This is a genomic window from Paenibacillus glucanolyticus NBRC 15330, from assembly GCF_004000885.1.
Taxonomy (GTDB): Bacteria; Bacillota; Bacilli; order Paenibacillales; family Paenibacillaceae; genus Paenibacillus_AQ; species Paenibacillus_AQ glucanolyticus.
Window position 1 is genome coordinate 57672 of sequence record NZ_BIMC01000006.1, and the last position, 57407, is coordinate 115078.

Annotated in this window: 60 protein-coding genes, 3 pseudogenes and 1 riboswitch (1 of these 64 only partly in view); of the genes and pseudogenes, 49 read left to right on the forward strand and 14 right to left on the reverse strand. The window is 46.5% G+C overall.

What is annotated here, in order from left to right:
- Positions 1 to 32 precede the first annotated feature (32 nt).
- The 11 genes and pseudogenes from PGL02S_RS11630 to PGL02S_RS28160 form a co-directional block, all read left to right on the forward strand.
- Positions 33 to 418, forward strand: a pseudogene (locus PGL02S_RS11630) (SF0329 family protein); the annotation flags it as partial.
- Between the two features lie 121 nt (positions 419 to 539).
- Complete coding sequence (locus PGL02S_RS11635) at positions 540 to 1700, forward strand: cobalamin-independent methionine synthase II family protein (protein ID WP_036640806.1); 1161 nt, start codon at positions 540 to 542, stop codon at positions 1698 to 1700.
- Between the two features lie 324 nt (positions 1701 to 2024).
- Positions 2025 to 3203, forward strand: coding sequence for a DUF4317 domain-containing protein (locus PGL02S_RS11640; protein WP_036640805.1), 1179 nt, complete (start codon positions 2025 to 2027; stop codon positions 3201 to 3203).
- Positions 3204 to 3287: 84 nt separating this feature from the next.
- The gene (locus tag PGL02S_RS11645; RefSeq protein WP_036640804.1) at positions 3288 to 3680 is read left to right on the forward strand and encodes a hypothetical protein; all 393 of its coding nucleotides are present in this window, start codon (positions 3288 to 3290) and stop codon (positions 3678 to 3680) included.
- Between the two features lie 336 nt (positions 3681 to 4016).
- The gene (locus tag PGL02S_RS11650; RefSeq protein ID WP_036640802.1) at positions 4017 to 4721 is read left to right on the forward strand and encodes an ABC transporter ATP-binding protein; all 705 of its coding nucleotides are present in this window, start codon (positions 4017 to 4019) and stop codon (positions 4719 to 4721) included.
- Positions 4721 to 7048, forward strand: a complete 2328-nt coding sequence (locus tag PGL02S_RS11655; protein WP_036640800.1) for an ABC transporter permease — start codon at positions 4721 to 4723, stop codon at positions 7046 to 7048. The genes PGL02S_RS11650 and PGL02S_RS11655 overlap by 1 nt, the downstream gene beginning before the upstream one ends.
- 99 nt (positions 7049 to 7147) lie before the next feature.
- Positions 7148 to 8152 (forward strand): Gfo/Idh/MocA family protein, encoded by a 1005-nt coding sequence (locus tag PGL02S_RS11660; RefSeq protein ID WP_036640799.1) that lies wholly within the window; start codon positions 7148 to 7150, stop codon positions 8150 to 8152.
- A gap of 332 nt (positions 8153 to 8484) precedes the next feature.
- Entirely contained in the window at positions 8485 to 8682 is a 198-nt protein-coding gene (locus tag PGL02S_RS11665) for a hypothetical protein (protein ID WP_006208388.1), read from the forward strand.
- A gap of 379 nt (positions 8683 to 9061) precedes the next feature.
- Positions 9062 to 9391, forward strand: coding sequence for a nucleoside triphosphate pyrophosphohydrolase (locus PGL02S_RS11670; RefSeq protein WP_036640798.1), 330 nt, complete (start codon positions 9062 to 9064; stop codon positions 9389 to 9391).
- A gap of 41 nt (positions 9392 to 9432) precedes the next feature.
- Positions 9433 to 9639 carry a DEAD/DEAH box helicase family protein gene (locus tag PGL02S_RS28155; protein WP_164762861.1) on the forward strand — a complete coding sequence of 69 codons (207 nt, stop codon included), beginning with the start codon at positions 9433 to 9435 and terminating at the stop codon, positions 9637 to 9639.
- A 201-nt stretch (positions 9640 to 9840) separates the two neighbouring features.
- Entirely contained in the window at positions 9841 to 9978 is a 138-nt protein-coding gene (locus tag PGL02S_RS28160; protein WP_164762862.1) for a hypothetical protein, read from the forward strand.
- A 16-nt stretch (positions 9979 to 9994) separates the two neighbouring features.
- Here the strand turns inward: PGL02S_RS28160 and PGL02S_RS11675 are convergent, their stop codons facing one another.
- Positions 9995 to 10243 (reverse strand): helix-turn-helix domain-containing protein, encoded by a 249-nt coding sequence (locus PGL02S_RS11675; protein WP_006208392.1) that lies wholly within the window; start codon positions 10241 to 10243, stop codon positions 9995 to 9997.
- Positions 10244 to 10408: 165 nt separating this feature from the next.
- Between PGL02S_RS11675 and PGL02S_RS11680 the strand changes: the two genes are divergently transcribed.
- Positions 10409 to 10885: a hypothetical protein gene (locus PGL02S_RS11680; RefSeq protein ID WP_006208393.1), complete on the forward strand. Its 477-nt coding sequence runs from the start codon at positions 10409 to 10411 to the stop codon at positions 10883 to 10885.
- A 52-nt stretch (positions 10886 to 10937) separates the two neighbouring features.
- Positions 10938 to 11501 carry an SMI1/KNR4 family protein gene (locus PGL02S_RS11685; protein WP_036640796.1) on the forward strand — a complete coding sequence of 188 codons (564 nt, stop codon included), beginning with the start codon at positions 10938 to 10940 and terminating at the stop codon, positions 11499 to 11501.
- A 415-nt stretch (positions 11502 to 11916) separates the two neighbouring features.
- On the opposite strand, the gene PGL02S_RS11695 is transcribed toward PGL02S_RS11685, so the two are convergent.
- Together PGL02S_RS11695 and PGL02S_RS11700 are read right to left on the reverse strand one after the other, a co-directional pair.
- On the reverse strand, positions 11917 to 12537 hold the full coding sequence (locus PGL02S_RS11695) for a hypothetical protein (RefSeq protein ID WP_036640793.1): 621 nt from the start codon (positions 12535 to 12537) through the stop codon (positions 11917 to 11919).
- Positions 12538 to 12549: 12 nt separating this feature from the next.
- Positions 12550 to 13143: a zinc metalloprotease gene (locus tag PGL02S_RS11700; protein ID WP_051449221.1), complete on the reverse strand. Its 594-nt coding sequence runs from the start codon at positions 13141 to 13143 to the stop codon at positions 12550 to 12552.
- Between the two features lie 539 nt (positions 13144 to 13682).
- On the opposite strand from PGL02S_RS11700, the gene PGL02S_RS11705 reads away from it, so the two are divergent.
- Positions 13683 to 14435, forward strand: a complete 753-nt coding sequence (locus tag PGL02S_RS11705; RefSeq protein WP_036640791.1) for a superoxide dismutase family protein — start codon at positions 13683 to 13685, stop codon at positions 14433 to 14435.
- Between the two features lie 430 nt (positions 14436 to 14865).
- Entirely contained in the window at positions 14866 to 15783 is a 918-nt protein-coding gene (locus PGL02S_RS11710; protein WP_036640913.1) for an EamA family transporter, read from the forward strand.
- Between the two features lie 151 nt (positions 15784 to 15934).
- Here PGL02S_RS11710 and PGL02S_RS11715 read toward each other — a convergent pair whose 3' ends face one another.
- The 3 genes from PGL02S_RS11715 to PGL02S_RS11725 form a co-directional block, all read right to left on the reverse strand.
- Entirely contained in the window at positions 15935 to 17287 is a 1353-nt protein-coding gene (locus tag PGL02S_RS11715; protein WP_036640790.1) for a uracil-xanthine permease family protein, read from the reverse strand.
- Between the two features lie 42 nt (positions 17288 to 17329).
- Positions 17330 to 18694, reverse strand: coding sequence for a guanine deaminase (guaD, locus tag PGL02S_RS11720; RefSeq protein ID WP_036640789.1), 1365 nt, complete (start codon positions 18692 to 18694; stop codon positions 17330 to 17332).
- Positions 18695 to 18952: 258 nt separating this feature from the next.
- Positions 18953 to 19177, reverse strand: coding sequence for a hypothetical protein (locus tag PGL02S_RS11725; protein WP_036640787.1), 225 nt, complete (start codon positions 19175 to 19177; stop codon positions 18953 to 18955).
- A gap of 297 nt (positions 19178 to 19474) precedes the next feature.
- Here PGL02S_RS11725 and PGL02S_RS11730 point away from each other — a divergent pair, with 297 nt between their 5' ends.
- From PGL02S_RS11730 to PGL02S_RS11755, 6 genes are all read left to right on the forward strand, one after another.
- The gene (locus PGL02S_RS11730) at positions 19475 to 19918 is read left to right on the forward strand and encodes a P-loop NTPase family protein (RefSeq protein ID WP_051449220.1); all 444 of its coding nucleotides are present in this window, start codon (positions 19475 to 19477) and stop codon (positions 19916 to 19918) included.
- 32 nt (positions 19919 to 19950) lie between these two features.
- On the forward strand, positions 19951 to 20391 hold the full coding sequence (locus tag PGL02S_RS11735; RefSeq protein ID WP_036640786.1) for a hypothetical protein: 441 nt from the start codon (positions 19951 to 19953) through the stop codon (positions 20389 to 20391).
- A 195-nt stretch (positions 20392 to 20586) separates the two neighbouring features.
- Positions 20587 to 21339 (forward strand): superoxide dismutase family protein, encoded by a 753-nt coding sequence (locus PGL02S_RS11740; protein ID WP_036640785.1) that lies wholly within the window; start codon positions 20587 to 20589, stop codon positions 21337 to 21339.
- 235 nt (positions 21340 to 21574) lie between these two features.
- A complete protein-coding gene (locus tag PGL02S_RS11745) occupies positions 21575 to 21805 on the forward strand; it encodes an AbrB/MazE/SpoVT family DNA-binding domain-containing protein (RefSeq protein ID WP_006208406.1) in 231 nt (76 codons plus the stop codon).
- Positions 21799 to 22140 carry an endoribonuclease MazF gene (gene mazF, locus PGL02S_RS11750; RefSeq protein WP_006208407.1) on the forward strand — a complete coding sequence of 114 codons (342 nt, stop codon included), beginning with the start codon at positions 21799 to 21801 and terminating at the stop codon, positions 22138 to 22140. The genes PGL02S_RS11745 and mazF overlap by 7 nt, the downstream gene beginning before the upstream one ends.
- Before the next feature lie 171 nt (positions 22141 to 22311).
- Positions 22312 to 22827 (forward strand): DUF4241 domain-containing protein, encoded by a 516-nt coding sequence (locus PGL02S_RS11755; protein WP_036640783.1) that lies wholly within the window; start codon positions 22312 to 22314, stop codon positions 22825 to 22827.
- Between the two features lie 362 nt (positions 22828 to 23189).
- On the opposite strand, the gene PGL02S_RS11760 is transcribed toward PGL02S_RS11755, so the two are convergent.
- A complete protein-coding gene (locus tag PGL02S_RS11760; RefSeq protein ID WP_036640781.1) occupies positions 23190 to 24020 on the reverse strand; it encodes a hypothetical protein in 831 nt (276 codons plus the stop codon).
- A gap of 142 nt (positions 24021 to 24162) precedes the next feature.
- Between PGL02S_RS11760 and PGL02S_RS11765 the strand changes: the two genes are divergently transcribed.
- The 3 genes from PGL02S_RS11765 to PGL02S_RS11775 all read left to right on the forward strand — a co-directional run bounded on the left by PGL02S_RS11765 (position 24163) and on the right by PGL02S_RS11775 (position 26816).
- Positions 24163 to 24744, forward strand: coding sequence for an RNA polymerase sigma factor (locus tag PGL02S_RS11765; protein WP_036640780.1), 582 nt, complete (start codon positions 24163 to 24165; stop codon positions 24742 to 24744).
- Positions 24716 to 26245 (forward strand): DUF4179 domain-containing protein, encoded by a 1530-nt coding sequence (locus tag PGL02S_RS11770; RefSeq protein ID WP_036640779.1) that lies wholly within the window; start codon positions 24716 to 24718, stop codon positions 26243 to 26245. Before PGL02S_RS11765 ends, PGL02S_RS11770 begins: the two co-directional genes overlap by 29 nt.
- 304 nt (positions 26246 to 26549) lie before the next feature.
- Positions 26550 to 26816: a recombinase family protein gene (locus PGL02S_RS11775; protein WP_036640777.1), complete on the forward strand. Its 267-nt coding sequence runs from the start codon at positions 26550 to 26552 to the stop codon at positions 26814 to 26816.
- Between the two features lie 222 nt (positions 26817 to 27038).
- Here the strand turns inward: PGL02S_RS11775 and PGL02S_RS11780 are convergent.
- Positions 27039 to 27497, reverse strand: a pseudogene (locus PGL02S_RS11780) (PucR family transcriptional regulator ligand-binding domain-containing protein); the annotation flags it as partial.
- Between the two features lie 397 nt (positions 27498 to 27894).
- On the opposite strand from PGL02S_RS11780, the gene PGL02S_RS11785 reads away from it, so the two are divergent.
- The 5 genes from PGL02S_RS11785 to PGL02S_RS11800 all read left to right on the forward strand — a co-directional run bounded on the left by PGL02S_RS11785 (position 27895) and on the right by PGL02S_RS11800 (position 31846).
- On the forward strand, positions 27895 to 28206 hold the full coding sequence (locus PGL02S_RS11785; RefSeq protein WP_051449219.1) for a hypothetical protein: 312 nt from the start codon (positions 27895 to 27897) through the stop codon (positions 28204 to 28206).
- Between the two features lie 27 nt (positions 28207 to 28233).
- Positions 28234 to 28359: a hypothetical protein gene (locus PGL02S_RS28770; RefSeq protein WP_255308627.1), complete on the forward strand. Its 126-nt coding sequence runs from the start codon at positions 28234 to 28236 to the stop codon at positions 28357 to 28359.
- A gap of 213 nt (positions 28360 to 28572) precedes the next feature.
- The gene (locus tag PGL02S_RS11790; protein WP_006208412.1) at positions 28573 to 28800 is read left to right on the forward strand and encodes a glycine zipper domain-containing protein; all 228 of its coding nucleotides are present in this window, start codon (positions 28573 to 28575) and stop codon (positions 28798 to 28800) included.
- 539 nt (positions 28801 to 29339) lie between these two features.
- Positions 29340 to 30215, forward strand: coding sequence for a radical SAM/SPASM domain-containing protein (locus PGL02S_RS11795; RefSeq protein WP_036640775.1), 876 nt, complete (start codon positions 29340 to 29342; stop codon positions 30213 to 30215).
- Between the two features lie 158 nt (positions 30216 to 30373).
- On the forward strand, positions 30374 to 31846 hold the full coding sequence (locus PGL02S_RS11800; RefSeq protein WP_036640912.1) for a DEAD/DEAH box helicase: 1473 nt from the start codon (positions 30374 to 30376) through the stop codon (positions 31844 to 31846).
- Between the two features lie 134 nt (positions 31847 to 31980).
- On the opposite strand, the gene PGL02S_RS11805 is transcribed toward PGL02S_RS11800, so the two are convergent.
- Positions 31981 to 32712: a class I SAM-dependent methyltransferase gene (locus tag PGL02S_RS11805; RefSeq protein WP_036640773.1), complete on the reverse strand. Its 732-nt coding sequence runs from the start codon at positions 32710 to 32712 to the stop codon at positions 31981 to 31983.
- A 316-nt stretch (positions 32713 to 33028) separates the two neighbouring features.
- On the opposite strand from PGL02S_RS11805, the gene PGL02S_RS11810 reads away from it, so the two are divergent.
- The 6 genes from PGL02S_RS11810 (at position 33029) to PGL02S_RS11835 (ending at position 37544) form a co-directional block, all read left to right on the forward strand.
- A complete protein-coding gene (locus tag PGL02S_RS11810; RefSeq protein WP_228030072.1) occupies positions 33029 to 33589 on the forward strand; it encodes an MBL fold metallo-hydrolase in 561 nt (186 codons plus the stop codon).
- Positions 33590 to 33971: 382 nt separating this feature from the next.
- A complete protein-coding gene (locus PGL02S_RS11815; RefSeq protein WP_036640769.1) occupies positions 33972 to 34517 on the forward strand; it encodes a histidine phosphatase family protein in 546 nt (181 codons plus the stop codon).
- 224 nt (positions 34518 to 34741) lie between these two features.
- A complete protein-coding gene (locus PGL02S_RS11820; RefSeq protein WP_009593181.1) occupies positions 34742 to 34930 on the forward strand; it encodes a hypothetical protein in 189 nt (62 codons plus the stop codon).
- Between the two features lie 228 nt (positions 34931 to 35158).
- The gene (locus tag PGL02S_RS11825) at positions 35159 to 35764 is read left to right on the forward strand and encodes a DUF2087 domain-containing protein (RefSeq protein WP_036640768.1); all 606 of its coding nucleotides are present in this window, start codon (positions 35159 to 35161) and stop codon (positions 35762 to 35764) included.
- Entirely contained in the window at positions 35737 to 36399 is a 663-nt protein-coding gene (locus tag PGL02S_RS11830) for a hypothetical protein (protein WP_244892237.1), read from the forward strand. Before PGL02S_RS11825 ends, PGL02S_RS11830 begins: the two co-directional genes overlap by 28 nt.
- Positions 36400 to 36968: 569 nt before the next feature.
- Positions 36969 to 37544, forward strand: coding sequence for a YecA family protein (locus tag PGL02S_RS11835; RefSeq protein ID WP_036640765.1), 576 nt, complete (start codon positions 36969 to 36971; stop codon positions 37542 to 37544).
- Positions 37545 to 37717: 173 nt separating this feature from the next.
- Here the strand turns inward: PGL02S_RS11835 and PGL02S_RS11840 are convergent, their stop codons facing one another.
- A complete protein-coding gene (locus PGL02S_RS11840; RefSeq protein ID WP_036640764.1) occupies positions 37718 to 38158 on the reverse strand; it encodes a hypothetical protein in 441 nt (146 codons plus the stop codon).
- Positions 38159 to 39540: 1382 nt separating this feature from the next.
- Positions 39541 to 39644: riboswitch (TPP riboswitch) on the forward strand.
- 145 nt (positions 39645 to 39789) lie between these two features.
- Here PGL02S_RS11840 and tenA point away from each other — a divergent pair.
- The 9 genes and pseudogenes from tenA to PGL02S_RS11885 all read left to right on the forward strand — a co-directional run bounded on the left by tenA (position 39790) and on the right by PGL02S_RS11885 (position 46362).
- The gene (tenA, locus tag PGL02S_RS11845) at positions 39790 to 40476 is read left to right on the forward strand and encodes a thiaminase II (protein ID WP_036642874.1); all 687 of its coding nucleotides are present in this window, start codon (positions 39790 to 39792) and stop codon (positions 40474 to 40476) included.
- A 49-nt stretch (positions 40477 to 40525) separates the two neighbouring features.
- Entirely contained in the window at positions 40526 to 41362 is an 837-nt protein-coding gene (gene thiM / locus PGL02S_RS11850) for a hydroxyethylthiazole kinase (protein ID WP_036642872.1), read from the forward strand.
- Positions 41359 to 41907, forward strand: a pseudogene (thiD, locus tag PGL02S_RS11855) (bifunctional hydroxymethylpyrimidine kinase/phosphomethylpyrimidine kinase); the annotation flags it as partial. The gene thiM and the pseudogene thiD, both read left to right, overlap by 4 nt.
- 387 nt (positions 41908 to 42294) lie before the next feature.
- Positions 42295 to 42603: a bifunctional hydroxymethylpyrimidine kinase/phosphomethylpyrimidine kinase gene (locus PGL02S_RS11860; RefSeq protein WP_376167439.1), complete on the forward strand. Its 309-nt coding sequence runs from the start codon at positions 42295 to 42297 to the stop codon at positions 42601 to 42603.
- Positions 42600 to 43259, forward strand: coding sequence for a thiamine phosphate synthase (thiE, locus tag PGL02S_RS11865; RefSeq protein WP_036642871.1), 660 nt, complete (start codon positions 42600 to 42602; stop codon positions 43257 to 43259). Before PGL02S_RS11860 ends, thiE begins: the two co-directional genes overlap by 4 nt.
- Before the next feature lie 198 nt (positions 43260 to 43457).
- Positions 43458 to 44630 carry a dicarboxylate/amino acid:cation symporter gene (locus PGL02S_RS11870; protein ID WP_006208429.1) on the forward strand — a complete coding sequence of 391 codons (1173 nt, stop codon included), beginning with the start codon at positions 43458 to 43460 and terminating at the stop codon, positions 44628 to 44630.
- A 275-nt stretch (positions 44631 to 44905) separates the two neighbouring features.
- A complete protein-coding gene (locus PGL02S_RS11875; RefSeq protein ID WP_006208431.1) occupies positions 44906 to 45211 on the forward strand; it encodes a hypothetical protein in 306 nt (101 codons plus the stop codon).
- An 81-nt stretch (positions 45212 to 45292) separates the two neighbouring features.
- A complete protein-coding gene (locus PGL02S_RS11880) occupies positions 45293 to 45799 on the forward strand; it encodes a hypothetical protein (protein ID WP_306085038.1) in 507 nt (168 codons plus the stop codon).
- A 125-nt stretch (positions 45800 to 45924) separates the two neighbouring features.
- Positions 45925 to 46362, forward strand: coding sequence for a hypothetical protein (locus tag PGL02S_RS11885; RefSeq protein ID WP_036642866.1), 438 nt, complete (start codon positions 45925 to 45927; stop codon positions 46360 to 46362).
- Positions 46363 to 46504: 142 nt separating this feature from the next.
- Here PGL02S_RS11885 and PGL02S_RS11890 read toward each other — a convergent pair whose 3' ends face one another.
- Positions 46505 to 46825 carry a helix-turn-helix domain-containing protein gene (locus PGL02S_RS11890; RefSeq protein WP_036642864.1) on the reverse strand — a complete coding sequence of 107 codons (321 nt, stop codon included), beginning with the start codon at positions 46823 to 46825 and terminating at the stop codon, positions 46505 to 46507.
- A gap of 138 nt (positions 46826 to 46963) precedes the next feature.
- Between PGL02S_RS11890 and PGL02S_RS11895 the strand changes: the two genes are divergently transcribed.
- The 3 genes from PGL02S_RS11895 (at position 46964) to PGL02S_RS11905 (ending at position 51727) form a co-directional block, all read left to right on the forward strand.
- Positions 46964 to 48388, forward strand: a complete 1425-nt coding sequence (locus PGL02S_RS11895; RefSeq protein ID WP_244892239.1) for a helix-turn-helix domain-containing protein — start codon at positions 46964 to 46966, stop codon at positions 48386 to 48388.
- A 776-nt stretch (positions 48389 to 49164) separates the two neighbouring features.
- Positions 49165 to 49761 (forward strand): hypothetical protein, encoded by a 597-nt coding sequence (locus PGL02S_RS11900; RefSeq protein WP_006208436.1) that lies wholly within the window; start codon positions 49165 to 49167, stop codon positions 49759 to 49761.
- Positions 49762 to 49834: 73 nt separating this feature from the next.
- Entirely contained in the window at positions 49835 to 51727 is a 1893-nt protein-coding gene (locus PGL02S_RS11905) for a cyclic nucleotide-binding domain-containing protein (RefSeq protein WP_036642859.1), read from the forward strand.
- Between the two features lie 64 nt (positions 51728 to 51791).
- On the opposite strand, the gene PGL02S_RS11910 is transcribed toward PGL02S_RS11905, so the two are convergent.
- Together PGL02S_RS11910 and pyk are read right to left on the reverse strand one after the other, a co-directional pair.
- On the reverse strand, positions 51792 to 53006 hold the full coding sequence (locus PGL02S_RS11910) for an L-dopachrome tautomerase-related protein (RefSeq protein WP_036642858.1): 1215 nt from the start codon (positions 53004 to 53006) through the stop codon (positions 51792 to 51794).
- A gap of 144 nt (positions 53007 to 53150) precedes the next feature.
- Entirely contained in the window at positions 53151 to 54566 is a 1416-nt protein-coding gene (pyk, locus tag PGL02S_RS11915) for a pyruvate kinase (protein WP_006208439.1), read from the reverse strand.
- 154 nt (positions 54567 to 54720) lie between these two features.
- On the opposite strand from pyk, the gene PGL02S_RS11920 reads away from it, so the two are divergent.
- A complete protein-coding gene (locus tag PGL02S_RS11920; RefSeq protein WP_036642853.1) occupies positions 54721 to 55500 on the forward strand; it encodes a helix-turn-helix transcriptional regulator in 780 nt (259 codons plus the stop codon).
- 47 nt (positions 55501 to 55547) lie between these two features.
- Here the strand turns inward: PGL02S_RS11920 and PGL02S_RS11925 are convergent, their stop codons facing one another.
- Positions 55548 to 56495 carry an LCP family protein gene (locus PGL02S_RS11925; protein WP_036642851.1) on the reverse strand — a complete coding sequence of 316 codons (948 nt, stop codon included), beginning with the start codon at positions 56493 to 56495 and terminating at the stop codon, positions 55548 to 55550.
- A 331-nt stretch (positions 56496 to 56826) separates the two neighbouring features.
- On the opposite strand from PGL02S_RS11925, the gene PGL02S_RS11930 reads away from it, so the two are divergent.
- Positions 56827 to 57407: the 5' portion of a LacI family DNA-binding transcriptional regulator gene (locus PGL02S_RS11930; protein WP_006208442.1), read on the forward strand. Its footprint extends 463 nt past the window's final position; 581 of the gene's 1044 nt are visible here — the first part of the coding sequence; the start codon lies at positions 56827 to 56829; its stop codon lies beyond the right edge, outside the window.

The window sequence follows — 57407 nt, forward strand, 5'->3', positions numbered from 1 at the left end:
GGTAGTGAGGCTTTGAGAACATAGGAGGATCCATGTTCTGGAGCAAATTAAAGCAACAACTGGAGAGCTTTCTCTCTTCTGCGTTACATGGAAGGGTCGAATACCGGGCAACCAGTTATCGTTATCTACTAAATCCGGAATTTGTTATCTTGCCGTAGTTAAGAAGAACGTACTCAATATGAGTGATACAACGGGCTTAATCCGATGGTATCAGACGGAGCAAGAGAATAAGAATGATCCGGATATCCAAATTCCTGTGGACAATGAAGAGATTGAAGCCGTCAGAAAAAATACCAAAGGAACCGTTCCAGAGGATCGTCTTCAAGTCATTGCAAGAAGCAGAAAAATCTTCGTACATGCAAAAGAGCTCTTGTCAGCAAAGTCCGCATTAAGTAAACCCAATTTTATCGTTGTAGCTACAGTTGTGCAGTATTATTCTCCCTATAGCTTTTAGCTATAACTAGTTATGATCTTTTGGTATGCCTTCTAACTCTGCTCGTCGTGATATGATATCGCTATACAACGAGGGGGTTATGTACATGACGGATAAGTTCCAGATCGTAGGAAGTTTGTTGCGGCCCGAAGAGCTGCTGAAATATAAAACGCAAATTGAACACCGTGATGATATCCAGTACCCGTTCTATGAGAATTTTGAAGGGTATGCCGAGTGCGAGACAGAGGCGATCACACAGGTCGTGAACAAGGAAATTGAGCATAACCTGTCGGTTATTACGGACGGCGAATTCTCCAAATCGATGTGGCATCTGGATTTTGTATGGGGTTTTGGCGGAGTTGAGCGTTATATTGCTGACCATGGCTACTTCTTCCGGGATGTGGACGGAACCTCGAAATATGAAACACGCAAAGATATTGGATTGCGCATTACGGGCGCACTGAGCGGAAAGAATCATCACTTCATTCAGCTGTTCAAACAGCTCCAAGATACGGCAGGCGATCAGGAGACGAAGCTTTGCGTCCCATCTCCTTCCCATATTTACGGTGAACTTTCCTGGTCGGATAACATTGGTGGCACCGATGCGGTTTATCAGAACAAACAGGAGCTCAAAGCGGGTCTTGTGAGCGCGTATAAGGAATTCGTGGAGGAATTCGCTGCGGCAGGCGGCAAAATCCTGCAATTCGATGATTGCTTGTGGGAGCTGTTTGCAGACGACAACCCGAACTCTCCGTTTACAGGGGAGCATATTAATCAAGTGGAAGTACAGGGTCTCGCCACCGAATTTATTGATATTAACAATACCGTGATTAATTTCGGTCATAGCCTCGGCTTGAAAATGTGGACACACAACTGCCGCGGTAACTATGATTCCCGCAACATGGGCGGTGGATCTTATGCGAAAATCGCCAATCTGTTCCTGAAGCAGTTGAAATATGATCGATTCTTCCTGGAGTGGGATGATGATCGTGCGGGTTCGATTGAAACACTGGAGGTTTTCAAGGACAGACCGGATACGGAGATTGTTCTGGGCTTGCTGTCTTCCAAAACCAATACGCTTGATGATGAAGCGCGCGTCATCCGTCTGCTTGATGAAGCCTCCAAAATCATTGATAAGGACCGCCTGCTGCTCTCGCATCAATGCGGCTTTGCATCCTGTGATGGCGGTAACGAGCTCAGCGAAGCCGAGCAATGGGCAAAAATCAACCAAGGTCAACAGATTGCCAAGCAATACTGGAATAACTAAATTGGGATAAACATCATCTTGAGCTAATAGGGATGACTCAACGGGCCGCTTATGGACCCTAGGAGTCATCTTTTTTTGTATGCAGCGTGTTTGGGGGGAGCATCTGCAGCATGGAATAGGAGAAGCCTTCGTTGTTTTGATATGGGTTCCCACAAGGATATGTACTCGACTCAGGGTTTCAAATATGCCACAATAGAAGATCAGGTGCACGGGAGAATTGGCCCTAGGCACAGCAATACAAGCCGCAAGATCGCTGACAAATCTATGTTCCAATAATCTATACTAATTAAGCCAGAATATATCTAAGGAGCTGCAGAGTCCGATATGAACAAAAAAGAAGTCGCCAATATACGCAAGCAATTTAAGCTGGACCACGATTTACTGAATATTTACGATATTCTCAATGTCTATATTACGAAGGAAACGAATGAAATCTATCACTGGGAGCGTCTGCCGTTCGAGCTGGTGGATCGGGAGAAGCAAGAGTTATATATGGGTAATTTCAAAAAACTGCTGACCGGCGAACTGGATCAAAAATTGTTCGAATTGAGGTTTCAGGAAGCAGCGGAGGAACCGGCGCAGGTACTGCTTCACCAAGCTCTCGTATCGGGTGACCCGGAAGAATGGCAGGACTTGATGCTGATGCTTGTCGAGAGAATGCTGGCGGATGCCAAATATGAGCGGGATATGGTGGTCACGTTCGTTCGGGGACAGTATTATATGCCAACCAAGGCGAGAAACGATGAAGCGGAAGAGAGCGAGAAGAACGAGGTGTTTGCTCATCCGTTCATTTTATGCAGTGTGAATTCTACGGAGAAACAACGGAAGACGCTCTTGTTCGATTATGTGGAGAGGGAGTTCAAGTACAATGTCATTGTAGATCCGATTATCAAGTTAAGTACGCCGGAGCAAGGATTCCTGTACCCTAGCGTGACGGACAATTATTCCGATGTGAATCGTATTTTGTATTGTACGGGAAAATCGAATTTTCCGGATCCGCATTTTGTCGAACAGGTCTTGAACGGGGAAAGATCGGTGACGGCACTTGAAGAGCGAGCGATCTTCGAAGATATCGTCAAGGAAGTGGCCGGAGAACAGCTCGATTCAGCCACTATTGCCCAGGTTTACGAGGAAATCAACCGAGTGATCGAAATTAACGAAGAGACAAAGGAGGAAGAACCTCCGAAGCTGGATTATAAAGATCTGGAGCGCGTATTGAACGCAAGCGGCGTAGAGGATGTGACAACCGAGAAGGTGGAGCGGGCATTCGAAACGATCGTGGACAACAAGAACTATGAGATGAAAGCAACCAGCGTCCTGCCGAAGTTTACTTCCAAATCCATTAAGATCGAAACCAAGGTAGCTACGATTTCGGTTAGTCCGCAGGATTTAAGGTACGTCAAACAGGTTAATTACCAAGGTAAACGCTGCATCATGATTGAAGTGGACGAAGATGTCGCGATTGAAGGGTTTACGCTCGCTTCAGAGACGCTTTTAAGTTAAACCACATTTCATTGCACAGCAAAGGTCAGGTGCCGCAACAAATAACTTAATAAAAAGCACTAACGCAACAGGAGATGACTTCGAATGAACAAAATGCTTTTGATTGTGATTACGGCCGCAACGCTGCTGACGGCTTGCCAATCGAACCCGGCGGATAATGGGAATGCCACAGGCAATAACGAACAATCTGTACAGACCGAGACGTCGCAGCAAAACAACGAATCAGCCGAGGAAAGCCTAGACCACGGCGAGTGGTCTGCACTTCCCGAATATGACGTGATTGTTCGGAATATGGATTCGCAAGATTACACCTTTCGAACGGTAACCGATAACGAAAATGAACGCATTCTTCTGCTCACGAACCCAGACGGTGTGGAGAAATACAAGACCATTTTTATCAAAAACACGAGTCGCCTTAAAATCATTGATGTCGATGGCGGCGGACAACTCTTCAATGATATTTTGGAAAACAGTTAGCAGAATGGAACTGACCGCTATCCTTCAGTAGGATGGCGGTCTTTTTTTTTCGCCTCTGGAAAATTTCGTCCGGATTCAGCCATTGTAAGCGCGGCAGGAGAAACAATGTGAGATGGGAGCCTTTCCGGATTCTTCGGAAGGGTTCTTTGTTTGCTTGAGGCTCGTGTTTCCTCAGGAATGGAGGGGAAATCCCTTAGCCAGTAGTTGAGCAAAACCCTTCTTGAGGCTGATGATGGAATACATCGCTTGTCGGGTGTCTCTTGAAACGTAGGGTGTAACATGGAGATTAGACGCATCAAGGCCAACTGAAATTTTTAATACGAGGAGATGTAAGAAGTGGCAACGTTAATCGAATTCAAAAATGTAACCAAGGCATATCAAATCGGCGAAGTGAAGATTCAAGCCCTCGCGGGCGTTGATTTCTCCATATCAGAGGGGGAATTCGTCGTTATTTTAGGAGCCAGCGGGGCGGGAAAAAGCACGATTTTGAACATTCTCGGCGGGATGGATACCGCTAGCTCAGGACATGTGTTTGTTGGGGATCAAGAGATTACGGGATGGAGCGAGAAGAAATTAACCGAATACCGCGGGGAGCAGGTTGGCTTCGTATTTCAATTCTATAACCTCATCCCGAATTTGAATGCGCTGGAGAACGTTGAATTTGCGACAGAGGTATGTAAGGACCATCTGGACGCCCGTGATATTTTACATAAGGTTGGACTAGCGAATCGCATGAAGAACTTCCCTTCCCAGCTCTCTGGCGGCGAACAGCAACGAGTTGCGATCGCGAGAGCGGTTGCCAAGAATCCCGCACTTCTGCTCTGCGACGAACCCACCGGTGCTTTGGATTACGTGACAGGGAAGTCAGTCTTAAAGCTCCTTCAGGATTTGAACAAGGAAACGAAGACCTGCGTCGTTCTGGTCACCCATAATTCGGCCATAGCGCCGATGGCGGATAAAGTGATCCGCGTCAAGAGCGGAAGGATCGAGAGCATCACGATCAATGATCACAAACAAAGCGTTGAAGGGATCGAGTGGTGATGAAGATTTTATCGTTGAAATTATTAAGGGATATGAAACAATCGATGGGGCAATTCATAGCCATTGTATTGGTTATCGCGGTGGGCGCCTTTTTCTACACGGGGCTGGTCACCTTAAGCGACAATCTTAGCGCCTATACGAAGGGGTATTTTGAAGAGCATAATTTAAGCGATCTGAACGTATTTTACAGTCAAATCTCTGCGGAGGACGCCGCTGGTCTACACAGTATGGAGGGCATTCATCATATCGAAGGCCGTTACACCGTTCATGCCACACAGTCCTTTGAAGATGATAAAGCTGCACTAACGTTGCATTCAATTCCTGTACCTAATGAAATTAACACGCCCAAGATGATTGAGGGCAGGATGCCATCCAAGCCGAATGAGATCCTATTGGACTCCCATTATGCCGGGGCGCATCATTACCGTGTCGGTGATCCCCTCAGCCTCCGTGTGAATGACAAGGATATGACGTTCACGATTAGCGGCTTGAATGAGAATGTGGAGCATGCCAAAAAGAACGAAACCCAGGATCATCAAGCTTATGGAGCAGCCTATATCCCCGAGGAGACCATATCTGAAATCGCAGGCAGCTTTTTTTACAATGAGATCCTGATTGATGCCAAGGATGGTTACGACATTGACAAGATAGGGCAGGCCATTGAAGCCAATTCCGGTTCACTCCCTTATGTGAGCCAGATGAGCAAAGAACGGACCTTCAATTATTCCCAAATCCACCAAACGATCCATAACAATAAACTGATGAGCCGGGTGATCCCGATCGTTCTCTTCTTGATTGAAGCGGTGATCCTGTTTCTGATCATGTCAAGGATGATCGATTCCCAGCGCAATCAAGTGGGCATTATGAAGGCATTAGGGGTGAAAAATAGAAGCATCCTGCTTCATTACATGGGCTACCCTGTGCTGGCAGGTGTCATCGGCTCCATCCTGGGTTACGCCATCGCCGCCGCCCTGTTCATTCCACTCATTACAACGTCGATTGGAAGATCCTATTCCCTGCCAGACCTGACATTCACCCTTTCGTTTTTTACACTCCTTCCTCCGATGATATGCTCCAGCGCTTTTGGCATGCTGTCCTGTTATTTAAGCGGCAGAGCAATATTACAAGAACGTGCTGCCCAGGCGATGCGTCCGAAACCGCCCAAGAAGATGAAGAAGCTGCTCATCGAGAAAGTTCCCGGGCTGTGGCGCCGGCTGCCATACAGCTACAAGATCATGCTAAGAAATATATTCTTAAATAAACAAAAGGCACTCGCAAGCTCGGTTGGTGTTGTGGTCAGTACGGTTTTGTTGATCACGGCTTTTGGCACGCAGACGGCCCTGCTCCAGGTAGCCGGCCAAATTGAGGAGGTAAATACGTATGACTTACGAGTCGATTATTACACGGGATCGTTCCCGGATACGGTAACACTGCCCCCTGGCATTGCAGAAAGTTACGGATTGTCCACCTACCCTGTGGAATTCATCCAAGGGGAGAACAAAGAACAGGCTACGCTTGTGGTTACGGAGCAAGAGAATGAGCTGATCCACTTTTATGATGAAAAAGGGAATCGGCTATCGTTGGAGGATCATGGTGTGCTTGTACCTAAATCTTACGCGGATCAGTATCGTATTTCCGAAGGGGATATGATCCGGATGCAATTCACAGCACCAGAGCTTAATCAAACCAACGTCGATATGAAGGTTCTGGATATATCCACACAGTATTCGAACCCGTCATTCTACAGCACACCGGGCTACATGAAGAGCTTGGGGATCGATTACGCTCCTTCCTCACTGTTAGTGAGCGTCGAGAGGGCTGCAGATCTGGCGAGCGTTCGCGGCTTTTTTGAACAAGACCCGAAGGTGGATGCCATTGCAGACAAGGATGATCTCAAGAAATCAGCGCAATATATGCTGAAGCAAAACAGCTTTATCTTCATCATGTTTATCATCTGTGCGGTCATTCTGTCCTTCGGTGCCATCTACACGATCTCTTCCATCAACATATACGAAAGGAATCGCGAGCTTGCCACCCTGAAGGTATTAGGCTATCCCAAACGCAGAATCAACCGGCTGATCTTCTCTGAAAATATGTTATTAACCGCTTTTGCGGTCATTGTCGCTCTGCCGATCAGCGGTTATGTTTATTCCATCATCATCAAGGCGCTTTCGAGTACCCATCAGCAAATCCCGGATCAATTAAACCTTGTTATCATCCTGGCATCTGTTATATTGGCGTTCATCCTGACCCTTATCTCCAACCTCATGCTTCGGAAAAAAGTAACGCGGATTCATATGATTGAGTCGTTGAAGGGTGTGGAGTGAATGGTAATATCTGAGTGTACGCGCAGTTGGACCTTGATCTATAATAAGGGCGTGGCATTCAATGACAAAATTTTATCGTGAATGGAATAGGAGAACAGGATGAGCAAACTAAAAATGGCCGTCATCGGCTTGGGACACATGGGTCGGCATATGATTCACCGCTTACTGCCGCAATATGCGGATAAGATCGAGTTGGTCGCGATTTGCGACAGTGATGCATCCAGTCTGGAGCGGGAAGTCGCAGAAGCAGGGATTCGTCCACGGTTGTACACCGACTATCGTCAGCTGCTGGACGAGGTGTCCATGGATCTCGTGTATATCGCGGTTCCGCCGTCTCTGCATTATGACGTGGCCCGGATCGCATTCGACAAGGGCATCCACGTCTTCTGTGAGAAGCCGCTGGCTAACAGCTTGACTGAAGCCCGGAGTCTGGTGGAGCTGGCCGAGAAGGCAAATAGGCTCCATGCGGTGCATTTCTCGCTTCCGCTTGACCCGGCCGTACTGAAGCTGCAGGGATTACTTGAGGAGCAGGCGATCGGCCCGATCCACAGAATGGACCTATTCCTGGAGTTTCCGCAGTGGCCGAGGGCCTGGCAGCAGAATCCATGGATCACGTCAAGACAGCAGGGCGGATACTTGCTGGAGGTTGGCATTCACTGGATCCAGATGATCCAGCAGTTGTTCGGTCCGATTACGCATGTGAAGAGCGAGATCGAGTTTCCGCCGGATTCCAATCAGTCCGAAAGCCGTGTCCAGGCCGTTCTCAGATTACATGATGAAATTGAGATTCATCTATCGGGAACCGACCAACGGGAAGAGGAGGAGCGTGTTTCCCTGGTGATCCACGGGGCAGAAGGTACCCTGGCATTGGAGAATTGGCGCAACCTGTACCAGGGCGGCAAGGATACCGGTCTGCAGCCTGTATCTGTGGACGACGTTGTCAGTCCGCTGCCCATCCTTAAGCAAATCGTTCAACTTTTGAACGGAGAGTCCGGTATCATCTATGATTTCCATGACGGGTATAATGCGCAGGTAGTTTTGGAAGCTCTGCGTAAGCCGGGTGAGGGCTTTACGGATGTAAGGCCTCAATTGATGGGGCGATAAGGCTGGATTTATTTTTAAGCCCTGATAGTGAATGTCCTGCCCAAACAGGGACGCCATCTTAGTTGGCGTCTCTCTGGTGAGGCTGTTCAATGCGGTTGGGGAGCTTGTGAGTTTCGCTACCTTGGAGTAGGTTTATGACGAGGTTTCCCGCATACGACCGTTCACCGAGAACAGGGACGTGCAGCATTGCAGTTGCGTGTGGCGGTTCGTGTGCAGTACCGACACCAGTAACTGCTCCGATATGTGTGACATGTATCGGTGCATATGCAGTTATTGGTGCTGGTGGTATCGCTGGAGCGGTAGCTTGTTTCAATTACCTGTGAGGTGACTAGATGAATAAGATTTTGGCGATCTCGATTTTAGGAATGGGTTTAACTGGTGCTGTTTTAATCATCTCGGTCGCTCTATTGTTCGAATCCCCAAAAGGAGATGTGTTGAAGATGGTTACTGCTGCTTCAACAGTAGCTTTCGTTATATTCGCTGTCTCGGCTTTAGTATTTCGTCGGCGATTAGATCAAAAAAAAGAGTAATATATTCATTAAATTAATAAAGTCGGTATTAAGGAGTAGACAAATTTGTCTACTCCTTTTTTATTACTATTGCAACCAACAGAAAATGATTTTTGTCTGGGAAAGTAAGGCTGTAAGCAGGAACATAAAGAAAGTAACGTAGCGCCTATTGTAAAAAAAGGTCAAATCCTTTTACCTGGAAAAAAGGGAGACTGTTGAGCGACTAATGGATCTTGAGTGATATAAAGGCTATGTTGATTTGATGGTGCATCCCGTGAGCTCGCAGGCTCACATTCATAGGGGCATCTCTTTAGTTTCTATAGAAATCGAAGATAGTTCATTAATTCTAAGGTAAGATACAATATGAATATACAATTAACCATGTAAAGGATGAGAATCTATGCCGGTTTACAATAAGCTAATTCGGGATCTGATTCCCCAAGTCATTGAAGCTACAGGCAAAGAATTTCGCACACGGATTTTGGATGAGGAAGAGTATAAGAAAGAATTGATCATAAAGCTCAAAGAAGAGTCAGAGGAATACTTTACTGCTCCAAGTCCAAAGGAGTCGCTGGAAGAACTTGCAGATATGCTTGAGGTTATCCGGGCGTTGGCGGTCGTGCATGGGGCAACATGGGAAGAGCTTGAAGATTGGAGGGAGAAGAAGGCGAAAGCTCGAGGCGGGTTTCAGGAGCGGGTGTATTTAATTGATGTTGACGACAACGCTTAGTGCGATCGAACGGGGAACTGAAGTAAAGGTTCTCGCTGGGGATGGAGTTGAACCTGGCTATGAATGCAAAGGCCGAACTTTTAGTATCTATAACGGTGTCAAAAAAGAAGGGAACGCGGATTGCGTTGTTTGCTTCAATCTACAGGTTAGGGATGAAGAAGCATCGTGAATCATTCGCACCGGACGAATTTGATCTTATCGTGGTGGGCGAATTTCATCATGCAGCTGGGACCTGCAGCAGTTTGTAAGAGAGAAGGGATAATTAAAAGAAAGGAGTACCTGGCCAGTACTCCTTTCGTTGGACGTACGGAATCCTGCATGGATTCACGGAATATGGTGAAGTTGAGCAGCGTTATGAAGACGTGAAGGAAGAAGCGGACGAGTTCCTTCGGAAAGTCTATTTTACACATTAAAAAAGATTGCAGGTGGTGCCAAGGCCAATCATACAGATGTCGAGTATCGTATGCAGGAAACTGGCGAGCTTCTTCTTAAATCAACTCAGGATCGTCAATCCGATCTGGTTCTGTGCTGCGGCGATGTCCTACACGTATCTGATGAAGGAAATTCAGAAGATCCTTGAATCTTAAACTGGAAACTAACATTTTATTTCTCTAATTCCCTCTCATACCCCTCAATCAGTAGCGATGCTTTAACATGAAGCGCCCTTGCTAATGCCGTAATCGTGAGCAGGGTAGGCGCTTTTTCCCCATTCTCAAGTTCACTAATGTAAGACCGGTCCACACGGGAATAGAGGCTTAACTGATCTTGGGTGAGCTCTTTTTCTTTGCGAGTCTTTCGAAGAGCCCTGCCGAAGGCAAGTAACTCTATCGATTTATTACAATGATTAGTCACGTTATAACCCCTTATTGATAGTTAAATTCATCTTATGTGGTTCTATAAGGGAATTTCCGTAGGCTATTGCCTACAAAATGTTTACAATGGTATAGTACAGATACTGAAAAATACTAAATTGGATGACTAGATTACCTTCTTAGTTAAAAGGGAGCGAAGGAATTCATGAAATCGATGGTAGCAAGTGAGACCGACCCAAATGCGAATCCACCATTCCAGAAGGAAGCCGATTACTCTTACCACGATACGATGATTCTTTGTACTATTTCCTCTCAAGAATATATGAACTTATCCCTGCACTTCCTGGACAAAAACTTGCTTCATGTCAGTTTATTGTTATGCAACAGGGCACTAGAATCCATGCTCAATGCATTATATATAAAGAAGGAGAGAAGGCGACCAACATCCAATATTGTGTTAGACGACATACTGCGGATGTTTTCTAAGCATTCAGGGCTAAACGTAGAATCGTTGATATTTATACAGACCATATCCTATTTATCACATGAGAGCTCCCTCATCAGCAAAATACAACCTACATATTTAATGAACCTGATCAAGAGAGCGGACGCGCTCCTTCTTCAAATCGCCAGCCAGCTGGAATTGCACTATAAAACATATCACTCTGTTTTTGAAAAATAAAGCTAGTTATTATCTACTTCTCGAGTAATTAAATATAAGAGGGGTGATTGCAATGGACGTTAGAGAGTTTGCGAATCGCTTTCAAAAAAGGTATCCTGATGTGGATAGATATGAGGTTGCAGATCATCAGGATATTAGCGAATTCGAGGATAGATTAGGGATGAAGCTGCCACAATCGTTCTGTACTTTTGTAAGCGAATTCTCTAATGGGGTATTTTTACTGGATTGTGAACCTATCGGCGGGGTTAGCGAGAAATCCCCTTGTGGAACAGTAAGTAAGAGTAAAGTGATTCTTCCGGATCTTCCCGATAAAGTACACATTCGAGAGACAGATGAATTTATTGCCTCCCATCGTCTTATTTCTCTTACTATGTTTGATGCCGTTGCTAACTCCAATGATCACTGGGTATTCATATGTGAGGATGGAACCCCTAATAACGAATACAGATTAGGGGTTATTAGTCAAAGCTCAAAAGCCATTGTGAAGACATTATCCAGCTTCGAAGATTGGTTGACGATCTTTTGGGATCATGACAATGAGGATGAACAAGCTGTTCCGGTATTCAATACGTTTTATTCGACGTTGGATGATAGATTGGAAATCTTAAGTGATTAAGTGCGGGGGGTTCATTTATATTTTTTGTGAGAAAAAAGATTGTCGATTTATGATTTACTAAAGGACGGAGAATTGGAGAAACTATGAACATTTTAATTATAATACTTGCAGTTATTATTATTGCTTACTTAATAGGCATTGATAGAAACATACGTATCCAAAATTTATACTTCAAAGAAGTAATTAAACGACTAGATATGATGCTCAAAAACTACTCGCCATATGGGAAATATGAGAGATCGTTTATGAAGTTTCTCCGGGACGAACTAATGGTATACGGCACTTAAGCCAAAAGAAAAATTAAACAGCCTTAGTCCAATGGAAATCAGGGAAAGGCCGCTTAATTAATTTTAATTTTCTGTACTGTCTACTTGACGGGCATGAGATAAATATAATATGAACAACGGCTTGAAATTTAATTATTAATGTATCTTTTTAGAACTTCTCTGCGAATTTGCGAATGTCTGTCAGAAGCTTCTTTATCCCCATGCGAACTTAATTGAGAAATTTCATCTTTTTGAAGATTGAATTTCCCCTCATTCATATTAATCACACTATAATTTCCCATTCCATTATCCTTTAAAAAGACAATATAATTTTCTCCGTACTCAAGTTCTTGATATCCATCTAAGGAGATTATTGCTCTTTCACCGTTATTATCTATAATGCTGATTGGTTCAGTGAATGTGATAGTATCATCGTTAATAGTATTAGGGTGAACGATTTCTGGTTTTTTTAGAAACTTTTCAATTTTAAAATCAGTTAGAGTATAGAAATCGGCTAAAGACCCATCTTCATGTCTTACCTCCTGGTGCTTTCTTGATTGAAACTCTTCAGCAGGTGTTCCAAGCACAATAATATCGGCACTTTTACTGAGATCACTTTCAGAATCATAACTAATATATGAGGCTGGAAAATTAATAACTTTTAATTCCTGGTTATTTAATTTAATTAAGAAGAATATAAAAATACAAGCAAGTATTAATACAATAGCCGATACTGTATATTTCATTTTACTTCCTATCTGTGTTTTCATATCTGATCCTCCTTAGTTACCCCATTTATTTTTTAACTGTGTTTTATCCTCTGTATTAGGTGCAATACTAGTTAATGCATTAGCAGTCATTACACAATTATTGTTACATGCTGAGCCAAAGTTATGTGATAGCGACAAGCTATGCCCAACTTCGTGTGTAGCGACACTTGAAGTTATTTGTGCTGAGGTTAGTCCATAAAGATCTATTTGATTCTTATAGGCATATATACTGCCGTAGTCCCAACTACTTTCAAAAGGGTTTACACTTGTCCCATTATTAAGCATCGGGTTAAAGTACCCTAATACTCCACTATTTGTAGTAGAACCTACATAATATCGATCAGACTTTTTACCATTTACTTCAGAATTTTGATTATAAGTTAATGGGCCAACTTTTGAAGAAATGTTGTTCCAGTTATTTTTACCTGTATTAAAGTATCCTTCATATGAATTATTAAATACTGAGGTATCATACCAGACATAAAATTTAGCACCCGAATTACGTTTTCCTAAGAAAGTGTAATCTGCGAAGATGGTTGAAGATATTAGTATAAACAGAGCTAACAAGGAAAAAAAGCTAATAAAAATTTTTTGTTTTTTTTTCATTACAATACCTCCTACATAATTTGTATATATAGTTAACGGTTGGAATTATAAAAAAGTTACGTTTTTTTATAAAAAAAGAAATATTTGTATTAATTATTAAGAAGTAATAAAACATTAACTGAATCATAAAAAGAATACTGAATACTTTCGACTTATAGAAAAAAGTTACCAAGCATCCTGTTTTTGATTCAGACGCTGGCGTATGCCATCCGCTATGGCTAGGGAAAGAGGGCCAGGAAAGTGAGTTTAGCTACGGTCCCAGTGATGGGGAGGAAGCTGTATATGTGACATCGGCCAAACTTACCGATCGGATGAGAGAGCTCATTTTACCAGAGGGACGTTAAAGCCGTTAGCGGCTGCTTCCTATATGTTCCGGCAGGCTCAGATTACAATCGGGTGCTAAGTTTATGGTTTATCTTGTACGTGTCTTCGGAATCAATGACCAACGCCGAAAGCCCCAAATCCCCTAAATAACGGTTGAGACGTATAAAAGCAGGGTATTGGGAGATGAATGAATACCATCATCAGGAGGCGATGAAGTGAACAAGAAGACCTACAGGTTGAAGCATATGGCCGGAGCATTTCTTGCCGGAGCCATGCTGTTTTCAGGAATTTCGTTGGCGGCTGCAAACCCCGAAGGAACCTTGGATGCAATTAAACACACAACGTCGAAAATAAGCTACTACGTTAACGGCAAGGACCACTCGACACCTGCCGGTCAATTTATGAACCAAGGGACGGCAGCCCCGGACTCCATTGTTCAGAACGGCACGACCTATGTGCCTGTGCGAATGGTTTCCGATCTGGTTGGACAGCCGGTGTACTGGGAGCAGGCGTCCCGGACGATCTCTTTGGGGCTGCCTGTGGTCAAGCTGTACAATGCGGCGGGCGAGTCGGTTGGTTCCGCTACCCTGGAGCAGGTCAATGACGGGGTGAGGGTGAAGATGACCGCATCCGGTCTCACGCCAGCCAAACACGGATTCCATGTGCATGAGAATGCGATTCAGGGTGGGGATTTCAAATCTGCCGGCGGTCACTTTAACCCGACAGATAAGCACCACGGCCTTGCACATCCGCAAGGAAGCCATGTTGGCGATATGCCGAATCTGGTCGTAGGCCCTGACGGAACCGTGGAAGCGGAGATGATCATTCAGCATGGAACCCTTGAAAAGGGTCAGCCGAACTCGGTGCTGGGCCGCTCGCTCATCATCCATGCCGGTGAAGATGATGGCGTAACCGATCCATCAGGGAATTCCGGCGACCGTGTGGCTGGCGGGAATATTCCCGAGTAATCGGTAAGCTGCTCGGGTAAGGGTTTTGCAGCATAGGCATGCCATCAATAAACGCATCTCCACAGGGAGATGCGTTTTTTTCTAATGGCGGTGCATCAAAATCTGATAAAATGACGGGATGAGGCAGTTTATGGAAGGAACCATCTTAGAACCGGCGTCCTTGGGGCATGGGCACCCGTTATAGTGTAGCGGTTATTCCAATGAAGAGCCTGTTCGATTTTCCAGTTGACATCGTATGTGATCTATCATATTATATCTCTTGTTGTAAATGAATGGCTTGCTGAATTGAATAAACCAAACTCTATCCTGTGGATGGAGTGGCGGAACTTTGTCAAAGAAATATTCTTTGGTTTCATTCGCCCCTTGTCAGTGAAATGGCAAGGGGCTTTATGTTGTTATGGACCAGAAAGGGAAGAGGTTTACCATGAATATGAGGTTACTGAAATATGCTTTACTTGTTTTTTTAGGGGCATGCAGTTATGGATCGCTCTCTACCATCATCAAGCTTGGAATGAAAGATGGATTCGGCATGCAGCAGCTGGTAGGATCACAGTACTTTTTTGGATGGTGCATGCTGCTCCTGTCAGTTTTGTTATTTTCGCGAAAAAAGCTGGGGATGAAGCTGGGCCTCACGTTATTAGTCGCTGGCATCCCCATCAGTTTGACGGGTATATTCTACGGATTTGCCGTGGAGGAATTGCCTGCTTCCATTGCCATCGTTCTCTTATTTCAATTTACTTGGATTGGGGTCATTCTGGAGGCTATCGTTGATAGAAAGTTCCCGAGTCGCGAGAAATGCATTTCGATGGTCATCCTTCTTATCGGTACGATCTTAGCAGGAGGGATTCTTGAACCAAGTGTTGGTGGGATTACGGCCAAAGGTGTTATTTTCGGCCTTATGTCGGCCGTGTCGTTTGCCTTCTATATATTCGTAAGCGGGAGGGTGGCTACACAGGTGCCTGCGGTGAATAAAAGCTTGTATATGACCACTAGTGCCCTGATCATTATTTTGATGGTTTTCTCGCCTTCCTTCATTTATGATGGTGCGATTCCAGATGGACTTTGGAAGTTTGGTCTTCCTTTAGGGCTGCTGGGCATCGTGATTCCGGTCCTTTTCTTTTCCATTGGTGTCCCGAAGCTGGGCTCAGGTCTGGGCGCGATACTGGGTGCGGCGGAACTTCCGGCAGCCGTGGTAGCTTCGGTGTTAATTTTGCATGAAGAGGTGTCGTTGCTTCGATGGGTTGGGATCATCGTTGTTCTGCTTGGCATTGCTACGCCGCAGCTTCTGCCGATATGGATACGGAAAAAATCCACAACCCCCCTACTTCCCAAGGTAGAAGAGTTATAAACTGCGAACTGAATCGTAGCTTTGCATGGGACGGTAATTCCCGCTCAACCGCAAGGCTCATATGTAAAAGACTGCCCCTAAAGCCTACGCTGACGTAGTTCCTTTGGGGGCAGTCGTGTTTAGCATGTGTGATTACGATGGCCTTACCATTTTACTTCGCGCTAGGCAGCAATTTATTCAATACAATCGCTGCAAGAGCAGCCGCTAGTATGGGTGAACCGAACAAATACTGCACGAATGTAGGCAATGTATATAAGAAGTCTTTAGGAATGAGTACTAACGCTAACGTCAAAATCATCGGTATGGCGATAATGTACATTTCTTTTTCACCGATTTTCTCGTTCTTCATAACCTGGATCCCGTTAATCGAGATGATCCCGCAGACGATGGCGAATACGCCTCCGATGACGGCGGTTGGAATTGAGGAGATCAAAGCGGCCAGTTTGCCTGAACAACCGAAGAGGACAAACCATCCGCCTACCGCAAGAAAGACCCGGCGGCTTGCCACGCCCGTGATGGAGATAATGCCTGCATTGGTAGAGTAACCGGTGACCGGCGTGGAGCCGAGTCCTGAAGCAATCAGGCAGCTGATTCCTTCACCGATGACGCCCCGATTAATATTTTTATCCGTTAACGGTTTATCAATGACGTTGCTGATGGCAAACCATGTACCTGTCGTCTCCGCCAGCAGGACGAGATAGATGATGACCATGGTGATAATCGCCGACAAGTCGAACGAAAAGCCAAAATCCTTAAATGGTATCTGCGGCATGCTGAACCAGCTGGCGCTGGCGACAGCGCTGAAATCCAGCACACCCATCAAGTTGGCCGAGATACAGCCGATAATTAACGCGATCATGACGGACGTAACCCGGAATATCGCGCCTCGCGTTCGGAACAGGGATCCAAGGATCACGAACAGGATGAGTGCAGCCGCTGAGATCAGGGCCAGCAGCACGTTTTGATTAATGGTTGCGTCCGTGGCGCCGTAAATATTGTCCCGGATGGCAACCGGCAATAAAGACAGACCTACAATGAAGATGATGGTGCCCCCGACAATGGGCGGGATGAAGGATTTCACGATTTTATTGAAAACTCCCGTATACCCCAAAATCACCACGAGGATTGCACCCACCAGGCTGGCACCCAGCACGGAGCTCCAACCGAGCTCCCCGCCTCCGCTGGCGGCATAAATCGCAACAATTGCACCAAGAGGAACATAGGATGGACCTTGCGCCATCGGCAGCTTCATGCAGAAATACGTTTGCACAATCGTGGCAAGCCCGGCTGCAATAAACGTGGATTGAATTAATGCACTGGATTGATTGGGCGATAAGCCGATTAACATGGCAATTAGGAAAGGAACAACATAAACGTCCATCGCGACGACATGCTGTAAACCGAGAATGGCGGATTTTCCGACAGATATTTCACCGTCAGGCGGAACCGTTAAATGCTGTGAGTTCGTTTGCGTGTTATCTTGTTTGTCTGCTTGTGTTTTCACTTCGATGGACACCTCGAATGTTTGGATTAATTGCGATATATCTTAGCGTGAATGAACCTTTTCTCCTTGTACCCAGACCTCGCGAATATGTTCAGGCCGTGCGAGATACATAATCTTCTGAAAAATATCTTGTACGTCCTCCAACTCATCAAAAATCGGCAGCTTCGCGGACGGCAGTCTCGTATCGATCACCTGCACATCCCATACGTAGTTTTCCTGAATACGGCCAATCGGCAAGCTTAGGCTTTCACCGCCTCCGGCCGTAGCCAGATAGAATGCCTCATGGACCGTGATCCGCGACTTGGGTACGCCGCGCTCGGCAGCCGGAAGGGAGGTGTTCACGCCATCCTCCAGCATCCTCGAAGACATCACGGCTTGTCTTATATTATCGAAGAGACTGGGCGAGAAGCCGCCAGATAGATCAGAGCCTAAACCAATCTCAACATTGTGGGCATGGAAGCGGGCAACCGGGATGACGCTATTGGCGAAATAGGCGTTGGATATCGGGCAGTGCGCGATGGCGGTTCCGGTGTCAGCGAATAATTCGGCATCCTGATCATCGAGAAAATTACAATGAGCCATGACCGATTTATCACGGAGCAGGCCAAAATCATGCAAGGCAAACGCATCGTTTTTCTGGAATCGATCCTTCACATGACCGTGTGCCCAATCGCTTTCGCTGCAGTGGGACTGCACATACGTATCGTATTTGGCTGCCAGCTTCCCCAAACCCTTCAGCCCCTCATCGGTACAGCTTGGAATGAATCGAGGGGTGACGACGGGATACACGCCTTGTTTCGTGGTCTTGGCGAGTTCCTTAACAGCGATAATAAATGCTTCCGTGTCCACCAATGCTGTGGATGTGTCTGCATCGCGGTAGTAATCCGGATTTTGCTCGGGATCGTCCATGACAACCTTCCCAACAAGTCCGCGCTGGCCTTTGCCCGCACAGATTTCGGCTAGCAGCAGGCTGGCTTCCTTATGCACCGTGGCAAAATAAAGCGCCGTCGTGGTTCCGTTGGCTAGCAGGGTGCTTACCAAATCCTCGTAGACCTTTTGCGCAAACTCGAGATCGGAGAATTTCGATTCCAGCGGGAAGGTATAGGTATTGAGCCAGTCATAAAGCGGAATGTCCAAAGCAGTTCCAGATTGAGCCCACTGCGGGGCATGAACATGCAAGTCAACAAAACCCGGCAGGAAATACTGTCCCTCCTCTAATCGATGAAAGCTGTCGCTTCCCTGATACGAATCCAGCAAGGATTGATATTCGGTGTCTTCCGGTGCCACGACTCGCTCAATCATTCCGTCCGCATTGATGCAATATAGACAGTCTGTTAACACTTGAATTTCGGTGGGAGATTTGCTTGAAAAAGAAGTCCCTTGAAACAATTGCATATATTTACTCATGTTTACCGCCTTAATGTTCGTTTTTTCGAGCGCTTTTGTCATTATAGTCCGTTAAAAAAGAGATGTCTATAGTATAAAGGCGAATAGATATGAGCGCTGGTCTGGTAGGGTGATCACTAAGTATGAAGGGTTGTCCTTGGAGAGAAATTGGGGCTATGATGAGTATGGAGTTCAGGATTCTCGTTTTATCCAACGTTTAATGAAACTTAAGTAATTGATAATATGTTTTAGTCAAAAAAAGAGCCAAGTTGGCTCGAATTATTTTGAACTCACTAATTCCTCACCTTTGACTCTCCAAATCTTCACACCGCTTACAAAAGTATTGGATTCTTTATCATATGTCACTTCCTGTGCCTCCAGCGTTTCGTTTAGATTTGTTGCTACGATATGAGCATTCTTAATTTTGTAAATTGATGTTTGGGCAGCAGTACCAACCGTAGCAACAATTACATTGGTTCCGTCCTGCTCAATATCTGTCTCCACCGTATGCGCTTCAGCAATTGTTGTATATGCATTTAAATGAGTGATCTACGGCCCAATAACCATTGAGATGAGTGGATCTTCATGAAAGAAGGCTGCGGACGCAATACGTCCGGAGTCTTTTTGTATAAACAAGAGGATATCAGCTGGCCCACACAGATGATATTTTAACCGAAAGAAACATCGAGGCCCGGCTTGTGTTGGAAGGGGATATTGACCATCCGGTGGATTATGAGGGAACGGCGTGTGTGACTGAAGAAGAATTTGGGCAGTTGCTGCAAGCCGCAGGCGCCTTTAATATTGATCGAGCGGGCCGCCAAAAAAGGCAGCTGGAAGCTCTTGCCCTACCAGAAGCTAAAGAACGAATACGGTACCTCCTTTCCGGATGATCTATATCATTCCTTGTCCAAGCAGGATGTTTACGAGCTTCCGCTGGGCCTCAACAGGAGACTTATCACTGAGCGGTGGGAGGCATTTGCGGAGCAGACGTTAGATGAGGCTGGCGTTATGATTTTTGAGTGCTGCTTCATCCAGAATCCGGTGACCGTTGGCATGGTGAAATATGATGCGCTGGAGGGCGTTGAAGGGACGCTGGAAGTATTGGAAGCCCGGCGCAAGCTGGAGCACCGGATCTTGGACAGTCTCGGACTGAACAAGGAGCGAATCAACAACTCCCTTTATGATCAAGAGACGTACAGAACCATGCTGATGGACAAGCTGAAGTTGCATGGGGTCATCCAATAATGTTATTTTCGTAGATAAGGAAGGACGGTTTAATGAAGCGCTTATTAATGATCATGATGCTCTACATAACGGCTCTATTGGTAGGTTGCGATAAGGAACCCGGTTGGGAGACGATGCAGCTTCTAGACGAACAGGTTGCCGAAATCCGGATTTCAGCGTTCGAGACATGGGACGCGATGAATGGGGATACACTGCTGTCTTTCAAGGATGAGAAGGCTGTAATCGCATTTGAGGAAGCGATCCTTGCCGCTCGCAAGAAGCCGGATGATGCCAAACGAACGGACCCGGATTACGACGTGATGGTCATCTATGCCCAGCAATCTCCGATTCATGCCATCAAGCTGTGGTTGGGAGAAGAGGGACAGGAGAGTGTGTTCAGCTACGGTTTCAAGGATTGGGGAGAAGATGTATATGTGGTTTCGGCCAAACATACGGATCGGATGAGAGAACTCATTTTGCCAGAGGGGCGTTAAAGCCGTTATCGGAGCCCCTCTCTTTTTCTGTTCAGTAGCTGGATATTATAGAAAGTATGAGTTTATTTATTGATTGTAAATATCTTTGGAATTAATGACTATTACCGAACGCCTCATCCCATAAAATAACGACTTAGACGTATAAAATCAGGGGATTGGGAGATGAATGAATAACATTATTCAGGAGGCGATGAAGTGAAAAAGAAGACCAACAAGTTAAAATATATGGCTGGCGCATTTGTGGCCGGAGCCCTGCTGTTTACAGGAATTTTGTTCGCTGCTGCGAATCCCGAAGGAACCTTAGATGCGATGAAACATTCGATGTCTAAAATAAGCCACTATGTTAACGGCAAGGACAACTTCACCGCTGACGGCCCGTTTGCGAAACAAGGAACGGCGGCTTCGGATTCTAAGTTTCCTACCGGCAGCAGCGATGTACCCGCTCGCATGGTTTCGGATCCGGTTAACCAACCGGTGTTCTGGGACCAGGCTTTCAGGGAGGAAACTCTGGGGCATCTTGTAGTCAAGCTGTACAATGCGGCAGGAGAGTCTGTTGGCTCCGCTACCTTGGAGCAGATCAATGACGGGGTAAAGGTGAAGATTACCGCATCTGGCCTCACACCAGGAAAACATGGGTTCCATGTACATGAGAACACGATCAAAGATAGAGATTTCAAATCTGCTGGTGGGCATTTTAATCCGACCGACAAGCATCATGGCCTCAAGCATCCACAAGGAAGCCATGTTGGCGATATGCCGAATCTGGTCGTAGGTGCAGACGGTACCGTGGAAGCGGAGATGATCATCCAGCATGGAACTCTTGGAAAGAACCAGCCGAACTCCGTTTTGGGACGCTCGCTGATCATTCATGCCGGCGAGGATGACGAAGTAACCGATCCATCCGGAAATTCCGGCGACCGGGTGGCCGGGGGGAATATCCCGGAGTAACCCTGCAAGCAACAGGTAACATGTAGTTTGTAGCATATGAGAGCCAGTGAAAAACGCATCTCTATAGGGAGGTGCGTTTTTTGTGGTGATTGTGTAGCGGGACGAAGAAGAAGAAAACGAATCCTGCCTTCAGGAGGTAATCAAAGGATCTTGTATAATTTATTAAAGGTCGATAATTTGACTTCATTCCGAATAATGTTTATACTTTGTATAAACATTTGTGTGAGGTGGTAGCATGTCGCAAGTTCAAAAATGGGGAAACAGTTTAGGCATTCGCATCCCAAAGGCACTGGCCATGGAGATAGGACTTGAGGAGGGATCAGAAATCGATCTTGACGTTGAAGATGGTCATCTCGTCATCAAACCACGGACCAACACACTGGAAGATCTACTTTCGAAAATAACGCCTGATAATATCCATTCCGAGGTTCAAACGGGTGAGCCGCAAGGACGGGAGTCATGGTAAAAGAACAATACATTCCTGATCGTGGCGACTTGGTATGGATTCAGTTTAATCCTCAATCTGGTCATGAGCAATCGGGGAAACGGCCAGCTCTTGTACTCTCACCTGTAACGTATAACGGTAAGGTCGGTTTAGCCTTATTTTGTCCGGTTACTTCCAAGGCTAAAGGCTACCCCTTTGAGGTTGTTATTCCTCAGGATTTACCGATAGAAGGGGTTATTCTTTCTGATCAAATCAAGAGTCTCGATTGGCAATCTCGCCAAGCCAAGTTTATTTGCAGAGTTCCTAAGGAGACCTTGAATGAGGTTTTGTCTAAGGTAGATTTATTGATTCATTAATTGAAAATTATTGTATACAAACCGCTCCTTCGTTTCGGTTATATTGGAGCGATTTTTCTATAATCGAAATCAAGATATACATTGAGTAAACATCTAGGAACCCCATTTAAACTCTCCGCATCATACGTGCTAAAATAAAACCATCATACGGAGTTATTGGAGGTATCTTCATTGAACATTCAACTGGGCCATTTTGAAGTGAATTCCGGACAATTGGTTGTGGCCGATCCTTGTTATGAATTGGATACGAACATTATTATTATGGGCGTGTTGGAAGGCGTATTGAATGGAACGTGGGTAGGGGAAGTGGAGAAGGTGGAGATCCCGGATTGGGGCGAAGCCAACGCCAAGCTAACGGCTTACCATCACTCGGCAGTTGAACAGGGGGCATTCCTGGAGTGGATCAAGTGTCCTTTTATAGCTGGGGTGGATAGCGGGCAGGCGGGTATTTTTGATATTCAAAAGTACCGAATTCCGGATGCGGATTCAGTATCGGATAGCTCGGACACGGATACGGAATGGTATTATGCCTGCTGCGACATTACCGAGAGCGGGGAAGAAGCGGGCGTCCTGGATGGGGGCGTCGTATCTCGTACCGGCATGGGCGATGGAGCATACGGCGTGTATAAGGCCGTGAATGAGTTGGAACAGGTGGTTGGCGTAAAAATTGTGTTTATCAAGAGTTAGCGGAGTGCCAATGAAACGAAAATAAGCAAGAGTGAACAGCCATGGAAGGGGATTCTTTTATGGCTGTTTGGCTGGTCGTCCGTGTATCCACCTGAGGAGGAGTAAAATGGCTTCGTAAGGGGCTACTGAGCCGAATGAGCCTACCTATTAACCAATAACATACATATTCACCGGGATGCTATCGAACCTCATTTTAATCGCTTTCTCTTTCATTTCTACTGGATAGCTGACTCTTGTTGCCAACGCAAAAACACCTCCAAAGTTGTCCCCATTTCTTACGAGATGGTTGCTTTCTATTGAAGGTGTTTTTAATTTGTCTCACGTTATAGGATCAGTCCCAGGAAACTCACGCTTTTTTGTAATTACTCGTAGACATTACCTGCTCCAAATACATCATAACTCATATTTGTAATTCTTATACGAGCATTCGTTATTGGCGAAGCACTAAGAGATATGCTTTCACTGTACCACGTTCCATTTTGTGGATAGTTACCATTTACCGTTTTTTGTCCATACCAGTTAACATTTCCTCCTGATAAAGGTTTAACAATTTCGTAACGAACTGACGCTGTACCAATTCTATCATTCTGCCAACCATGTACAGTTACAGAGCCTCTAGAAATATTGAAATTTGTTTGTCCAAGTAAAGGTTGTTGACCAAAAAGGTCAAAAGAATAATATACTAATTCAGCAAATGGCTGGATAGTTGTTTCAGGTTCCTGAATCATTTTATGAATTGGTGTTCCAGCTTTGACTTTAAGATAATCTGATGAACCTGGGTCAAGATTAACTTCTAAAGGCTTTATTATAACCTTCCACCCCTGTTCAGTTTTGGAAACGGTGTATGGGAGAGGAGGGTAATTATCTACGTCTGTATATGTAAGTTGGACTTGGAGTTGATATTCCGTATCATTAATGTTTTCAACTTTGAGAATTTCGTAGCTAACTAAAGTGTCTGTTGCAAATTCATTATATCCTTTTTCTCTACTCTTATTGTCAATGTAATTTAGATCATTAGAATACTCAATCATTCCATTTACATCATTTTTAAGTAAAGCCTTAAAATAGAGGTGTGCAACATCCAATGCTTCATTGCTTTTTTCAACCGTGTTCGCTGAGGTGGCAAAGATTGAAGTACTCAGAAAAAGACTAAGTAAAAGAAATAAGGGCATGATTTGTTTTAACTTGTTCACAATTTCCCCTCCCAATATTTTTTGTACACGCTTATATTACAATAATAGGAAAATATTTTCAATAATATTTTCACTATTTTTAGACATGTTTGGCTTTATATACGTCTTACAGTAAAGAAAAAAGTTTGGAGGTGAGGTTAGGATGGACAATTTTACAGATGAAAAAAAGTTGATTTTAGAGATAATGAACGGAGAAATAGATAAATTCTCAATTATAATCGATCAGTATCAGAACAGAATATTTAGTTATTTTATTAAAATGGGCATGAATTATAGTGATGCACAGGAACTTACCCAAGAAACTTTCTTCAAGGCATACACAAAACTTGATCAACATAATTTATCGAAAAAGTTTTCAACATGGCTTTTTAGTATTGCTATCAATTTAATGAGGGATTTTCAAAGAAAACAAAAGTGGATGCTAAAACTTCCTTTTGCCGTGAATGAAAACGTAGCAGATTACAGGACACCGGAAAGTGAATTTATATATGAGGATCAAAAAAAATCCATAATGAATTTATTGAATGTTTTGCCCATGAAAAAAAAACAAATACTGATACTTCGTTATCTGGGTGAACTCAGTTATCAAGAGATTGCTGACATATTGCAAATATCTTCAATGAAAGTAAGAAATGAATTATTTAGTGCTAAAAAGAAGCTTCGTTCAACAATTCAGGAAAAAGGAGATGATTTAAATGAAATGCTTAGAAACTTCGGAGATTGAAAATTTAATTTTTGAAGAGGATAATAGTCTCCAAAAACTCCATATTGAAACATGCCTTCACTGCACACAAGTTTATCAACGAGTTCTTAATGAGCATCGTGATCTACGTTATTTATTTAGTGTGGAGAGCCCCAAAGAACAAATAAATGAAAACGTTATGCATTCCATTTATAATCATGTTAGAACGAAGGATCCAATTCGTCAAAAAAAGGGATGGAAAAAACAAAGGTTATTGGCTGTGTTCACATCAGTCATATTAATTATTGGGTCATTCCTCTATATATCTGGGCCAACTATTGCTGACACGTTTAAATCACTTTTATCAGGGGGCACAACTGACATTGGATTGTTAGATGCAAAAAATTATGGAACTATTCTGGATCCTGGCGTGTTAGTCGTAGATCATGGTTATACCTTAAAAATAAACGAAGTTAGTGCAGACGGCGGACGTATGGTAATGGCTCTTCAGCTTATTAATTCTAATGGTTTAAGTTCAGAAGGTATGCTGAAATTAGGTGAAGAAAACCGCATATATGTTCAAGATGAGAAAGGAAATATATTAGGTGAGTTTAGCAATGTAGGCAAAACCAACGATTACTACCAGTTATCTGTGATATTTCCTAACATTATTGAATCAGAAAGCATTAAGGTAGTTGGTGAAATTAATCATCTTGGAGGTACGGTCAGTAATCAAAAAACGATACAGGGAGATTGGAATTTCAATTTTGCGTTGGATTTAAATAAAGCTAATCAGATATCCACTGTAAAAGAAATTAATCAGTCCTATATTGTTCCTAACACAAATATTACTGTTCAGATGAATAGGTTAATTCAAACCCCTTCATCAACGAGACTAGAGATGGAAACCACTTCGACCTCCCATAGATTAAAAGTTGGAAGTCTTATGTTTCACTTTGAAGATGATACTGGAAATGAAATCCATAGTGTAGGAAGTACCAAGGGTGGGCATAAGCAGGGATTGCTAGAAGTACATCATTATACTGACCCCCAAGATGAAAAAATCACACATTGGTCTTACTCCTTTATAAATATTCCAGATGACGCTGTTTTTGTATTTGATGGTCTTTCACTATTGGAGGAAGATGGTTCTTCGATTGTTTTTAATACAAATGAATTGAGACAAAACAGAATAACGTTCAAAGGAAAAAACAACGAAGATCAGATTCATTTAAATGATGTCACTATATCCACTGAGGGAGGGGATAAAAACAGTCAAACTATAATTAAAATTAATGGCTTTAGCAACAGTAACTTTATAAATGATCAATGGTTTATTCAGCCTATTGGTGACATAAAGAAATATCCAGTTCAATTCAGAGGTGGCTTATCTCCTTCAGGAAATGGGACTGAGATTAGTGATAATTCTGAATTTGTTATAGAGGGACTTCCGCATATTGAAGGAGAATTTAAGGTAGTCCGGACATTAATGGAAAGAATATATACTTCTGTTGATTGGAAAATAGATTTAAATGAAAAATAACTTAGTGATAGTCGGATATTTAGTAACGACGGTATTCATTCAGTTACCAAAGCATTGCGGTATTGACTTTAACGAACAGCAACAAAAGAAACCCTACCTACCACTTCAAAAGAAGAAGGCGAACGGATCCTCCGTTTGGCCTTCTTCTTTTGAGGTGGGGTGAATTTCAATTAGTGCCATAAAGTATGATTTTTGGGACACTTTAGAATCCCTATGTTTCTACGTTCAAAACCATTAAAATGACTTTAGGAATGTTCCAAGATATTTAATCACTTTTTGAAACGACAAGATGGGAGTGGGACTGTTGAAACTGGCATATGGTCGAGTATCTACGAGGGACAAAAATTCGGAAAGGCAGCTCGTCAAATTTCGGGAGCTGGGTGTAGAGGAACGGTACATATCTGTGGATAAGTTAAGCGGCAAGGATTTTGAGAGACCAAAGTATCAGGCCGTGCGTCTTCTGATCCGAAGGAATGTGTCATATGAAATCCCGTCCAACCTGACGGATGGGAAAAGGAATGTTGAAGTCAAGTTTGTATCGACTGAAGGGAAATTGGCTGGTGGGGTATAGGGTGTCCGAAGTATCGACTAGGTTAAGAAGGAGAAGTTGGAGATGAACTAGAGAAGTACTTGTGTACGAGGTAATGGGATTCTTCCCCGTGAGACAAGATATTCGGAAGAACCACCAGGAAATACGCAATGTAGTTAATAATGCAAAACCCTAAATAAAAATTCGTCTCGCTATGCTATAACCGGAAACGGTAGCTCAATCAAGACGAGAAGACAGCTAGGATATACCGCCCCCTTCCAGCGGAATTTTGAACAGCGTATTATGCAGGTCGAGCGATCTGCGATTCAGCGCGTCATAATCGGCATTGGTCTTCTCATTAATGATCGCGATCACCTTGGACAGCGTGTATTCAAAAGGGAGCTCCAGCAGCGGAAGCCCATACTTGTTCGCCAGATCGATCATGTTTTGCGGAATACGGTCAAAATAACGTTTCATTTTGATGCACAGGCCCGCGCAGTTGTTCTCGGCCAATTCATGAATGACCCGATTCTGCAGCTCCTCGCTATCTTTAAAAATATATCCGGTGGATAAGAGCAGCTCATTCGAAGCCAGCCAATCGAATACATCCGGATTTTCAATAATATTCACAACGGATATTTGGTGATCAATTCCTGCCGAACCTGCAACGAGTTTAATGCCTTCGATCGCTTTGATCTGAAGGATGTCCCTGATGGTAAGCATTCTTAACACACACCTTTGTTTTTGTTCTCATTGTGCAATGTGCACAGTGAATATGCGATGTTTTAGTTTCGCTGTACAATGACCGGAGTGTAGCCCTGGATTACAATAAGGGTGTCAGGAGCGGTTCGTAACTTCAACTGTGATATAATTCACAAAATATCCTTTTGGCAGTGGAAAGTCATTCACCTCAAGGTCATTTATCCACAACTAAGGCATGGCCGATCCAAGGTGAATGAAACATTCAAAGGGATAGCCTGACAAAAGACAGCACTTGTCCATTTGTAAGCTAAGGAGGCGATATGACGGGAAGCTGCGGAAGAAAACCAGTACTGAAGCCGTTTGTGTTGTAAGCGCAGCCATCTCTTGCGATGCGGGATTCCTTCAACAAATAAGAAGCTTGAAATTTTATGGGACGGTACACACCATCTTTGATCGAACGGTGAACCTGAAGTGTCCGAACGGTGAATTATATACGATTGCCACTGACAGTGTGGACAATGCTCCGAATACGCTGATCACGGACATCGACAGCTTTTCGAAAAAGGGGCTGGCGATTGGAGATCAGGTCTATGCGGAGGGAGAGCGGTTATACGTAGGGAAGAATGCAGCTGTTATGCTTCAGCAAGTCCATGTATGGCGGAGCAAGCTCCCATCCTATTCGGAAGAAGAAGAAATCTTAAGAAACCATGTAGCTGCAGCCCAGTTATGAATTGAAGCTCATGGCAAGGCCGGCGGGATGAAGCGATCGGCAGAGACCGCAAATCCTTTGGATCAGGAAATGGATAGATTGCTGAGAGAGCGCTCTGCGGGGCTTCTTGAAGCGTTATCCAAAGGCGAAGTCAGTCTTGCATTCATTTCGTAATTGCATGTTCATTGAAGCAGTCTTGGTACCGTTTACATAATCCCATAATCCGCAAACATCGTCTAAAATACGCAACTTATTTTGGAGTGGACAAAGATCTGAGCAGGTTATACTTTTAAGAATTCTTTCAGATCCGTTAGGGCAAGATATGGTTTGGAACAACGTCTGGCAAGATGGAGCTGTTCCTATCACAATGTCGAAGGAGTGAGATGGATGGCTAATAAAAATGATCGTAATCAAAAGGTTGATTCTGACCGCGACACGACCAACATGGATATTGACGCTGGAGAAGCCTTAGGAACTGCAGGCGGTGGCGTCGTAGGTGCTGCCGTTGGTTCCATATTGGGTCCAATCGGCACGATTGCAGGTGGTATCGCAGGCGCAGCATTGGGTAACAAAGCTGGCGATGCTGCAGAGAATGACGACAACGATTCAAAATAAGCTGCGTTAGTACAACCATCTGCGCGAGTAAATTAAGCGGACCCGGGGATTCCCGCCTTCGATTATTTGTAGCTGCATGTTTAAAAGAACCGCGCTCCCGCGCGGTTCTTTTATAAGAGGGACCGTATGAAGAAAGATATGCGCTGCTATCATTGTTTTTAGTATTTTACTTAGCGGTTGTAGAATGCAACAGCGATACCTACTAATACGGAACAGAAAACCGGGACAGAGGTTCCTGAACGAGAAAATGATGTACCACAATTCACACCGCTTGATGAAGTAACTATGAAGGCGCTCAAAAGGGGTCGATAATAGTAACCGTCAAATCACTTGAAGATAAAATGCTACTTGAAGAACGTAAGTTTTGGTATTATATTGCCTTGAATGAAGAAGAAGGAAAATGGAAGACAGAATGGCATCAGATAGCATTTGTAGTTGTAGCTGTATAGGCCCGCCTATGGTACGATATGAGGGATTGGCAAGCGACTAAGCTAGCAAATCGCCATGCCACCATAGACATCGGGATTGGGGATAACATCTTGAAGACGTTTAAGAAAGTTTACATAGAAATTACGAGTATTTGTAATCTGGCCTGCACGTTCTGCCCGCCTACGGAGCGCAAGGCCAACTTCATCAAGGTAGAGGATTTTGCGAGAAGATTGGACGAGATCAAGCCGCACACCCGTTATATTTATCTGCACGTGAAGGGGGAGCCGCTGCTCCATCCGAAGATCGACGAACTGCTGGATATCAGCCATGAAAAAGGATTCAAGGTCAACATCACGACCAACGGCACGTTGATCGCGAAGAACCGGCATAAGCTGCTGGGCAAGCCAGCGCTGAGACAGATGAACTTTTCCCTCCACAGCTTTGATGGACACGAAGGTTCAACGAACCGCGAGGGATATTTACGGGAGATTCTATCCTTTGTCCGTGCCGCAGAGGAGTTTAAGGTCATCTTTTCATTCCGTTTATGGAACCTGACGCAGGACAATGCAACCAATCTGGACAAGAGCCGAAATCGCCAGACGCTCGAAATATTGGAGCAGGAATTTAATCTGGACTACCGAATCGAGGAGAGGGTTGAACCCGGCGGGGGCGTGAGGGTGGCGGATCACGTCTATCTGAACCAGGATTACGAGTTCCAGTGGCCGAGCCTGACAGCGCCGGAGGATGAAGGAAAAGGCTTCTGTCATGCGCTTCGCAGCCAGGCGGCCATTCTTGTGGATGGCACGGTTGTGCCATGCTGTCTGGATGGGGAAGGTGTCATCAACCTGGGGAATATTCATCAGAAATCCTTCTCGGACATCGTGGACGGGGAGCGGGCGAATAATCTCGTAGATGGCTTTTCGCGGCGGGAAGCCGTTGAGGAATTATGCAGAAAATGCGGGTATCGGCAGCGGTTTGGAGCTTAAACCAGAGAAGCGGAGAAAAATTCCGCTTCTTTTTTTGTACCAATCTGTGGTATCGTTATGTGTTATGACGTAAAGGAACGGCTTGTGGAGACTCTAAGAAGAGATGCCCCATGTTACGTGATGCGAAAAATATAGCTATTCACCATAAAGGAGATTCCATGACATTTCAAGATTTAAATATATCCCCTGTAATTCTTAAGGCTTTAGCGAAGGAGAATTACAAGGAGCCAACGCCGATCCAGGCTCAGGCGATCCCGGCTGTGCTGGCCGGCAGAGACTTGCTGGGCTGTGCCCAGACCGGAACAGGGAAAACAGCCGCTTTTTCGGTACCCATGATCCAGTTATTGAACGAACAACCCCCTAAACCGGGCATGGCGCGACGCATTCGTGCATTGGTATTGTCGCCGACCCGGGAGCTTGCCCTGCAAATTTCGGATAACGTCAAGGCCTACAGCCAGTTCACGAAATTGCGTTCTACCGCTATTGTTGGCGGCGTTTCGCAGAAGACGCAGGAACGGGCGCTCCAGCAAGGTGCGGACATCCTGATTGCGACCCCGGGCCGACTGCTGGATCTCATGAATCAGAAGCGTATCGATCTGCAGCATGTGGAGATTCTGGTGCTGGATGAGGCTGACCGTATGCTGGATATGGGTTTTATCCATGACGTGAAACGTATTATCTCCAAAATGCCGAGCAAAAAGCAAACGCTCTTCTTCTCGGCCACGATGCCTGCGGAGATCACCCAGCTTGTAAAAACATTGCTGCAGAATCCCGTAAAAGTTGAGATCACACCGGTATCTTCTACGGCTGAACGAATCAAGCAATCGGTGTATCTGCTGGAAACCGGGAATAAACAGAAGCAATTGAATGAGCTGATGAAGGATCCATCCATCGTGTCCGCATTGGTCTTTACTCGTACGAAGCGCGGCGCTGACCGAGTTGTGCGCGATCTGACCAAGGTGAATATTACGGCACAAGCCATTCACGGCAACAAATCCCAGGTCAGCCGCCAGACGGCATTGAAAAATTTCAAGAGCGGGGAGACCCGGGTGCTGGTGGCGACGGATATCGCCGCCAGAGGCATCGACATTGACGAATTGTCGCATGTCATTAACTTTAATCTTCCTAATATCCCGGAAACGTACGTTCACCGGATTGGCCGCACAGGGCGTGCTGGCCTTAGTGGGACGGCGATTTCGTTCTGCGAAGTGGACGAGATTCCTTTTCTCCGCGATATTGAAAAACTCATCGGAAAGCCCATTCCCGAGGTTAAAGATCATGACTTTCCGATGTCGAGTTCATTAAGATCCGCCAAGGTGGACCGTTCCCCGAAATCGGGCTCGGCAAGACCGGGCAATGCCAAGTCGGCGGCGGCCAGACCTGCTAAGCCCAAGGGTGATGCAGCCCGCAAGCCGAAGGCCGACACGGCACGCAAGCCGAAGCCGGACGCAGTGCGCCATTCGAGCACGGATACCGCGCGTAAACCCAAGGTGGACGCAGTTAGTAATCCGTATTCAGAGATGGCACGTAAGCTAAAGGCGGAAGTAACGAATAAGCCCAAGGATGGCCAAGCCCGTAAACGCAGGTCTGAAGGATTCAATAAAGGCAGCAAGGCAGGCAGAACCTCGTAAGAGGAGTTGACGATTAACGGATGAGTTTATGCAGGCGTTCCCGCTATTCCACAATCATCCTAAACAGAAGAACAAGAAGCACCCGTTCCCTTCATTGAAGTGGACGGGTGCTTTTTTATTCGAAATGGTATGTATTACGCATTCTTTCTTCCCACAAGAAACAGGAACAACGGAATTCTGAGCCTGCGCTCATAGGTTTCGTCGTTCGTAAAATTCTCTCGCACCGGCTTGGACTCTCGAAGCTGTTCGACGATAAAGCCGGCTTTCTGCATCGCTCGGAAGTAAGCCTCGACGGTACGATGGTATTTATGAACGGTGCCGCCGAGCCATTGTTGTTCGCGGTAGCCCTCGTTAAAGTAATGGTCCACCACCCAGTTGGTTCTTGTACCCGATGGCTGAAGGGTGGAGGTGATGACGGGATGCTCGACGGAGAAGATCAACCGGCCGTTTGGCTTCAAGGTCTGATGAATGCAGCGGAAGACATGCTCAATATCCTGAAGGTAATGAATGGCAAGTCTGGACAGCACCAGATCGTAGGCATCTGGCGGGTACGTATAATCCTCTATCATCGTGTGTACTACGGTACCATTGCTGTAAGCTGCAAGTGAACTGGAGGCGGCTTCGACCATATTGCGGGAACCCTCGATGCCGACATAAGTGGAACAGCCCTTATCCAGCAGTTCGGCGCCATATCCGGCATCTCCGCACCCGAGGTCCAAAATATGCTGATCGGAGATATCCCCGAGCAGCTGCGAGATGACGGGCTTCTCTAACGTATCGTTGGCGTTCTCCTGCCATTGCCTCCGCAACATGTACTTCTCGAAGTTACTTTCGTTATCGTAAAACTCTGATCCGCGATAGCTCATAAGTACCTCCTTCAAAATATCTTCCTGGATCTACCATGGTGTATGGTAACATATCGGAGGGTGGTATAAACCATATTCCGGGAAAAAAGTTAAGAGCGAAGCGACTAACAAGTTAGAGTAAACACGCGCATTCCATGTTGACTTTAGACTAACACGCGTCATAGAATCTGATAAGAACACAATTACGAGTAAGCTTCATGATCGAAAAAATGACAGATAGCGAGAGTGAATGATGAAAATTCAAAAGATAAAGAATAGAAGCGTTTTGTTTACCAACCATATCCCCTCGGGATGGGATTTAAATGTCCAGCTTATTATGGGAGACCGGAATAATTACATCATTGATACGGGTCTGGGATCTTTGAACATCGAACCAGTTAAAGAATACATAAAGCACGACCACAAGCCCATCATTGTGATCAATACACATCATCATTGGGATCATATATGGGGGAATGGTTCGTTCCGGGACTGCACCATCGTATCTCACAAGCTATGCAGGGACATGATGGATTCCGGCTGGGAAGACATGATCCAGAAAAACAAGAGATTCATTGAGGGTGAAGCAGAATTGGTCCTTCCCAATCTGACATTCGATAACGAATTATATTTCCCTGAGGACCATATACGAATCATGTATACGCCAGGACATACTGTGGATTCCATAAGTGTACTGGATGAAGCGGACAAGGTGATCCATGTTGGCGATAACGTCGGAGACTCCATGGATGAGATCATCCCAAGCCTATATGTAGACAAGGAAATTTATATTCGGACACTGCTGAACTATAAAGAAATGGATTTTGACACTTGTATATCGGGTCATAATATCGTTTTGGATCAGCAGATCATAGAACAAATATTGAGCAAGCTTTAGGACAACCGGGCAGCTCTGCAGTGGACTAGTAAATAACCGAGTGAGAAAAAGGGGGGGGAATCCCTCGTTATCACTCGGTTTTCTAGTATCCGTCAATGCGTTTGGATTTTGATTGTCGGTTGCCTCACCGCGTCCGGGTATGAAGATCGCGCGGATAAAGCTGTTCGGAAGCAGGCGGATGAAGCTTGGCATCGAATGATTCCTCCTATCGGAAACTTGGGTTGGGCTGATTGTGAGATAAACCGAATTTATTGCCCGCCTTTTTTAACCGTAGAGAGTTCGCCTTATGTTGGATGATGGTGACCTCAATCTGACCGGTCATGCAGCCATGAGCCTTATCAAGGGTTCACAAGGATTAATGGGTTAAGGAGGTGCCAATTCCATGAAAAAAATATACGTCGTGCGGCATTGCCAAGCGGAGGGACAAGCTGCGGATGCTCCGTTAACCAGGGAGGGGGTCCGGCAATCGCATGCGCTTGCGGAATTTCTGTCCGACAAAGGGATAGACCATATGGTTTCGAGCACTTATCGCAGAGCCTATGACACCATATCGCCTTTGGCGGATCGCATGGGCATACAGATTAAACGGGACGAGAGGCTAATGGAGAGAGTTCTATCGGGCAAGAACGTTCCTGCATGGCGCGAGATGCTGCGCAGAACCTATGATGATATGGACCTGTGTTATGAGGGCGGAGAATCCAGCAACAGGGCGATGAATCGTGCGGTTCGTGTAGTGGAGGAGATATTGCAGAGTCCCAGCCAAAATGCCGTCATCGTGTCACATGGCAATCTGATCTCGCTCCTGTTGAAGTATTACGATAACCGAATCGGTTTCCGAGAGTGGGAGGCTCTGTCCAACCCTGACGTGCACCAGCTTAGCTTCCAACAATCAGATGTTCCGGATATACACCGAATATGGAGCCCTTAACGGCAGGCACGAAGCCATGTATGTAAAAAAGAATTCATAAGCATTTATTCCCTATATTTGGCGGCACGCCTTCCTCTATAATGGAATTGCACAGGTATAGCAGCGCGTGAATCCTAAAGATCAGACTTCATATAACAAAGGTGAAGCGCATTGTGGACGAGCTATATACGTGTATGGGTTCGCAAGATCATTAGAGAGATTATGAAATAAAGGGGATATGAATCATGGCCAAAACCAAACGGGGCCGCGCACTATGGAACATGCCATCACGCGGTCGCGGCACATGCCCGGTATGCAGCACTTCGCGCATTAAGCTGCTCTACGTTGCCAACAAGTCTGACGGCACGGCGCTTAAGGTATGCAAGAGATGCCAAAATGCCGATCAGAGCAGAGTAGACGCGGCGGTTGTGTAAGCTGGGACCCAGCGATTAGCCGCAGTGTGCAAATCAGGCCGAGCGCCGAGTAACAACCAGAGTCATTAGAGACCCGTTCCTTCGATAGAAGGGCGGGTTTCTTAGTTTTGCTATTGAAGCCTATTTATCATGGATAGGTTTACATTTTATTCCTCATGGTTTAACATCTAATTTAACGATTGATAAATTAGATGGTTGTTAAATTATTTAGGGAGCTGAGGATTGGCTATGCAATTGGACAAAGTGGTCAGTTATCATAAAGCGCTGGCGGACCCGACCCGAATCAAGATGCTCATCCTGCTTGCCGAAGGGGAGTTGAACGGACAGCTTCTGGCTGAGAAGATTGGCGTCACACCGGCGACGATCACCCATCATGCTGCCAAGCTGCGGGAAGCGAGTCTCATTAATGAGCGCAGGGACAAGAACACGATCTTTTTTTCGCTGAATGATTATTTTATTAGAAATACCGCGACGGCGACGGAAAACCTGATCTATCAAAGAGTACGTTCAACTGGCGGCTCGGAGCGCGTGTTGGATGAGGATCAACGGATGAAGGATTCCGTTATGAAGAGCTTTTTCACTTCCGCTGGGAAATTGAAGAGTATTCCTGCCCAGTTGAAGAAGAAACTCATCGTGCTCACGCATATGGTATCTCAGCTTGAAAAGGAACGAAAGTACAGCGAGAAGGAGATCAATGAGTTCATTAAGGGCTATCATGAGGATTTTGCGACCCTTCGCCGAGAGTTCATCATGCACCATTTCATGTTCAGGAATGACGGGGTGTATGTGCTGAATCCGCAAGAAATGTGGGCAAGGTGGAAGGATTTATCGTGACCACGGTTGGCATATTGGGAGTGACCCATGACGAGGGGCTGAGACAGAAGTACAATTTGACCCTGGATGTCATCAAGGAGCTCATTCTTGAGTTCGAACCGGATGTTATTTGTGGAGAGGTCCTTCCGAGCAGTTGGGAGCAGTACCAGCAGGACAGCTCCCATCGTGGATACTGGGGTGAGCCAGCCAGCGAGTATTGGGATTTGATCTTTCCGTTATGCGAAGAGAAGAAATATGAGTTCGTGCCGATCGATTGGGTAGAACTTGATGTGTGGAACGATTTTGACCCTTTTCACAGTTACGGCGAGCTGCAAAAGCAGCAGTTAAATGCCGAGCTGGATGAGTGGTTTGAGCGGCAGCTGTCGACTTGGGCATCGGGTTCGATTCCTCTAAATTCAGCAGCGTACGATCGGGTTACGAAGGAGAAGTATGAATGGCTGGAGCGAATCAATCCGCAGGCCCATCTACTCAGGTGGGTATGCCGGCATCTGATCATGAATCAGCGAATCAAGAATGCTATTGGGCAGCATGCGGGAAAACGGCTATTATGTATTGTAGGCGCAGACCATAATCATGCGCTGTATGAAGGGCTGGCCCCGGTAAAGGATATCCAGCTGGTATATCCGCTGAGGTAAGGCGCGGCCAGTGCAAGTCCCTTAGGGGGTCTTGCAGGCTCCAAAGGCGCGCTCGCGGCTCGCGCAAGTCCCATAAAGGGACTTGCAGCTCCGAAAAGAGGCGCTCGAGCCGGCAAAAACAACAAGAGTCAAGGAGCTGTTTATCGCTTGGGGACAACTTCATAGAGAAAGGAATCGAGCTAGGCTGCCCAAGTGACGACTCGGCGTCAGGGGATATTGGGATCGCTGTCTGTGACCATTGGGCTGGGCCAAATGTGCCATATGATGCGGATCTATGGAAACTTTACCAAAAATGGTACAAGTCTATTATAGGTTCTAACAAATTTGTTACATCCTACTTGCGCTATGACGATATTATAGAATAATATGAAAGAGCGCGGCTTTCATAGTGGAAAACTCGCGCTTTTTTTGCTATCTAACTTGCCTGAGTACCTCCTTATCGGAAGCCCCCCTATAAGAGAGTGTGATGACGAGTAAGGCCGGCATGCCTTAAGTTCGACAGGCTTGAGATGCGCATTTTTATATTTTCCATGTATAATAGAAGAAATCATTCAAATAGGAGCTAGGAAATGAAAAAGCTAGGAAGAAACGATCTATGTCACTGCGGAAGCGGCAAAAAGTACAAAAGATGTTGTCTTGAAAGAGATGAACGCACGGTTTACGGTAAAGTCATCCAGTTCCCTGGTGCGAAAGCAGCAGAGCCTAAGCTACAGGTCGATCAATTGCAGCAGATGATTAACGACAAGCTGGGGTGGATGGACTGGAACGACGATGAGCATCGCGAGCTTGCAGAGTCCGTGTTTCCTCAGATTTGCAAGGATTACGAATTGCAGGATGAGCAGCAGCTGTTTCAAGTGTTCAGTCTCTTGATGGTCTGGAACAGCTTCTCCAGAGAAGCCAATCCGAAGTACCGCAAACAGGGCGGATATGCAAGTGCGTTAGAATATATAGTAACCTCATCGCTGAACATTTCAACGACGAAGGCTGATATTGCGAAGAAGCACGAGGTTTCCGTCGCCACGTTGACGCGCAACAGCGGTCAGATTCAAGACTTTATGGATGGAGTAGCGGCATCCGGTGACGACGCGAACGTCGACGATGAAGAATCCAATGGGGAAGACAAGGACATGTCCCTGGGACGCTAGAATTCGCTTAAAATGAAATCGAATTGAATGCGGATTCCTCGCATTCCGGTATATAGCTGTGGTCGCTCCAATGGGAGCGGCCACTTTGCGTTGAATAAGCCAAGCTGATCACATGAAGGCACTGGATATTACAATCTGATCACCTATGGTGGATTCGAGTGAGCAGCACAACCTTACCCCCTGCGTGCCCCTGTCAGCATCCAGCCTAGGGCAAGGCCATACGCCAGATGCCCGGTCAGCCAGAACGCCAGGGCGGTGAGGTCGGACAACGCCGGTGTGCGAACGGACAACGCCGTGGTGGGGAACAGAAGAAGTCCAACGGCAAGACAGACCAGGATAACCAAAGACATGCTGCGTTTACGAGACCATGCTTTTTGCTGCAGGAAGAGGGTTAGAGCCATGCTCAGCAGGACGGAGATTAGAAGGTGCAGCATAAACTCGGTGAGTTCGGATAGCTGCAGTTCCTTCAGGACAGGCACGTAATCAACGTTCAGGAGCAGCGTGTAGACTTTGTATGAGGTGAAATGCTCTACCATATTCAAGATCAGTCCAAGGATGATACCGGCGGCAATGCCTGCCCAGACCGATTGGGTAAACCTGTACTTACGCCACATGAGCGACATTCCCCCTTTAGTTGCCATTGTATAACACTCGTCTATTGGAGTGAAACGAATCTTCACAGTAGAATAAGAGCGAAGCTGACTACGCGGGGAAGCGCAATGAACATAATCAGATAACCTAATATACTAGCCTGGTCGCCAATACCACTATTTCACGAGTAACCCTGGTTCGTGCCGCTGTCCTCGACATATTAAAGGACATCAGATCCGCTATTTGCCTCATTTAGTCCCTTTTTTGAATCTAACGGACTCAGGATTCCTTATTACCTCATAAAACAGCGAATTTACCGACTCATATCACAAATAGCGTATCTCATGTCCGTTAGTCTCAAAAGTAACACTTTTCTAGCAAAATAACGTATCCTCTGTCCGTTAGCGCAAGAGCAGTATGCCCACAACAATCACAACAATCATAACCATAACCATGAATAACACCATCACACTACCATCATTACAGCGCAGCAGACTTCAGATGATGCACGGCGTTACGGACGTCAAGCCATCCGGAATGGGCGTGAGCTCTGCTGCGCCAATACCACTATTTCACGAGTAACCTTGGCTCTTGGCGATGTCTTCGACATATTAAAGGACATCAGATCCGCTATTTGCCTCATTTAGTCCCTTTTTTGAATCTAACGGACTCAGGATTCCTTATTTCCTCATAAAACAGCTAATTTACCGACTCATATCACAAATAACGCATCTCATGTCCGTTAATCTCAAAAGTAACACTTTTTTAGCAAAATAACGTATCCTCTGTCCGTTAGCCCCAAGAGCAGCATGCCCACAACAATCATAACCATCATAACCATCACAAACCCCCGGTATTATCGTAGATCCAGGTGAGTTGATTGTGCCCATAACCATCATAACCATCACAAACCCCCGGAGTATTATCGTAGATCCAGGTGAGTTGAATGTGCCCACACCCACACCCATAACCATCACGACTACCACCATTTCAGCACAGCTGAATTTCTTGAGACTGCGTTACGAAGGTGCAGCCATCCGGAATGGGTTTAACAGCTTTCGATTGGTTCGTCATCAATAGGCTCCTCTTCAAATCATGTATTTATTTGAATTGCTCGGATGTACTCATTATGGGGATATGCCTTTGAAGCGCCAGTGTTTCAGTGTATCGAGATCAGTTTTTATGCGAATATGGCTATTCCGGTAAGTGCGGTGTCCTAACGTTGACTCCGCCGTTCCTTCCGTTGGCCCTAGTACACCTTATCTCAGCCTAAAATCCTTCGCTCAATCACACAACAACGAGCTCACCTGATATTGCACAGGTTCGTGCATAAGAATTTCGTTAACCAACGGTTAACGTTTGACACCATCCAAAAACCTATGTACAGTAATAGACAAAAGAATAGGAAGTCCACTAGGGGAGCCGTTGGCGGCTGAGACAAGAGTGTATCTTGGACCCTTTGAACCTGATCTAGTTCGTACTAGCGTAGGAAAGTGGAGCCTTCGTATATAAGGCCTCGGTACGTTTTTCTATCGTACCCGGGCTTGTTGACGAAGCCGCTCCAGTTTTCGGGGGCGGCTTTTTAGCGTTGCCTTGAAGGCTGTGTGCGTAACCGGACTTCCTGCTTTTCAATTCATGAGAGGTGGGGATAAGTATGAGTTTCACGCAATTGCTTCGCAGGCAGTCGGATGGCATTTTTCAAGCGATTTTTTATCATCCCTTTGTGAGAGGGATTGCTGCAGGAACATTATCGAGGGAACAACTGATTCACTATGTGAAGCAGGATTTTGAGTATTTGAACGCCTACATGCGGATTTATGGCATCGCCATATCCAAATCTACCAGCAGGAATGAGATTGCGACTTTTAATGAACAGATTTCTTTTATTCTGAACAGCGAGATTCATCCGCATCAGAACTTTTGCGCTGCCGCAGGGGTGACCTACGAGGAGCTTCAGGGGTATCCGCTTGCGCCGTCCGCGCATCATTATATCCGTCACATGTTGACGGTGGCGCATGAGGGCAGTCTTGGCGAGATTATGGCAGTGCTGCTGCCATGTCCCTGGACGTATCTGGAGATTGGCCGCAAGCTGCTGGATGAAGTGAAGCCGGGTGAATCTCACCCGTTCTATGACTGGATTTATTTTTACGGCAACCGCGGGGAAGAGGCGACGGCGAAGTTTTGTAACGGTGTCGACCTGTGGGCGGAAAGCGCCACAGCGGCGGAGCGGGAGCGGATGACGGAGCATTTTATGCTGAGCTGCCAGTTGGAGTACATGTTCTGGGACATGGCTTACAAGCAGGAGGAGTGGCCGGTGCAGATGCAGGCTGCGGTGCTGTAAAGAGTAGTGTCTGTAACGATCTAGCATAGATAAGAGAGGCTGAATTCATATGATGATATGGGAAAAAGAGGTTTCGGCGCTTTTGAGCAAGGTACAGCAGACAGGCCCCCTCGTTCACAATATGACAAACGTGGTGGTTACGAATTTTACGGCTAACGGCTTGTACGCGCTGGGCGCGTCGCCGGTAATGGCATATGCGCCGGAGGAAGTGGCGGATATGGCTGCCATCGCGGGTGCCGTGGTGCTAAACATCGGCACGCTGAACCGCGAGCTGGTAGACGCGATGATTACCGCCGGGCAATCGGCGAATGCCCATGGCGTACCGATTCTATTGGACCCGGTCGGTGCGGGCGCGACCCGCTTTCGGACGGAGTCGGCGCAGCGGATCCTGCGCGAAGTGAAGGTTTCGCTGGTGCGCGGGAATGCGGCTGAAGTGGCTCACCTTGTTGGGGAGGCCCGCGAGATCAAGGGTGTTGACGCAGGAAGCAGCGGGGACCTCGGCAATGCCGAGCTTGCGGTTCGGGCTGCGCGGGAGCTGGACACCATGGTGGTGATCACAGGTAAAGAAGACGTGATCACCGACGGGACTGATGTTCGCATCATTACCGGCGGCCATGCGCTGCTCACAAAGGTCACCGGAGCAGGTTGCCTGCTGACCTCGGTCCTGGGTGCTTTTGCCGCAGTTGAATCCAACATGCTGCTTGCAGGCACAGCGGGCCTGGCCTTCTATGGCGCAGCCGCCTCCCGGGCAGCGGAGCGTACGGCTGATCTTGGGCCGGGGAGCTTCCAGAACGCTTTTCTGGATGAGCTGTCCAAGCTTCATCCAGGTTCGCTGCAGGGTTACGCGGCCATCCGTGAAGCTGCTGCTGCAGGTGGTGCGCGATGACAGAGGTTCGCGTACCTCGGGTGTTGACCATTGCCGGATCGGACAGCGGAGGCGGTGCCGGAATCCAGGCGGACCTAAAAACCTTCCAGGAGCTCGGCGTGTACGGCATGTCGGCTATAACCGCCATTACCGTACAGAATACTTTGGGGGTTCACGGCGTCTATCCGCTGCCCCCGGAAGCTGCGGCGGAGCAGATCGAAGCGGTAGGCTCGGACCTTGGGGTAGACGCATTGAAGACCGGGATGCTGTTTAACGCTGAGATCATCCGTCTTGTTGCTGATCAGATCCATAAATTTGGCTGGGAGAAGGTTGTTGTCGATCCGGTGATGATTGCCAAGGGAGGCGCCGAGCTGCTGCAGAACGAAGCGGTGCTTGCAATGAAAGAGCACCTCCTGCCACTGGCGTTGGTGGTTACCCCTAACATCCCGGAGGCGGAAGTATTGGCAGGGATGCGCATTCGGACGATGGAGGACCGGCGAGAGGCTGCAAGGCGTATTCATGCGCTCGGTCCGAAGATCGTTGTTATTAAGGGCGGCCATGATGAGGGAGGACCTGACCGAGAAGATAGGGATCACGAAGAAGCCCGGATATATGGCATCAGCGCAGGGGCGGATCGGGAAGAGAATTTGGAAAAACATTCGGAAGAACATTCGGAAGAACATTCGGAAGAACATTCGGACAAATACATGAAAGAGATTTTGGCAGAACACACAGAAGAGCAGATGGAAAAACACATGGACAAACACCAGGAGGATCACACAAACAATCACAAAAACAATCACAAAAACAATCACATAAACGATCACATAAACGATCACATGGAAGATATTTTGAAAGAGAACACGGAAAAGCACATGGAAGTGCATCTGGATGTTGTGAATCATCCCGATGATCAAACAAGAACAGCCATGCACCCGGAGAAGTATAGTCACATGAACTCCCCCATTTTCAAAGCTGTAGGAAATGATAGAGATCCTCAAGTCATCGATCTTATATATGATGGTGCTGCCTTCACGGAACTCAGCGGGAAGCGGGTGAATACCGTTCATACACACGGGACCGGCTGCACCTTCTCAGCAGCAATCGCTGCAGGCTTGGCTCAGGGCATGAGCGCATTCGATGCCATTCGAAGCGGGCGCTCATTCATTCAGGCGGCCATTGAAGACGGCTTGAACTTGGGGCAAGGACATGGGCCGACAAATCATTGGGCGTATCAACGTCGTCTGGGGGTGCTCCGATGACGGGGAGGATCGCACCCGAGATGATGAGACAGCATCTGCGAATGTACCTCGTACTCGGCAGTGTGAACTGCATCGCTGAACCGGAATGGGTTGTGCAGGAAGCCATAGTCGGCGGTGCGACCATGGTCCAGTTCCGGGAAAAAGGGCGAGCTGCGCTTACCGGCGAGCCAAGGATTCAGCTGGCACGCCGAATCCGGAATCTGTGCCGCCAGGCCGGTGTTCCGTTCATCGTCAATGACGATGTGGGGCTGGCTCTCAAGCTGAACGCCGACGGCGTGCACATCGGCCAGGACGACGAATCCGCGGCTTCCGTCCGTGAGCGGATCGGTAAGCGGATTCTTGGCGTCTCCGCGCATACAATAGAAGAAGCTCGCCGGGCGATCCTCCACGGCGCCGATTATATCGGTGTCGGTCCGATCTATCCGACCGTCTCGAAGGAGGATGCCAAACCGGTGCAGGGCCCGGGACTTCTGCGGGCCATGCGCGCAGCCGGAATCGATATGCCGATCGTTGGGATCGGCGGGATAACGGCAGAGAAGGCGGAAGAAGTGGTTGGAGCGGGAGCCGATGGTGTTGCCGTGATATCCGCCGTGACTGCTGCAGGGTCTGTTCGGGATGCAGCTGCCAGCATCAGAGCCAAGGCTGACGTTATCTAGAATTGAATCGGAGACGAGGCATTCCATTATTAAAGCGTAGTGTGGGTCGGCACAATCCACCGAAAGATGCAGATGTCATATTTTGACTAATGACAATGATATCCAAAATATGATAAAGTTTGTTTATTCCGTCTCCGACGGAATATCGTCCGTTCGGAGTGGACAATAAACGAAAAAACATCTGTAGGTGATCGTGACATGAAGAAGAAAAAACTCGGCTTACTGCCGAAAATCCTGATTGCCATTATCCTAGGTATTGTGATCGGCTCATTATCGCCGGAATGGCTGGTTGCATCCCTGGCTACGTTTAGCGGGTTGTTCGGGAACTTCCTTGGTTTTGCTATTCCATTAATTATTATCGGATTCATTGCTCCCGGAATCGGAGAGCTCGGAAAAGGAGCAGGTCGTCTGTTAGGTGTCACTACCGGGCTTGCGTATATCTCCACGGTTCTAGCCGGTCTGTTAGCGTTTGTAGCAGCGACATTATTGTATCCGCATGTGCTGGAGGTTGGCGGCCTGATCAATTCCTATACCAATCCGGAAGAGGCGCTGCTGGAACCTTTTTTCAAGGTGGAGATGCCTCCCGTATTCGGCGTCATGACGGCTCTGCTGCTGGCCTTCACGCTTGGGCTGGGAGCGGCTGTTATCAAGGGACAAGCTTTGCAGAAGGTGATGGTGGATTTCCGGGAGATTGTTGAGAAGCTGATCGCCTCGGTCATCATTCCGCTGCTGCCGTATCATATCCTCTGCGTGTTTGCCAATTTGACCTATGGCGGGCAAGTGACTATGATCCTGTCGGTATTCGCAAAAGTATTCATTATGATCATTGCGCTGCACGTGCTTTTCCTGGTCATACAATATTTCGTTGCAGGTCAAGTCGCGCGCAAGAATCCGTTTACCCTGCTGAAGAACATGGTGCCGGCCTATTTTACGGCTATAGGTACTCAATCCTCGGCTGCGGCCATTCCGGTTACGCTGCGTCAAACCAAGCTGAACGGGGTCCGTGGGAAGGTGGCTGATTTTGTTATCCCATTGTGTGCAACCATTCACCTCTCCGGCAGTACGATTACGCTGGTAAGCTGCTCCATGGCGGTTATGCTGCTCACGGGTATGCCAGCTTCCATCGGGACGATGTTCCCGTTCATCCTGATGCTCGGAATTACGATGGTCGCCGCTCCCGGCGTTCCTGGAGGTGCTGTTATGGCAGCTTTGGGTTTGCTCGAGTCGATGCTGGGTTTCGATACAACGCTGACCTCGCTCATGATTGCCCTTTATATTGCGCAAGACAGCTTCGGCACAGCCTGTAACGTAACAGGAGATGGAGCGATTGCCGTGATCACGGACGGCGTGAGCAGGTCGGAACCTGCGTAGCATGCTGTACGTTAAGAGCCAGTTCAACACCTATTCGTGTGTTGGGCTGGTTTTTTTGTGGCATCGATGGCTTATTGCGGACGTTGGATTTTTTCTCGGTAAAATTAGAGGGGTTGAGGATGTTGGAGGGGAAAATTTTATGGATAATCTCGCTGACAGTTAACTTGTAAAATTACGAAAGAAGAAAGCAATGCATCCCATCTAGCATCAAATAATTTCACTAAATCATAGAGCGGTTGCAAGCAGTGTTTTTATGAAGAGGAGAACAACCTATTATGAAAAAGAAAATATCTCTGTCTTTATCCGTTATTTTGTTAGTAGCGATGCTGGCATTTTCCCCTTGGATCACGGAGTCTTTCGCAAAGACAAGAGCCATGACAGACTTTGAGAAGAAATGGGAAAGTACCTCGGACGGTTGTGGATTTAATTGCTCGGGCTGCGGGTTTTTAAGTTCCAAGAAGGTGATGTTTGGCCGGAACGTGGAGTTGGCATTTGCTTGCGGTCTATCTCCAACAACGAACGGAGAAATGGAGAAAACGAACGGCAAGTTTTTCGTTTCGTTTTTGGGGACTGTGCATTGACTGTAAGATTATAGCCTTATAACTTCCAAGCAGAATCTAATAGACTTAATAATAGGAAGAAATGACTATATCACGAGAGGAGTGGATAGTTTGGAGAACCTTGAAATAATACTAGAGGGCATCCGAAAAAATGAGTTAGATAGGTTAGTATCTGATGAACTAAAAATTAACTCAACAGAAGTTAAGTCTTCCCATTTCTTTGACAACATCAGTGGAGCAGATTTTGAATTCCATCAAATCAAAAGTCTCATGGATGGGCTTTCACCGATTGGAACGGGGAACGTGTTTCTGAACCAAATGGAAATAGGATGTGGCTTAAAAGATGTGATGATTATATTTTCCTTTGATGAAGAATTTGGAGATATTACATTTAATTTTTCGGAGAATGAGCTATTCGATGGCAATAGTTCGGATGTAAGGCTGAAAGCCAAAAAAATATTAGAATCTCTTGTGGTTCTGAGAGATAAATTCGATATTCCAAAAATCAGAATCGGTTTTGAGCCTGCATCTGACGATGATACTTGCCTAGTGGAGATTGGTCCGGAAGCAGTTGATCTAGAAAGTGCCGTAGAACTTATTTTTAGATAGTCCCCAACTCCTTAAGAGCGCAACTCCCCTCTTAAGTTCTTAGCAAACACAGTCCTCATTATGATGAGTCAATTGCTAATGATACGCATATTCCATTTACTCCATAATAAAGTGAGGAGAGAAATTTGAATATAGAAGATCTGAAAGAGACACTCTCAGGCTCTGATCATGAAGAAAAGATAGAAATTCTAAGTCATCTTCATGATATTTTTGAGTCCTACAACCATTCAATTGATAATATTGAAGGCTTAATTGAATGGTTGCTGGATTTTGGCATCAAAGAACAGAATAATGAGATCAAAGAGGAAGCATTTAATACAATACTTACAGCAGCAACTTATAAGAAAATAGATAACATTAATTTTGATATCTTAGCGAATCAACTTGATGATTTGCCGGAATCATGTCTTCACTACGCGTTAACGACTTTAAGTTTCACTTTCAGGAAAAAATATTTACCGTTTCTAGTTAAGTACGCGAATCATGAAAACGCTGGGGTTAGAGCAGATGCTTTGAATGCTATAAACGAAATAAAAGGATACTCGGCAAAAAAAGACGAATAGGCAAGATCGTTAGGATAAGGTGTTAGGTTTACTGTTGGGTGGATATGGAAAGGTTATAGTCGCTCCCTTTTGATCCTGACTGGTGTTATAAGAAAAAAAGAGATACTCATGAATTGAGAAATCTCTTTTTTATGTATGTTATCTAATTCCGATATAACTCCTTAAGGATGTTCAATCCTTTAAATTGGTTTTCCTCATCCTGCTGCAATAGCAGCGAGTTAATTTCAAGGATGATGTCATTATCTTTTTTACCTAGTGACATAAAGTCAAAGAAGTCGATATTTAGCGCTGTTGTAATTTTTTCGAGGGTTTGAACAGTGAAATTGCCTTCTCCTCTTTCCAGCCTGCCTATATAGCTAAATGAGGACCCGATTTTTTCGGCAAGCTCCTCTTGAGTTAAGTTTTGGTTTTTTCGTATTTCTCGTATCGCAATGCCCAATGTTATTGCAACCGATTTATCCATAATATGTATCGACTCCTCTTATACAAGAAGTGTAGACGAAAGGCAGTTATTATTGGAGTCACTAAAAGATTTATTTTATACTGAAAATTGTCCTTAAAAGATATGGTGCTTGAGAGGATTTTTTGATAGGTTGTAAATATGTATAATTTTGGTGGGTCATTCGCTATTATTATATATATTAACCAAATTATGGATGTTCCAAAGCGAGAATATTCTTATTGGAGGTTGTTTGAAATGATACATACAACCACGATACGGTCAGAACTGGAGACTTACCTCAAGAAGACGGGATTAACGATAAATCAATTTGGAGAGCTATCCAAAATTAACTCAGGAACATTAAGTACTATCATTAAGGGGGTTCGACCCATTGCCATGCAGCAGTTGGATCGTATTGTTGCAGCTATGGGATTGCCTGAGGGCAGCTTTTATGAGTTATATCTGGAGGAATGTTTCAGTTATCCACTCAATTGGAGAAGGATGAAGCCATTTTTAAACCGCTGTGCCGAACTGGATAAGCTGGAGTTAATTCGGAAGGTTGTACGATACATGACAGATAACCTAGCCTATGTACCGTTACTCTTTGATACAGCTGAAGTTTTATTAAACCAAGAAAAGCGTTCAGCAGCAGCAATCATATACGAATCTGTAGCCGAAAGCGAAAAATATCAACATTCAGAGCGATTAGCACTATGTCACTACCGATTATTTACAATATCCATAGGGCATGATCAGGAAAAGAATCTTCGGGCAGCCACCAAATTTGAGGGATTCGTCGAGCGGTTAGATGAAATAGATCAATTGGATGCGTTGAAAGACTTAGTAAATATCTATAGTTCCCTTCGACAATGGGAAAAGGTTGAGGAACTAGCAGAAGAGATGGGCCGTAAGGCAACTATTCAGTACACTTACAAATACGAACAGGCTAAAAGGTATGATCTCGAGAAGGAACCTAAACGCCCGTTATTTTTGTACATTATATACTCCTATTTATTGCTATCGGGTGTTTGTGATGAACGAGGAGATTATGAGCAGGCTCTACGATATGTATCACTATACTCTGAACTGAGCTGGGTTCAAGAGGATTCGGAAGAAAGTCATCTAATTATAAATCAATATAAAATGTGGGCAGTGGCCAATACATACTTATACCAGCTGATGATGGGGAAGGTTGAGGTTCTGCCTCAATATGTAGCATATGTTGAATCGAGAGAAGCTGAGATCCTTCCAGCACTAATCAAAATTGTTCAAGCTGCTAATAAGTATAATTTCAACATTGATTTTGTTCTCGAAAAATTCGAAAGTCAAATTTCTTCATACGCACTGAAGCAAGCCGATATTGGAACATATACTTATCAAGTGGTGGCCGATCAATATACTCGTTTTTTAAGCGAGTTATCTCTTTATTACTTGCGTAGTCAACGATATGATAGCGGTATAAACAGCTTGTTAGATTGTTTGGCTTCAGCTAGTGAAATACATAGTATTGCTATTCCAAAGAACTCAATAGTTGAGAAGGTTATTTATATGTTGAATAATCACAAATTCACTAGCAAAGGATGAGAAGGAAATCCTTGAAGCATGCGTTATTTAGTAAGTAATTATAAGTGGTTTCTGACATAACAAATTAAGGGATATGATATGATTTTATTAGTGGTAGTAGCGAGTTTAGTGCGAATGTAAAGCGAACATAAAATACCAGGCAGATTCGCACCATGTTATATCCTTATAATACATTAATATGAAAAATATATATTTTTTATTTATGTCTATATGGATTAATATCTGTTTTTTTCTCTATAATTTCGTTATTTATAGTTTGATTTGACCGAAAAACGGAGTCGCACCCTATAAGGGTGCGTGGATTGAAATAATGCAGAGCTGGCGAAGTTAACCGAATTGTTTAAGTCGCACCCTGCATGGGTGCGTGAATTGAAGTTGAAACTAAATTTGATGGCAGAGGTGAACCTGTGAGAATGACGATTCTCGTACAAGTTGTTTTACTTGGCTGGGATCCTGTTGTCTCCCACGTATATCATCATGAGCCGTGGTGATCAGGCGATAGGTCGCTTTCCATCCAAACGGGTTGCTCTGCCTCAGGCAGGGTTGCTCTTCGCGACATAGGGGATGCATCCACTTGTCCATCCCCCCGGAGGGGGATTTCAAGAAAGGGTTAACCCGCTATAATGAGCCATAGGCCGTGCACAGCCGCGAAATAAATTATTTGAAATTGAATATACATTGCCGAAATATGGGAGATCATGTATTGTTCATGAATATTTCATCTGCTATGATTTTGTATTAGGTATAAAGAATCAGAGAATTGGGGTTGAAGATCGATGAACCGTAAAATGATAGTAACCACAGCCGCTTCTTTGTTAGTCGGTGTGGTTGCAGGCACAGGCATTATGATGAATGATCAGGCTTACCAGTCGGTGAAGCAGGCAGTAGGCGGAAGCGCAACAAATAACTCGATTGGTCAGATCGATATCACCAGTATGGATATTGAGACCGCATTGATGGCTGTACAGCAGCAGCGGACTCAATTGCTGGATACACAGCTTAACAACCAGATTCAAGACGTGCAGAAGCGCAACGAGGAAATCGCCAAGAAGAACGATACGATGGCGGAGATTAACGGTGCCTTGGCCGGTGAATCGGTAAATGGCCAGTATTTGATTCCGGATGATCTCGCCGCCAAGCTTGCAGCGGAAGGAATCGCGGACGCATCCAAGAAGGAATACACGGCAGAAGAGCTTATACAAGCAACCGAGAAGCTTAAGGGGTCCATCGACAATCTTTCGAATTCCCAGCAGATGGACATGCTCCAATTGCAGTCGATGACAAACAAGCGCAACGAAGCCTTTGACGTAATGTCGAATTTCATTAAAAAAATGGAAGATTCGCGCAGCAGCATCATTGGAAATATGCGATAATAGAGTCGTTACATAATGAATAGAGAGGAATCTGCCGTCGGGCGGATTCTTTTCGTCTATGGAGAGAATGTAAATGACGATGCTGGCAATTGATTTTTTGCGTAATCATACGCTGTTTCGCGGTGTGCCGCTGCATGAGCTGGAAGGTGCCGTCCAATCGATGCATGAAGAGCATTTTCATGACGGCGATGACTTGATTGTTGAGGGGAGCTACGGCAATTCCTGTTATTTCATCATGAGCGGACAGGTTCAGATCGTGTCCCGGAATTTGATCGGCCATACAGTGACGCTGGATGTCTTGGGCGAGGGGGCATTGATCGGGGAGGTTTCTCTGTTCCTTGAGGAAAAAAGGACCTCGGGTGCCCAGGCCATTGGTGAAGTGACGGCGCTAAAGCTGGAGCAGAATGCGTTCAGCCGTCTGGCCGCGGCTAGTCCGATGTTCCATGAAAGCTTGTCCTTCTCCGCCCGGATTCGCACGATGCATGCGATGCTGAGCAAAGCGACGATCTGGGCCGCGATCCCGAACGCGGAGCTGCGCGGGCTTGCGGAAGTTACGGTCAGACGGAAAGTCTACAAGGGCGACGTCATTGTAGCGGAAGGCGCCCTGGCGGACCGTTTCTACATGATCGCCGAAGGCCGCTTCGAAGTGCGCAGCGGTCGGCGGAAGAAGGCGATTTATAAGCCCGGGGATTATTTTGGCGAGATGGATCTGCTGAGCGGCGATGCGCATACGGGAACGGTGACGGCCCTGGAGAACGGCGAGCTGATGGTGATGGGCCGGGATGAATTTCATTTTGTTCTGCAGCAGTATGAGCCGGTCCGGCGGCAGTTCCATGAAGTGCTGCGGATTCGCAGGCCCGATCTGCTGTCGGATGAGGTGTTGGCTAAATTGCACCACACGGCAGCGGATACCGTCGCTCCGAATGCTCCGAAGGAAGCAGCGGCTGCGGTGGAGGCCATGAACCTGACTCCGCCGAAAAAGGAACGCTGGATGGATGTACTGCTGGCGCTTGGCGGTATCTTCGTTGTATTGACTGTGCTTGCCATCTGGCTGAAGCAGCCTCTGTGGATATATGCTGCGATGATCTCCGGCGGATTGGTGGGACCGGTGTCCTTTGTCGCTTATATGAGAAGCTCCCAATTGCTCGGCTTCAAGCCGATCAGGCTGGCCTCGGTATTCGTGGCCTCGGGTATCATTGCCGTGCCGATTGCCTGGATGCTGGAACGCTTATGGTCGGTTGGCAGTGGACTGGAGACCACGACGTCGGAGCATATTCAAGCAGCTCTTATGATCGGCGTCATTGAGGAAATTGCGAAGCTGCTGGTGTGTTTCCTGTTCCTCCGCGGCCGCAGACAGCGGTTTCTGATGGATGCTGTGGTATTCGGGGCAGCAGCAGGCATGGGCTTTGCTGCGATAGAGAGCATTCTGTACGGATACATGTACTTGCAGCAGCATGCAACTTCGGGGATGCTGGCTGTTCTGTGGGTCAGAGCCCTGCTGTCCCCATTCGGACATGGAACCTGGACGGCCATTGCCGCTGCCGGTTTGTGGTACGGGCTGAGAGGAGCATCGAAGCGATCTGCCCGCACGAATCGTGCGTTGAAGCCAATCCTGATGATGATATCCTTGCTGCTGCTCAGCATCCTGCTGCACGCGGCATGGGATTATCCTTATGCCGCCGGATTATGGAAGATGGCCGGCATGGTACTGGTCGGGGGTATCGGGATCTGGCTGCTCATCATGCTCATTCGCCAAGGCACGAAGGAGGAGCGCGAGATGCACCGTGCCGTCAACCCTGCCCAGCAGGTGGAGGACCGAATCCGGCATGCGGTCGGCCCGAACGCTGCCAGGGCGGGCCTCAAGGCATCCGGCTCCGCGCAGCCGTTGACCTGCGCGGCTTGCGGCACCGTGTCCCCTGTGGGGACGCGTTACTGCGGCCGCTGCGGCCAGGCTTTGCAGCTCTAATACATAAAGGGATAGGCAAAAGGCTTGAGAGCCCGGTCTGCCTATCCCTTTTTTTCATGGACCATTAACCATACAAGTACGACTTCACATCGGGCCCGATATAGGCTCTCCAGATGATCAGATTGTAGGGATCGTCCCAGTCGATATTTTGCGGCTCCTCGAACATGCGGTGCAGGCGGTTATTGTTGAAGATGATAGAGCCGAACTGATCAAAAGCCACCCCGTCTACCCACAGCATTCTATCGTCGGACAGCAGCTTGTTGAAGGAGCGGGTGTAGGGTGAATAATAACCGATGCCCTTGCCTTCCAGCATGGTGTAGAATACATTGCCTTTATTGTCCGCATGCATTCCGTCGGTCGTCGTTCCTTTGCTGCCCAGGGTCTGAACGGAATTCCGGATGATCGAATCGGGAATATTGAAATTCCGCAGCAGTGCTGTATCGATAGCGTACAGATTGCGTCCTGTAACCGCGCAGTAGAACAGCGTGCTTCTGTCAGCAGATAAAGCGATGCCGTCCGCACCGATTCGGACCGGCTTGTTCCGGTAGACCGGCTCGGTGTCGATCTCAAACCGGAAACGGGGCACGTCCTGCGTGCTGTAATGACTGTCCAGCACCCGCCGGAACTTCCTGGTTCTCATATGATAGACGATGATCCCGCCATACACCGGGTGGTCCGGAAAGCCGGAGCCTGAATCGGTAATATAGGCATAACCGTTCCGGTTATCCACTACGATATCGTTCAGGAACGATGTACGGGGCGGAGCGATATCGTCCGGGATGACAATGGAATCGATCAGGCGGTTTGTGCCGAGATCCCAGATGACCAGCTTTTGCGAGCCTTCGGGTGAAGTGTCGTAAGCGATCTTTCCCTGATCCAGAATCCACATCCGGTTATGTTCATCGATTTCATACCCAAGGACAGACTGCAGCATCTGCACGTCCCCCGGCGTATTCCACTCCCAGCTTGGAAAAGCATCCAGCACCGGCTTGCCGTTCACCATCACAATGGTGTTCAAGGTAGCGGGAATCCCTTCCGCCCAGCGCGGAACCGATACGTAGAAGCGTCCCTGCCGGTCTACTTTGACACCTGCGGGCATGCAGTGTTTCCAATACTGATGCTCCTCGAATCGCTGCTTCATCGCAGGATCCGGGAAATTCCAGTCCAGGCGGTTCCAGTGGAAGAGCATCTGGTATGGACTTGAATAACGGTGAGCTTGCTTGGGATGAGGGTTTGCAGACGGCTGCCACGGCTTCCCCATCTGATGCGGTATATACATGTTTAAGACCTCCGATACAATGTTCGGTTTATCCGATACGAAACAGCGCACATCACCCTTGCGCTGATTCCTCTGAGTTAGTTATATGCCCAGAGGGACGGATTGGCACCGAATAAATCGATTGGAGGCCTTATAGATTACATATTACACTTGCTGAACCTTAATGAGATTTGTGTTGCCGGATTGACCGATCGGCACACCGGCCGACAATACAATAATGTCGCCTTTTTCGATGTAGCCTGTCTTGATTGCATTGCGGGTAGCGGATTCGAACATTTCGTCCGTAGTCGTAACCTTGTCGCCTTTGACCGGAATGACGCCGGAGAGCAAGCAGATTTTAGCCAACACTTCTTCATGCTGCGTAACGGCAATAATCGGTGCCTGCGGCCGATATTTCGATATCATTCGCGCGGTAAATCCGCTCTCTGTTGCCGTAATGATGGCTTTGGCATTCAGGACGAGGGAAGAGCTGACAGCCCCTTGACTGATGACTTCGGTAATATCCGCCACTTGTTGTCTGGATTTGAATGCAAACTGCTCCTTGTAGTCGATCATCGTCTCGGCACGGCGGGCAACTGCCGCCATCGTGCGCACAGACTCAACCGGATACTTGCCTGCGGCAGATTCTCCGGACAGCATGACAACGTCGGCACCTTGAATCACCGCGTTAGCCACGTCACTCACCTCGGAGCGGGTTGGTCGTGGATTAACCTGCATCGATTCCAGCATGTGGGTTGCCACGATAACCGGCTTACCGGCGAGGTTGCATTTATCAATCATTTCTTTTTGCATCATAGGTACCTCTTCGATTGGCACTTCTACGCCGAGGTCTCCGCGGGCGACCATGATTCCGTCTGAAGCTTCGATGATGTCATCCAGGTTCTCCATGCCTTCACCGTTTTCGATTTTGGAGATGATTAACACATGCTCTGCACCGCGTTCCTTCAGGATGCTGCGGATTTCACGGATGTTATCGCCACTGCGCACGAATGAAGCGGCGATGATCTCGACGCCATTCTCCAGACCAAAGCCGATATGCATGATATCCCGTTCCGTCACACCGGGCAGCGTCGTCTTGATTCCTGGCAGGTTGACGCCTTTACGCGGCTTGAGAGTACCGCCGCTAATGATTTTGCAATGAATATCCTTGCCGTCAACATGAAGTACGTTCAGGTCCACAAGCCCGTCATCAATCAGTATACGGTCACCGGGTTTAACCACTAGATGCAGCTCGGCATAATTGACCGAGATGCGTTGTGCGTCCCCCAGAATTTCCTCTGTTGTCAGGATCAGCTCCTGACCTGCCTGCAGAAGGCAGGAAGCCTCCTTGAGCTTGCCGATACGCACCTCGGGGCCTTTAATGTCCATCATGATGGGCACATACGTATTTAATTCGGCAGCTGTCCGGCGAATATTCCGGATACGGGTTGCATGATCCTCCAGCTCTCCATGTGCCATATTTAAGCGGGCAACGGTCATTCCCTCCTGGATCATGTCCCTCAAGATGTCAACGGAATCGCACGCAGGTCCCATTGTACAGATCATTTTTGTTTTTTGCATGGTTGCTCCTCCTTTAATTGTATCCTCCAGCATTTTTTTGCAGCATTCGATTGAATTAAATCATTCTTAATGATCACATTGTAGCCTGTCTTGTCGAATCATGATATGAACTATAGTACAATGATTGGAATATAGTATGGAGATGAGGTGAATCATGGGTACCCCGGTGGAAGTACGGCAAGTTAGCGGTGTCGATTGGTATGAAGAAGCTGATCCAGAGCAGGGAACGTGGCACTTAAGCCTTGTGACATATGGAAAATGTGTATATTGGGTGAATGGAGATAAGCTGATTATGGAGAAGGGAGAGTTGCTGCTTATTCCAGCCGGTGTTCCGTATTATGGGAAGAGCATCCCCACCGTAACGCATACTCAAATCATGGTTCAATGGACCAAAGCGCTGTCGACGGGATTGTCGGTGCTTGAACGAGCAGAAGCACTGAAACATAAACCCGGCTGTTATGAGTTGATTCACGAGCGTTTGAAGGTAATTCATCAGCAGTGGCACGAGCGCCCCTCTTATTATGTCATCCTAATAGAAGCATTATTGACAGAAGTGCTGATTTATATCAGCCGGGAGCTCGACAGAGGCGCAATTACGCCGGAGAAACACCTGCATGTGGAGCGGATGAAGTCGTATATCGAGCGGCATTACCGCGAGAAAATAACAAAAGAGGAGCTCGGTGATGCCATTGCCAAAACACCTAATTACGCTGCCGTGCTGTTCAAGAGTGTCACAGGGCAGACGATCAGCCAATACGTGCATGCCCAGCGGATGAAGCGTGCGGCCTATTTGTTAACGGAATCGCAGCTGACGGTCCAGGAGATTGCCGAATTTCTCGGCTACCAGGATCTCTCCTATTTCTACAGGATTTACAGACGAGTGACGGGCAGCGCCCCGTCGGATTTGCTGCAGGAGCGTCCTCGGACGGTATAGAAAAAGCGAAAAAAAAGAGAGGGCTAAGCCCTCCCAGCACGTGTTATTTATTGAAGCGTGTCATTTTCGAATAGCTGCTTCACATACGCTTGCAATTTATTCTTGTCTACGCCAAGCACCTGTGCTCGTCCGACCTTCTCGTTGGACAACAGCGAGAACGGGGGAAGCTGCTGCTGGTCGATTTTGTCCAGATTCACGTCAAAGCCGAGAGCCATCAGCTTCAGCATTTCTTTGGGGCTTAAATCAGTCTCGATGTAGGGCGCAATCGAATCCAGGATGCCCGGAAGTTTGATAAGAGAGTTCGTGGTCTGCATTTTTTTGGCGACTTCCGTCATCAGGATGCGCTGTCGTTCCGTCCGAGCAAAATCAGATTTGGCATCATGCCGGAATCGCACGTATTGCAGGGCCATTTTACCGTCCAGATGCTGCAGTCCCTGCTTCAAATCAATGTCGTACATGTGCTTGTCGGCTTTGCTGGTATAGTACATGTCTTTCTCTACTTCGATATCGACTCCGCCTAATGAATCGACAAGCGCTATGAACCCGACAAAATCCGTATATACATATTTATGTATGGGCAAGTCTAACAAATCGCCGATGGTTTGTCTGGTCAGCTCGATCCCTCCATAAGCAAATGCCGAATTCAGCCGTCCTTTGCCATGCCCGGGAATTTCTACATAAGTATCGCGCAATAACGAGAATAGATGGGCTCTCTTCGTAACCGGATCGATGGAGGCAACCAGCATGGTGTCCGATCTGCCAGCGTCATCACCGCGGGAATCCCCGCCGATGAGGAGGATATTGATGCGCTCTTTTCCTTCCCATTTAGGAATTTCAACAACTTCGTTGTGAGCCGAATCAGTTTCTTCGGCTGGCTTCACAGCCGTGGAAATATGGTTTGAGAATTGGATGATAGAGTAGGTGTAGTAGGAGACGATCCCCAAGACTCCAATGGATAACAGGAGCATGGTGTATTTCAACCATTTTCTTTTCATAGTTCGTTTAACATCCTTTCTGTTATACGTTTGCATATTTGACCATTCTAGCAAACTACTGAGGAAAAATCATTTTTTCTAATAGAGACCGGGCAGGCGTAAGGAATTACGGCAATTTGGAGCCATCGTGATTTGATTATTTATATTGACAAAACATTTTGAAGCGATTACATTGTAAATGTAAACACGTGTTCACGATTCAGTGATAGTATCCGATTGACATGTCACGGAGAAATCTGCATAGAACCTTGTCTACAACCTTCTATGGACAACACAGTACATATTATATACACGCCCGTTTATGAACACGTGTTAATGAGGTGGGACCCGATTGAAAAAGTCTGAAATCAACAGCACGGAGATCGCCAGAATGGCCGGCGTTTCTCGCAGCACGGTAAGCAGAGTCATTAATAACTACCCGAATGTTCCCCAGGCTACGCGAGAGAAGGTCATGCAGGTGATCGAGCAGTATAATTACGCACCCAATTTCTCTGCGCGGATTATGTCGGGGAAGAGAACGTCGACGATCGGTTTGTTCATGGTTTCCCGCGAGGAAGTGTTTAACGATTCGCTCACCAACGCACTCATTACCCGCGTAATTGAGAGCGCATCCAAGAGAGGATATTACGTGCTGACCTACATTATCCGCAATACGAAAGACGATGACATCATGCGGAATGTGAAGAATACGTTCTACCAGCAGCGGATCGACGGAGGCATTTTTATCGGTGCAGCGAATCACGAGCCGTTCATTGAGGAGCTGATTGCGGATGGCTTTGTGGTCGGTGTGGTCGATCAGCATTTGGAAGGGCGCTCTGAGCCTAACCGGGTGATCAGCAATTTCAACAACCTGGAGGGGATGCGGCAGGGTGTCGATTATCTCTACAGTCTGGGACACCGCCAGATTGCGCA

Bases quoted from the DNA above. Each gene is read 5' to 3' on its own strand.
- PGL02S_RS11635 (WP_036640806.1), top strand. From the start codon at position 540: ATGACGGATAAGTTCCAGATCGTAGGAAGTTTGTTGCGGCCCGAAGAG.
- PGL02S_RS11640 (WP_036640805.1), top strand. From the start codon at position 2,025: ATGAACAAAAAAGAAGTCGCCAATATACGCAAGCAATTTAAGCTGGAC.
- PGL02S_RS11645 (WP_036640804.1), top strand. From the start codon at position 3,288: ATGAACAAAATGCTTTTGATTGTGATTACGGCCGCAACGCTGCTGACG.
- PGL02S_RS11655 (WP_036640800.1), top strand. From the start codon at position 4,721: ATGAAGATTTTATCGTTGAAATTATTAAGGGATATGAAACAATCGATG.
- PGL02S_RS11660 (WP_036640799.1), top strand. From the start codon at position 7,148: ATGAGCAAACTAAAAATGGCCGTCATCGGCTTGGGACACATGGGTCGG.
- PGL02S_RS11665 (WP_006208388.1), top strand. From the start codon at position 8,485: ATGAATAAGATTTTGGCGATCTCGATTTTAGGAATGGGTTTAACTGGT.
- PGL02S_RS11670 (WP_036640798.1), top strand. From the start codon at position 9,062: ATGCCGGTTTACAATAAGCTAATTCGGGATCTGATTCCCCAAGTCATT.
- PGL02S_RS28155 (WP_164762861.1), top strand. From the start codon at position 9,433: ATGGAGTTGAACCTGGCTATGAATGCAAAGGCCGAACTTTTAGTATCT.
- PGL02S_RS28160 (WP_164762862.1), top strand. From the start codon at position 9,841: ATGTCGAGTATCGTATGCAGGAAACTGGCGAGCTTCTTCTTAAATCAA.
- PGL02S_RS11680 (WP_006208393.1), top strand. From the start codon at position 10,409: ATGAAATCGATGGTAGCAAGTGAGACCGACCCAAATGCGAATCCACCA.
- PGL02S_RS11685 (WP_036640796.1), top strand. From the start codon at position 10,938: ATGGACGTTAGAGAGTTTGCGAATCGCTTTCAAAAAAGGTATCCTGAT.
- PGL02S_RS11695 (WP_036640793.1), bottom strand. From the start codon at position 12,537: ATGAAAACACAGATAGGAAGTAAAATGAAATATACAGTATCGGCTATT.
- PGL02S_RS11700 (WP_051449221.1), bottom strand. From the start codon at position 13,143: ATGAAAAAAAAACAAAAAATTTTTATTAGCTTTTTTTCCTTGTTAGCT.
- PGL02S_RS11710 (WP_036640913.1), top strand. From the start codon at position 14,866: ATGAGGTTACTGAAATATGCTTTACTTGTTTTTTTAGGGGCATGCAGT.
- guaD (WP_036640789.1), bottom strand. From the start codon at position 18,694: ATGAGTAAATATATGCAATTGTTTCAAGGGACTTCTTTTTCAAGCAAA.
- PGL02S_RS11735 (WP_036640786.1), top strand. From the start codon at position 19,951: ATGAAGCGCTTATTAATGATCATGATGCTCTACATAACGGCTCTATTG.
- PGL02S_RS11745 (WP_006208406.1), top strand. From the start codon at position 21,575: ATGTCGCAAGTTCAAAAATGGGGAAACAGTTTAGGCATTCGCATCCCA.
- mazF (WP_006208407.1), top strand. From the start codon at position 21,799: ATGGTAAAAGAACAATACATTCCTGATCGTGGCGACTTGGTATGGATT.
- PGL02S_RS11765 (WP_036640780.1), top strand. From the start codon at position 24,163: ATGGACAATTTTACAGATGAAAAAAAGTTGATTTTAGAGATAATGAAC.
- PGL02S_RS11770 (WP_036640779.1), top strand. From the start codon at position 24,716: ATGAAATGCTTAGAAACTTCGGAGATTGAAAATTTAATTTTTGAAGAG.
- PGL02S_RS28770 (WP_255308627.1), top strand. From the start codon at position 28,234: ATGAAGCGATCGGCAGAGACCGCAAATCCTTTGGATCAGGAAATGGAT.
- PGL02S_RS11790 (WP_006208412.1), top strand. From the start codon at position 28,573: ATGGCTAATAAAAATGATCGTAATCAAAAGGTTGATTCTGACCGCGAC.
- PGL02S_RS11800 (WP_036640912.1), top strand. From the start codon at position 30,374: ATGACATTTCAAGATTTAAATATATCCCCTGTAATTCTTAAGGCTTTA.
- PGL02S_RS11805 (WP_036640773.1), bottom strand. From the start codon at position 32,712: ATGAGCTATCGCGGATCAGAGTTTTACGATAACGAAAGTAACTTCGAG.
- PGL02S_RS11810 (WP_228030072.1), top strand. From the start codon at position 33,029: ATGGGAGACCGGAATAATTACATCATTGATACGGGTCTGGGATCTTTG.
- PGL02S_RS11815 (WP_036640769.1), top strand. From the start codon at position 33,972: ATGAAAAAAATATACGTCGTGCGGCATTGCCAAGCGGAGGGACAAGCT.
- PGL02S_RS11820 (WP_009593181.1), top strand. From the start codon at position 34,742: ATGGCCAAAACCAAACGGGGCCGCGCACTATGGAACATGCCATCACGC.
- PGL02S_RS11825 (WP_036640768.1), top strand. From the start codon at position 35,159: ATGCAATTGGACAAAGTGGTCAGTTATCATAAAGCGCTGGCGGACCCG.
- PGL02S_RS11835 (WP_036640765.1), top strand. From the start codon at position 36,969: ATGAAAAAGCTAGGAAGAAACGATCTATGTCACTGCGGAAGCGGCAAA.
- PGL02S_RS11840 (WP_036640764.1), bottom strand. From the start codon at position 38,158: ATGTGGCGTAAGTACAGGTTTACCCAATCGGTCTGGGCAGGCATTGCC.
- tenA (WP_036642874.1), top strand. From the start codon at position 39,790: ATGAGTTTCACGCAATTGCTTCGCAGGCAGTCGGATGGCATTTTTCAA.
- thiM (WP_036642872.1), top strand. From the start codon at position 40,526: ATGATGATATGGGAAAAAGAGGTTTCGGCGCTTTTGAGCAAGGTACAG.
- PGL02S_RS11860 (WP_376167439.1), top strand. From the start codon at position 42,295: ATGAACTCCCCCATTTTCAAAGCTGTAGGAAATGATAGAGATCCTCAA.
- thiE (WP_036642871.1), top strand. From the start codon at position 42,600: ATGACGGGGAGGATCGCACCCGAGATGATGAGACAGCATCTGCGAATG.
- PGL02S_RS11870 (WP_006208429.1), top strand. From the start codon at position 43,458: ATGAAGAAGAAAAAACTCGGCTTACTGCCGAAAATCCTGATTGCCATT.
- PGL02S_RS11875 (WP_006208431.1), top strand. From the start codon at position 44,906: ATGAAAAAGAAAATATCTCTGTCTTTATCCGTTATTTTGTTAGTAGCG.
- PGL02S_RS11890 (WP_036642864.1), bottom strand. From the start codon at position 46,825: ATGGATAAATCGGTTGCAATAACATTGGGCATTGCGATACGAGAAATA.
- PGL02S_RS11895 (WP_244892239.1), top strand. From the start codon at position 46,964: ATGTATAATTTTGGTGGGTCATTCGCTATTATTATATATATTAACCAA.
- PGL02S_RS11900 (WP_006208436.1), top strand. From the start codon at position 49,165: ATGAACCGTAAAATGATAGTAACCACAGCCGCTTCTTTGTTAGTCGGT.
- PGL02S_RS11905 (WP_036642859.1), top strand. From the start codon at position 49,835: ATGACGATGCTGGCAATTGATTTTTTGCGTAATCATACGCTGTTTCGC.
- PGL02S_RS11910 (WP_036642858.1), bottom strand. From the start codon at position 53,006: ATGTATATACCGCATCAGATGGGGAAGCCGTGGCAGCCGTCTGCAAAC.
- pyk (WP_006208439.1), bottom strand. From the start codon at position 54,566: ATGCAAAAAACAAAAATGATCTGTACAATGGGACCTGCGTGCGATTCC.
- PGL02S_RS11920 (WP_036642853.1), top strand. From the start codon at position 54,721: ATGGGTACCCCGGTGGAAGTACGGCAAGTTAGCGGTGTCGATTGGTAT.
- PGL02S_RS11925 (WP_036642851.1), bottom strand. From the start codon at position 56,495: ATGAAAAGAAAATGGTTGAAATACACCATGCTCCTGTTATCCATTGGA.